The sequence below is a fragment of the Vibrio sp. 10N.261.45.E2 genome, assembly GCF_002875705.1.
Lineage (GTDB): Bacteria > Pseudomonadota > Gammaproteobacteria > Enterobacterales > Vibrionaceae > Vibrio.
In genome coordinates, this window is the sequence record NZ_MCZZ01000113.1 from 57,672 (window position 1) to 115,342 (window position 57,671).

Annotated in this window: 48 protein-coding genes (2 of these 48 cut by a window edge); 28 read left to right on the forward strand and 20 right to left on the reverse strand. The window is 43.5% G+C overall.

What is annotated here, in order from left to right:
- The 3 genes from BCT34_RS09765 to argR form a co-directional block, all read right to left on the reverse strand.
- Positions 1–88: the 5' portion of a TRAP transporter permease gene (locus BCT34_RS09765; RefSeq protein WP_076657014.1), read on the reverse strand. It extends 2,492 nt beyond the left edge of the window; 88 of the gene's 2,580 nt are visible here — the first part of the coding sequence; the start codon lies at positions 86–88; its stop codon lies off the left edge, out of view.
- A gap of 255 nt (positions 89–343) precedes the next feature.
- Entirely contained in the window at positions 344–1,312 is a 969-nt protein-coding gene (locus BCT34_RS09770) for a TAXI family TRAP transporter solute-binding subunit (RefSeq protein WP_017061374.1), read from the reverse strand.
- Positions 1,313–1,654: 342 nt separating this feature from the next.
- Positions 1,655–2,125, reverse strand: a complete 471-nt coding sequence (argR, locus tag BCT34_RS09775) for a transcriptional regulator ArgR (RefSeq protein WP_004740827.1) — start codon at positions 2,123–2,125, stop codon at positions 1,655–1,657.
- Between the two features lie 331 nt (positions 2,126–2,456).
- On the opposite strand from argR, the gene mdh reads away from it, so the two are divergent.
- Together mdh and BCT34_RS09785 are read left to right on the forward strand one after the other, a co-directional pair.
- Entirely contained in the window at positions 2,457–3,392 is a 936-nt protein-coding gene (gene mdh, locus BCT34_RS09780) for a malate dehydrogenase (RefSeq protein ID WP_009847834.1), read from the forward strand.
- Between the two features lie 124 nt (positions 3,393–3,516).
- Positions 3,517–3,708: a hypothetical protein gene (locus BCT34_RS09785; RefSeq protein WP_076657015.1), complete on the forward strand. Its 192-nt coding sequence runs from the start codon at positions 3,517–3,519 to the stop codon at positions 3,706–3,708.
- A gap of 94 nt (positions 3,709–3,802) precedes the next feature.
- On the opposite strand, the gene ispB is transcribed toward BCT34_RS09785, so the two are convergent.
- On the reverse strand, positions 3,803–4,774 hold the full coding sequence (gene ispB / locus BCT34_RS09790) for an octaprenyl diphosphate synthase (RefSeq protein ID WP_076657016.1): 972 nt from the start codon (positions 4,772–4,774) through the stop codon (positions 3,803–3,805).
- A 268-nt stretch (positions 4,775–5,042) separates the two neighbouring features.
- On the opposite strand from ispB, the gene rplU reads away from it, so the two are divergent.
- From rplU to folA, 6 genes are all read left to right on the forward strand, one after another.
- Positions 5,043–5,354 carry a 50S ribosomal protein L21 gene (gene rplU, locus BCT34_RS09795; RefSeq protein WP_004740823.1) on the forward strand — a complete coding sequence of 104 codons (312 nt, stop codon included), beginning with the start codon at positions 5,043–5,045 and terminating at the stop codon, positions 5,352–5,354.
- A gap of 19 nt (positions 5,355–5,373) precedes the next feature.
- A complete protein-coding gene (gene rpmA, locus BCT34_RS09800) occupies positions 5,374–5,631 on the forward strand; it encodes a 50S ribosomal protein L27 (RefSeq protein WP_004735905.1) in 258 nt (85 codons plus the stop codon).
- A 324-nt stretch (positions 5,632–5,955) separates the two neighbouring features.
- Complete coding sequence (cgtA, locus tag BCT34_RS09805) at positions 5,956–7,128, forward strand: Obg family GTPase CgtA (RefSeq protein WP_076657017.1); 1,173 nt, start codon at positions 5,956–5,958, stop codon at positions 7,126–7,128.
- Between the two features lie 162 nt (positions 7,129–7,290).
- A complete protein-coding gene (locus tag BCT34_RS09810; RefSeq protein ID WP_076657018.1) occupies positions 7,291–8,058 on the forward strand; it encodes a threonine/serine exporter ThrE family protein in 768 nt (255 codons plus the stop codon).
- On the forward strand, positions 8,058–8,531 hold the full coding sequence (locus tag BCT34_RS09815; RefSeq protein WP_017062945.1) for a threonine/serine exporter family protein: 474 nt from the start codon (positions 8,058–8,060) through the stop codon (positions 8,529–8,531). Before BCT34_RS09810 ends, BCT34_RS09815 begins: the two co-directional genes overlap by 1 nt.
- Before the next feature lie 95 nt (positions 8,532–8,626).
- The gene (folA, locus tag BCT34_RS09820; RefSeq protein ID WP_076657036.1) at positions 8,627–9,133 is read left to right on the forward strand and encodes a type 3 dihydrofolate reductase; all 507 of its coding nucleotides are present in this window, start codon (positions 8,627–8,629) and stop codon (positions 9,131–9,133) included.
- Positions 9,134–9,178: 45 nt separating this feature from the next.
- Here folA and BCT34_RS09825 read toward each other — a convergent pair whose 3' ends face one another.
- The 6 genes from BCT34_RS09825 to lptD all read right to left on the reverse strand — a co-directional run bounded on the left by BCT34_RS09825 (position 9,179) and on the right by lptD (position 15,973).
- A complete protein-coding gene (locus BCT34_RS09825) occupies positions 9,179–9,991 on the reverse strand; it encodes a bis(5'-nucleosyl)-tetraphosphatase (symmetrical) ApaH (protein WP_076657019.1) in 813 nt (270 codons plus the stop codon).
- 29 nt (positions 9,992–10,020) lie between these two features.
- Complete coding sequence (gene apaG / locus BCT34_RS09830) at positions 10,021–10,401, reverse strand: Co2+/Mg2+ efflux protein ApaG (RefSeq protein WP_076657020.1); 381 nt, start codon at positions 10,399–10,401, stop codon at positions 10,021–10,023.
- Positions 10,402–10,489: 88 nt separating this feature from the next.
- Positions 10,490–11,305 (reverse strand): 16S rRNA (adenine(1518)-N(6)/adenine(1519)-N(6))-dimethyltransferase RsmA, encoded by an 816-nt coding sequence (gene rsmA / locus BCT34_RS09835; protein WP_017632191.1) that lies wholly within the window; start codon positions 11,303–11,305, stop codon positions 10,490–10,492.
- Positions 11,302–12,294, reverse strand: a complete 993-nt coding sequence (gene pdxA / locus BCT34_RS09840) for a 4-hydroxythreonine-4-phosphate dehydrogenase PdxA (protein ID WP_076657021.1) — start codon at positions 12,292–12,294, stop codon at positions 11,302–11,304. The genes rsmA and pdxA overlap by 4 nt, the downstream gene beginning before the upstream one ends.
- Positions 12,281–13,579 carry a peptidylprolyl isomerase SurA gene (gene surA, locus BCT34_RS09845; protein ID WP_076657022.1) on the reverse strand — a complete coding sequence of 433 codons (1,299 nt, stop codon included), beginning with the start codon at positions 13,577–13,579 and terminating at the stop codon, positions 12,281–12,283. The genes pdxA and surA overlap by 14 nt, the downstream gene beginning before the upstream one ends.
- Before the next feature lie 42 nt (positions 13,580–13,621).
- Entirely contained in the window at positions 13,622–15,973 is a 2,352-nt protein-coding gene (gene lptD / locus BCT34_RS09850; RefSeq protein WP_076657023.1) for an LPS assembly protein LptD, read from the reverse strand.
- Positions 15,974–16,122: 149 nt separating this feature from the next.
- Here lptD and djlA point away from each other — a divergent pair, with 149 nt between their 5' ends.
- Positions 16,123–16,977: a co-chaperone DjlA gene (gene djlA, locus BCT34_RS09855; RefSeq protein ID WP_076657024.1), complete on the forward strand. Its 855-nt coding sequence runs from the start codon at positions 16,123–16,125 to the stop codon at positions 16,975–16,977.
- A 56-nt stretch (positions 16,978–17,033) separates the two neighbouring features.
- Entirely contained in the window at positions 17,034–17,579 is a 546-nt protein-coding gene (locus BCT34_RS09860; RefSeq protein WP_076657025.1) for a DUF924 family protein, read from the forward strand.
- A gap of 96 nt (positions 17,580–17,675) precedes the next feature.
- Here BCT34_RS09860 and BCT34_RS09865 read toward each other — a convergent pair whose 3' ends face one another.
- The 5 genes from BCT34_RS09865 to leuA form a co-directional block, all read right to left on the reverse strand.
- Entirely contained in the window at positions 17,676–18,458 is a 783-nt protein-coding gene (locus tag BCT34_RS09865; RefSeq protein WP_076657026.1) for a DUF547 domain-containing protein, read from the reverse strand.
- A gap of 156 nt (positions 18,459–18,614) precedes the next feature.
- Positions 18,615–19,217, reverse strand: a complete 603-nt coding sequence (gene leuD, locus BCT34_RS09870; RefSeq protein ID WP_076657027.1) for a 3-isopropylmalate dehydratase small subunit — start codon at positions 19,215–19,217, stop codon at positions 18,615–18,617.
- 14 nt (positions 19,218–19,231) lie between these two features.
- Positions 19,232–20,644, reverse strand: coding sequence for a 3-isopropylmalate dehydratase large subunit (leuC, locus tag BCT34_RS09875; RefSeq protein ID WP_076657028.1), 1,413 nt, complete (start codon positions 20,642–20,644; stop codon positions 19,232–19,234).
- 117 nt (positions 20,645–20,761) lie between these two features.
- A complete protein-coding gene (gene leuB / locus BCT34_RS09880; RefSeq protein ID WP_076657029.1) occupies positions 20,762–21,853 on the reverse strand; it encodes a 3-isopropylmalate dehydrogenase in 1,092 nt (363 codons plus the stop codon).
- Positions 21,854–21,949: 96 nt separating this feature from the next.
- The gene (gene leuA, locus BCT34_RS09885; protein WP_076657030.1) at positions 21,950–23,497 is read right to left on the reverse strand and encodes a 2-isopropylmalate synthase; all 1,548 of its coding nucleotides are present in this window, start codon (positions 23,495–23,497) and stop codon (positions 21,950–21,952) included.
- A 568-nt stretch (positions 23,498–24,065) separates the two neighbouring features.
- On the opposite strand from leuA, the gene BCT34_RS09890 reads away from it, so the two are divergent.
- From BCT34_RS09890 to BCT34_RS09935, 10 genes are all read left to right on the forward strand, one after another.
- Complete coding sequence (locus BCT34_RS09890; RefSeq protein WP_076657031.1) at positions 24,066–24,725, forward strand: TetR/AcrR family transcriptional regulator; 660 nt, start codon at positions 24,066–24,068, stop codon at positions 24,723–24,725.
- Positions 24,725–26,062: an HlyD family secretion protein gene (locus BCT34_RS09895; RefSeq protein ID WP_076657032.1), complete on the forward strand. Its 1,338-nt coding sequence runs from the start codon at positions 24,725–24,727 to the stop codon at positions 26,060–26,062. Before BCT34_RS09890 ends, BCT34_RS09895 begins: the two co-directional genes overlap by 1 nt.
- Positions 26,059–29,166, forward strand: a complete 3,108-nt coding sequence (locus BCT34_RS09900; protein ID WP_076657033.1) for an efflux RND transporter permease subunit — start codon at positions 26,059–26,061, stop codon at positions 29,164–29,166. Before BCT34_RS09895 ends, BCT34_RS09900 begins: the two co-directional genes overlap by 4 nt.
- Positions 29,167–29,367: 201 nt before the next feature.
- A complete protein-coding gene (locus BCT34_RS09905; protein WP_076657034.1) occupies positions 29,368–29,892 on the forward strand; it encodes a phosphatase PAP2 family protein in 525 nt (174 codons plus the stop codon).
- A 54-nt stretch (positions 29,893–29,946) separates the two neighbouring features.
- Positions 29,947–31,002, forward strand: coding sequence for an MJ1255/VC2487 family glycosyltransferase (locus BCT34_RS09910; RefSeq protein WP_076657035.1), 1,056 nt, complete (start codon positions 29,947–29,949; stop codon positions 31,000–31,002).
- A gap of 346 nt (positions 31,003–31,348) precedes the next feature.
- Positions 31,349–32,308 (forward strand): transcriptional regulator LeuO, encoded by a 960-nt coding sequence (gene leuO, locus BCT34_RS09915; protein ID WP_076654498.1) that lies wholly within the window; start codon positions 31,349–31,351, stop codon positions 32,306–32,308.
- A 201-nt stretch (positions 32,309–32,509) separates the two neighbouring features.
- Complete coding sequence (locus BCT34_RS09920) at positions 32,510–34,318, forward strand: long-chain fatty acid--CoA ligase (RefSeq protein ID WP_076654497.1); 1,809 nt, start codon at positions 32,510–32,512, stop codon at positions 34,316–34,318.
- 460 nt (positions 34,319–34,778) lie between these two features.
- Complete coding sequence (locus BCT34_RS09925; RefSeq protein WP_076654496.1) at positions 34,779–36,518, forward strand: acetolactate synthase 3 large subunit; 1,740 nt, start codon at positions 34,779–34,781, stop codon at positions 36,516–36,518.
- A gap of 1 nt (position 36,519) precedes the next feature.
- Positions 36,520–37,014 carry an acetolactate synthase small subunit gene (gene ilvN / locus BCT34_RS09930; RefSeq protein ID WP_008219984.1) on the forward strand — a complete coding sequence of 165 codons (495 nt, stop codon included), beginning with the start codon at positions 36,520–36,522 and terminating at the stop codon, positions 37,012–37,014.
- Between the two features lie 113 nt (positions 37,015–37,127).
- Positions 37,128–39,011, forward strand: coding sequence for a diguanylate cyclase (locus BCT34_RS09935; protein ID WP_076654495.1), 1,884 nt, complete (start codon positions 37,128–37,130; stop codon positions 39,009–39,011).
- Positions 39,012–39,594: 583 nt separating this feature from the next.
- Here the strand turns inward: BCT34_RS09935 and BCT34_RS09945 are convergent.
- Together BCT34_RS09945 and pykF are read right to left on the reverse strand one after the other, a co-directional pair.
- Positions 39,595–40,266: a GntR family transcriptional regulator gene (locus tag BCT34_RS09945; protein WP_076654494.1), complete on the reverse strand. Its 672-nt coding sequence runs from the start codon at positions 40,264–40,266 to the stop codon at positions 39,595–39,597.
- Between the two features lie 176 nt (positions 40,267–40,442).
- Positions 40,443–41,855 (reverse strand): pyruvate kinase PykF, encoded by a 1,413-nt coding sequence (gene pykF / locus BCT34_RS09950; protein ID WP_017061403.1) that lies wholly within the window; start codon positions 41,853–41,855, stop codon positions 40,443–40,445.
- Between the two features lie 429 nt (positions 41,856–42,284).
- On the opposite strand from pykF, the gene BCT34_RS09955 reads away from it, so the two are divergent.
- Positions 42,285–43,055, forward strand: a complete 771-nt coding sequence (locus BCT34_RS09955; RefSeq protein ID WP_076654493.1) for a DeoR family transcriptional regulator — start codon at positions 42,285–42,287, stop codon at positions 43,053–43,055.
- Positions 43,056–43,162: 107 nt separating this feature from the next.
- A complete protein-coding gene (gene glmS, locus BCT34_RS09960) occupies positions 43,163–44,995 on the forward strand; it encodes a glutamine--fructose-6-phosphate transaminase (isomerizing) (protein ID WP_076654492.1) in 1,833 nt (610 codons plus the stop codon).
- A 312-nt stretch (positions 44,996–45,307) separates the two neighbouring features.
- Here the strand turns inward: glmS and BCT34_RS09970 are convergent, their stop codons facing one another.
- Entirely contained in the window at positions 45,308–47,008 is a 1,701-nt protein-coding gene (locus BCT34_RS09970; protein ID WP_076654491.1) for an FAD-dependent oxidoreductase, read from the reverse strand.
- 142 nt (positions 47,009–47,150) lie between these two features.
- Here BCT34_RS09970 and BCT34_RS09975 point away from each other — a divergent pair, with 142 nt between their 5' ends.
- From BCT34_RS09975 to BCT34_RS09985, 3 genes are read left to right on the forward strand one after another with little or no spacing between them, the layout of a single operon-like run.
- Positions 47,151–47,462 (forward strand): metalloregulator ArsR/SmtB family transcription factor, encoded by a 312-nt coding sequence (locus BCT34_RS09975; RefSeq protein ID WP_076654490.1) that lies wholly within the window; start codon positions 47,151–47,153, stop codon positions 47,460–47,462.
- The gene (locus tag BCT34_RS09980) at positions 47,463–47,885 is read left to right on the forward strand and encodes a YeeE/YedE thiosulfate transporter family protein (protein WP_076654489.1); all 423 of its coding nucleotides are present in this window, start codon (positions 47,463–47,465) and stop codon (positions 47,883–47,885) included.
- Positions 47,885–48,310 (forward strand): YeeE/YedE family protein, encoded by a 426-nt coding sequence (locus BCT34_RS09985; RefSeq protein ID WP_076654488.1) that lies wholly within the window; start codon positions 47,885–47,887, stop codon positions 48,308–48,310. The genes BCT34_RS09980 and BCT34_RS09985 overlap by 1 nt, the downstream gene beginning before the upstream one ends.
- Positions 48,311–48,679: 369 nt before the next feature.
- On the opposite strand, the gene BCT34_RS09990 is transcribed toward BCT34_RS09985, so the two are convergent.
- Positions 48,680–49,948, reverse strand: coding sequence for an O-acetylhomoserine aminocarboxypropyltransferase/cysteine synthase (locus BCT34_RS09990; RefSeq protein WP_076654487.1), 1,269 nt, complete (start codon positions 49,946–49,948; stop codon positions 48,680–48,682).
- A 1,352-nt stretch (positions 49,949–51,300) separates the two neighbouring features.
- On the opposite strand from BCT34_RS09990, the gene BCT34_RS10000 reads away from it, so the two are divergent.
- Positions 51,301–54,246, forward strand: coding sequence for an autotransporter outer membrane beta-barrel domain-containing protein (locus tag BCT34_RS10000; RefSeq protein WP_076654486.1), 2,946 nt, complete (start codon positions 51,301–51,303; stop codon positions 54,244–54,246).
- A 218-nt stretch (positions 54,247–54,464) separates the two neighbouring features.
- Here BCT34_RS10000 and BCT34_RS10005 read toward each other — a convergent pair whose 3' ends face one another.
- Positions 54,465–55,436, reverse strand: a complete 972-nt coding sequence (locus tag BCT34_RS10005; RefSeq protein WP_076654485.1) for a linear amide C-N hydrolase — start codon at positions 55,434–55,436, stop codon at positions 54,465–54,467.
- Positions 55,437–55,744: 308 nt separating this feature from the next.
- Here BCT34_RS10005 and BCT34_RS10010 point away from each other — a divergent pair, with 308 nt between their 5' ends.
- Both BCT34_RS10010 and BCT34_RS10015 read left to right on the forward strand, forming a co-directional pair.
- Positions 55,745–56,377, forward strand: coding sequence for a DNA-binding protein (locus tag BCT34_RS10010; protein ID WP_076654484.1), 633 nt, complete (start codon positions 55,745–55,747; stop codon positions 56,375–56,377).
- A gap of 884 nt (positions 56,378–57,261) precedes the next feature.
- Positions 57,262–57,671: the beginning of a phage integrase SAM-like domain-containing protein gene (locus tag BCT34_RS10015; RefSeq protein ID WP_241902806.1), read on the forward strand. The gene runs 508 nt beyond the window's last position; the window shows 410 of its 918 coding nt (coding positions 1–410); the start codon lies at positions 57,262–57,264; the stop codon falls past the right edge of the window.

Below are 57,671 nucleotides of genomic sequence, written 5' to 3' on the forward strand. Positions count from 1 at the left end.
CTTGGATACCACGAGGGCTACGCGCACCAGTATCTGATTGTGCCACCATTTCTTGCACATCTGGAGACGGTGATGTTGTCTGCGTCATGTACTTTATCCTTATTATTGATGGTCTGCCTTTTCTTACGAACAACCAAACGTTATTTATTTCCTATCTAGTGTAGTGAATGGATAGGGAAATGCGTTCTTTGTTCGTCTTTGTCTTAGGCTTGATACGAAGGTAAGTCCTCCAACTTGGAGAAACTTAAAGGGTTGTTCTTTTCACTTAAGTTATTTTTATAAAACGTGAAAAGCCAATAAGGAGGGCTAGCCTCCTTATTGGTGCCGTAGGCTTAAAGTAGAGTTACTTTAGAAGGCCCACTTCTTTGTAGTATTTTGCTGCGCCTGGGTGAAGAGGGATAGAGATACCCGCTTTAACCATGTCTTCTTTTTTCAGGTTAGCAAATGCTGGGTGTAGACGTTTGAAAGTGTCAAAGTTTTCAAATACTGCCTTAGCAACGTTGTATGCCACTTCTTCAGAAACGTCTGAAGTGGTTACCATAGTTGCAGCTACACCGAAGCTGTTTACGTCTGCGTCAGTACCACGGTACATACCAGCAGGAACTGTGCTGTAAGCGTAGTATGGGTTTTCAGCTACAATCTTGTCGATCTGTGGACCTGTTGCTGAAACCAGTTTTGCATCACAAGATGTTGTTGCTTCTTTGATTGATCCGTTCGGGTGACCAACCATGTAGATGAATGCATCAATCTTGTTATCACAAAGTGCTTGTGAACGCTCAGAACCTTTAAGTTCAGAAGCAAGCTTGAAGCTGTCGTTAGTCCAGCCCATCGCGTCCATTACAACACCCATCGTTGCACGGTCACCAGAGCCTGGGTTACCAATGTTTACACGCTTACCAGCTAGGTCAGAAACATTGTTGATGCCAGCATCGGTACGAGCGATGATGTTGAACGGTTCTGTATGTAGAGAGAACATAGCGCGAAGTTTCTTGTATTCGCCCTGATCTTTGAACTTACTTGTACCGTTGTAGCCGTGGTATTGCCAGTCCGATTGAACAACACCGAAATCTAGTTCACCAGCACGGATGGTATTAACGTTGTAGATTGAACCACCAGTAGACTCTACAGAACAACGAATGTTGTGGTCTTTGCGGCCCTTGTTCACTAGCTTACAAATTGCACCACCAGTTGGGTAGTAAACACCCGTAACTGAACCAGTACCAATTGTGATGAACTCTTGAGCGTTAACAGCGCCAGCGCCCATTACAGCAGCTGCAATAGCACCAACTTTAATAAGTTTGGTAAATGCCATGAATTTCCCTTCCTTTATTCATTATTAACCCTGAAACAAGTGTAGTTGCTTCTGGAGTTTCCTATTTGGAAACGGCACCTTTTTCAATCCATGTGATGAAAAAGTGTCTGAATAATATCAAAAATTGGCAGAAAATTACTCGAATGTTAAAACATATAGCTAAAAAATCTAACAAATGATGTCTGGATCTCGTGTTTAATTCGCTACTGAGTTTTTTAAAATCAATGGTTTAGTGTGGTTTTAGGAGAGAGGTATGGATATTCTAGGATGTGATTTGGATCACGAAGCGAATAGATGTTCGCGATCCATTAGTAGGGCTGATAGTTATGAAACAGCGATCAATTATCCTGCGTATTCAAACAGTTCGCACACTGAATCAAACAGTTGCTTAGTCGTAACTGATAACGTTGGAGTAATGAAGATCGTATCATCACCTGCGACTACACCCAGTATGCCTTCCGACTTACCTAGTGAGTCTAATAAACGAGCAATCAACTGTGCCGCACCAGGGCCTGTGTGTATCACAACTAATGCGTTGTTGTGGTCAATATCTAGTACTAACTCTCGTAAAGAGCTAGAAACTGTCGGAACACCAAGTTCAGCAGGAAGACAGTAAACCATCTCCATTTTTGCGTTGCGAGTTCGAACGGCACCAAACTTGGTTAACATACGCGAGACTTTAGACTGGTTGATGCTCTCAAAACCTTCGTGTTTCAGGGCATCCACAATTTCGCCTTGTGAGCCAAAACGTTCTTCTTTTAGTAGGGCTTTAAATGCACGAACTAAGTTGTCTTGCTTTTCTGTATTGCGCATATGTCATTCTTATTCATTAACAAAGATGTTTGCATATTCTCGCATACATATTCAATTTTAGCCAAAATATCCCGGTAATTTGTTAGTCATATCACTGTAAATATTTAATAGAATAATGTGTTATTTGCGACGACTTATTTTGTTATTTCAGTCGATTATCGCCATAATGCGAACTTGCTGTGTAGCACGGTTTTATTGACTTGCGCGAAGTCGCAAAGCTAGCGTTAATTGATTGTAATCACTTTGTGATTAATATAGTTTTTTAACTTAGATTAGCTCAAGAATTACCCTACAAAGAATCTATAAGAGAAAGCTCTCAAGGAGAATAACAATGAAAGTAGCTGTTATTGGTGCCGCTGGTGGCATCGGTCAAGCCCTAGCCCTACTACTTAAGAACCGCCTACCTGCTGGTTCAGATCTTGCACTTTACGATATTGCACCGGTTACACCGGGTGTTGCTGCCGATCTTAGCCATATCCCAACGCCTGTTTCGATCAAAGGTTACGCGGGCGAAGATCCAACTCCAGCACTAGAAGGTGCGGATGTGGTACTTATTTCTGCAGGTGTTGCTCGTAAGCCTGGTATGGATCGTGCGGATCTTTTCAATGTGAATGCTGGCATTGTTAAGTCTCTTGCAGAGAAAATCGCCGTTACTTGTCCTACTGCTTGTGTTGGTATCATTACTAACCCAGTAAACACAACAGTGCCAATCGCTGCTGAAGTACTGAAGAAAGCAGGCGTTTACGATAAGCGTCGTCTATTTGGTATTACGACTCTTGATGTCATTCGTTCTGAAACGTTCGTTGCTGAACTAAAAGACAAAGATCCAGGCGACATCCGTGTTCCTGTTATCGGCGGTCACTCAGGCGTAACAATTCTTCCTCTACTTTCTCAAGTTGAAGGCGTAGAGTTTACTGACGAAGAAATCGCAGCACTAACTACTCGCATCCAAAATGCAGGTACGGAAGTAGTAGAAGCTAAAGCTGGCGGCGGTAGTGCGACACTGTCTATGGGCCAAGCTGCTTGTCGTTTCGGTCTTGCTCTAGTGAAAGCGCTTCAAGGTGAAGAGAACGTGATTGAATGTGCATACGTTGAAGGTGAAGGTGAGCACGCCCCATTCTTCGCACAGCCAGTGAAACTAGGCAAAGAGGGCGCTGAAGCGATCCTTAGCTACGGTGAACTGAGTGACTTCGAACGCAACGCTTTAGATAGCATGCTTGAAACGCTAAATGGCGACATTGAGATTGGTGTTGAATTCGCTAAATAAGCGAAACACTATTTAACTGAGCCTAAAAGCTAGATAATAAGAGCCGGTCACTATGATCGGCTTTTTTGATCCTAGAATTCAAGCCACTCGTATTAGCCTCTAAACTGAGTTGAGGGTAAATGTTATGGCTACTGTGCAGAAGGGTATGAATGTCGAGTATTTGGGGCGCTTAGGAAAAGTATTGGTCATTGACGAACAAGAGCAGTATGCCTTAGTTGAGACTTACAGTGGGCATGAGCAATACGCAGTGCCAATGGAAGAGCTTGAAGAAATCGAAGCACAACTGCCGTTATCATTAGAGGCAAGTCGATATTGAAATGGGCTTTATTACAAACAGCCGCTAGAACTAAAAAAGAGCCCTGAGGCTCTTTTTTGTTTTTAACATAGAAGCTAATTGTCTATTAACGCGCTTACTTACTGCGTTTAACAGCCAAGTGTGCAAGTGTGGTTAGCGCCTGCTTATACTCAGAGTCAGGAAGTACAGAAAGCTCAGCAATGGCTTTATCCGCTTCTTCATAAGCTTTGTTCGTTGTGTACTCTAAAGAGCCTGTCTCTTTCATAACGGCCATAATATCGTCGAGACGTTCCATGCCATTCGCTTTTTCAATCGCTTCACGAATCATGCTTGCTTGCTCAGGAGAGCCATTGTGCATTGCGTAAAGTAGAGGTAGAGTTGGTTTGCCTTCGGCTAGGTCATCACCAACGTTCTTACCCATCTCTTTACCATCAGCAGTGTAATCCATCACATCATCAATCAGTTGGAATGCGGTGCCTAGGTATTTACCGTAGTTCTGCATTGCTGTTTCGATTTCTGGTGTTGATTCGCTAAGAATAGCTCCGATTTGTGTTGCAGCTTCAAATAAGCGAGCGGTCTTAGAGTAGATCACCTGCATGTAGCTTTCTTCTGTGGTGTCTGGGTTATTGCAGTTCATTAATTGTTGAACTTCACCCTCGGCAATCACGTTTACTGCTTCACTCATCAATTCAAGGATCTTTAAAGATCCTAGTGTTGTCATCATCTGGAATGAACGAGTGTAGATAAAGTCACCCACCAAAACACTAGCTGCGTTACCAAAAGCTGCATTGGCTGTTGCTTTACCGCGTCTCATGTCCGATTCGTCAACGACATCATCATGAAGCAGGGTAGCTGTGTGAATAAACTCAATAAAGGCTGCAGAGGTGATATGAGCTTCACCTTGGTAGCCAAGTGCGCGAGCAGATAAAAGAGCAAGCAAAGGGCGTAGGCGTTTGCCACCACCGCTAACGATATAAAAACCAAGCTGGTTGATTAAACTTACGTCAGAATTAAGTTGGGCTTGAATTGTTTCATTCACTTTTGCCATATCATTGGCAGTAAGCGTTTGGATAGCTTTAAAATCCATTGTTCATCCGGCTGAAGTTAGACCCTGTAAGGCTTATACGTTGTATTTAATTGTTGAATAATACACTAAAAAACGTTGATTAATACATCGCTAAAGGGCATGATTGCCGCACTTTTCTTTGGCGAACAGGTTTTCGCCAATTTTTTAAAAATATGGCTTGTCATAGCGCCATGATTCCCGTAGAATCTGCGCCCTATTGATTAGTTTAGCGCACACCCGAGTTGTACAAATAACAACCATAGGCTGTGCGGAAAAAGCGGAGTAAAATATGTACGCTGTTTTCCAATCTGGTGGCAAACAACACCGAGTAAGCGAAGGTCAAACACTTCGTTTAGAGAAATTAGACGTTGAAACTGGTGCAACTGTTGAATTTGATAAAGTTCTTCTTGTTGCTAACGGCGAAGAAATCGCTGTTGGTGCACCTCTTGTTGAAGGTGGCAAGGTTACTGCAGAAGTAGTACAACACGGTCGTGGCGATAAAGTAAAAATCGTTAAGTTCCGTCGTCGTAAGCACTCGCGTAAGCAAGCTGGTCACCGTCAGTGGTTCACTGAAGTGAAAATCACTGGCATTAACGCTTAAGTATTAGGAGAGTTTAACAATGGCACATAAAAAAGCTGGCGGTTCTACTAATAACGGCCGCGATTCAGAAAGCAAACGCCTTGGTGTTAAGCGTTTCGGTGGTGAATCTGTTCTTGCAGGTAACATCATCGTTCGTCAACGTGGTACTAAGTTCCACGCTGGCACAAACGTTGGCATCGGTAAAGACCACACTCTTTTCGCTCTTACTGAAGGTAAAGTGAAATTTGCTGTTAAAGGTCCTAAAAACCGTAAGTTTGTAAGCATCGAAGCTGAGTAATTTAATCTTTAATTAGATTATCTTATTAGCTTTCAAGCTGAATTCAAAAGCCCTGCCGATTCGGCAGGGTTTTTTATTTATAGTAAGAATAAAAAAGCAGACGCTCTTGTTTTGGTTTTGAGAAGCCGTTTTATTTTTTGATAAACAGGTTGGTTTTTAAGAAGCCGTTTGTTTTGTAAAAAATAAGAAGCAAAGAACCTCTTCTTATTTGTTCCTTGGTTGCAGGTCGGCCTAGATCTTAGGTGATCGATCTAAACACGGATCTGCTAGAATTTATATCACTCCTTGATGAGTGGTAACGCAACGTAAGTGCGGAGTTGAAAAATGAAATTCGTTGATGAAGCGGTAGTAAAAATAGAAGCCGGTGATGGCGGTAATGGTACAGTTAGCTTTTGGCGCGAAAAATTCGTAGCTAAAGGTGGTCCTGACGGCGGCGACGGCGGTGACGGTGGTGATGTTTACATCCAAGCGGATGAGAACTTGAACACACTAATCGATTATCGCTTCCAACGTTTTTACAACGCAGAGCGTGGTGAGAACGGTCGCGGTGGTAACTGTACTGGTAAGCGTGGTAAAGACATTACACTGAAAGTGCCTGTAGGTACTCGTGCAGTTGATATCCACACCAATGAAATCGTTGCTGAAGTTGCTGAACATGGCAAGAAAGTGATGGTTGGTAAAGGTGGTTGGCACGGTCTTGGTAACACGCGTTTTAAATCGTCTGTTAACCGCGCTCCTCGTCAAAAGACTATGGGTACTAAAGGCGAAGTTCGTGAACTGCGTTTAGAGCTTCTTCTATTAGCTGATGTTGGTATGCTTGGTCTACCAAACGCAGGTAAATCTACTTTTATTCGTTCAGTTTCTGCTGCGAAACCAAAAGTGGCTGATTACCCGTTCACGACCTTAATCCCAAGCTTGGGTGTGGTTAGTGTTGTTCCTGAAAAGAGCTTCGTTGTTGCTGATATCCCAGGTCTAATCGAAGGTGCTGCTGATGGCGCCGGTCTTGGTATCCGTTTCCTTAAGCACCTTGAGCGTTGTCGTGTTCTTCTGCATATGATCGACATTATGCCGATCGATCAGTCTGATCCTATTCAGAATGCGCTAACGATCATCGATGAGCTTGAGCAATACAGCGAGAAAGTTGCACAGAAACCTCGCTGGTTAGTGTTCAATAAAGTTGACCTAATGCCAGAAGACGAAGCAGACGAAAAGATTCAAGAAATCATCGATGCTCTAGGCTGGGAAGGCGAGTACTTCAAGATCTCTGCAGTGAATAAAATCGGCACCAAAGATCTTTGCTTCAAACTAGGTGAGTTTATGGAAAACCTACCTCGTGAAGTTGTAGAAGTTGAAGAAGAAGAAAAAGTAGACTTTATGTGGGATGACTACCACAAAGATGCGATGAGCGGTAAGAATGTCGTTACTGAAGATGACGATGACTGGGACGATTGGGATGACGAAGAAGATGACGGTCATGTTATCTATGTTCGTGACTAATCCTCTTAACTTCTTATAACGCATCATTTACTTCTTAAGTACACTGATAGTTTTATTAAACCGCAATGAAAATTGCGGTTTTTTTGTATCTAAATCATGACGTCTCGCTATTTTTTATGCAAAATTTATCTTTAGATAATTAACGCCTATGGGAAGGAAATCATGGCATCAAAGCAAAGAGCGATCTCAAGACTCGTCGCTCAATCTGGACAAATGTTATTGGCTCACGGGGCCGAGAGCACACTAGTCGGCGATATCATGCGTCGAATCGGTATTGCTTGCGGGGTGAATGAGGTTGAAGTCGCACTGTCAGCCAATGCGCTTGTTGTTACTACCGTAATGAATGATCACTGTATCACTACCACTCGGAGCTGTGCTGATCGCGGCATTAACATGCAGGTTATCACCGATATTCAACGCGTGTGCATCATGATGGAGAAGGGAATTCTTGATTATGATTTGGCGTATAAAAAGATTCAAAATATCAGCCCCGAACGTTACAACCGTTGGTTAGTGGTTGTGATGATCGGATTGTCGTGCGCCTCTTTTAGCCATCTTGCTGGCGGCGATTGGCAAGTCTTTATGATGACTTTTATCGCTTCAGCTTGCGGCATGATCGTCAGGCAAGAGATTGGCCATCGCCATTTCAATCCGTTATTAAACTTTGCTGTCACGGCATTCGTTACCACTACCATTTCTGCTCAAGCTGTACTTTACAATATTGGCGGCCAACCCACGATCGTGATGGCTTCATCAGTATTGATGTTAGTACCAGGTTTCCCTTTGATTAACTCCGTTGCGGACATGCTCAAAGGCCACATTAATATGGGTTTGGCGCGCTTTACCATGGCCAGTTTATTAACTTTGGCGACGAGTTTAGGTATTGTTGCGGCGATGAGTCTATCGGACGTTTGGGGATGGGCGAACTAATGAGTATTTTCGAACTGTTTTTAGGTCTGCTCAACGATATGTTTTTCGCTGCGATTCCTGCGGTAGGGTTTGCATTGGTATTTAACGTCCCACAGCGAGCACTAATTTATTGTGCACTAGGTGGTTCTATCGGTCACGGTAGCCGTTATCTTATGATGCACTTTGGTATTCCAATTGAATGGGCGACCTTCTTCGCTGCGACTGTGGTTGGCATGATAGGAGTTCATTGGTCTCATAAACTGTTAGCGCATCCTAAGGTGTTTACGGTTGCAGCTTTGATCCCTATGGTTCCTGGCGTGTTTGCCTTTAAGGCGATGATTGCGATGGTGGAGATCAACAGAGCAGGTTACACGCCTGAGTTACTGGCAATGTTGATGGAGAACTTTTTAAAGTCGATGTTCATAATCGCCGGACTGGCGGTTGGCTTAGCTGTGCCAGGGCTGCTCTTTTATAGAAGAAGACCGATAGTATAATCGCATAATGATTTACCCTATGAGGGAAATCGGTATAATCTGTGTCTCAGAAATTACAGAGGTATAGAGTTGTGAAAATTAGCTTAATTGCAGCTATGGCTCATGGTGGGAAAATTGACAAGGAAAATGGTTTTTATTTACCTGAAGCTGGTGACAGAATTATTGGTAAAGAGAATGCCATGCCATGGCACTTACCTGCTGATTTTGCTTGGTTTAAAAAGCACACTCTAGGAAAACCAGTAATTATGGGGCGCAGAACTTATGATTCTATAGGTCGCCCTCTTCCTGGAAGACAGAATATAGTTATCAGTCGTGATCCTGAGTTATCCATCGACGGGGTAACAACAGTTACATCTACAGAGGAAGCTCTAAAAGCTGTTGGAGACGTTGAAGAGGTAATGGTTATAGGTGGTGGTTCTATATATGAATCTTACCTTCCTATAGCAAATAAACTATATCTAACATTTATTGAAGCTGAAATTGAAGGTGATACTCGCTTTCCTAACTGGGGAAGTGAAGGTTGGACTTGTGAGTACGATGAATATTACACTCATGACACTAAGAACCGATTTGATATGCACTTTGTTATATTAGAGCGATAATTTATAGTATGGCTTGCTTTCTTGAAATATAAAGCAAGCCCTATATTAAACTATAGTTAGAGCTTCTTGAGTGAAGAACTGTTTGTCTTCCCATCGAAGTATCGTTAACTCTCCTCCCCAAACGCACCCAGTATCAAGTCCAATCACATCTTTTCCGTTATAGCCTTCAAGTGCAGCCCAGTGCCCAAAAACAACGGTTTTATCCAGCTTTATGCGTTGTGGAAGGTCAAACCACGGCACTAGTGGTTCATTGGTAATTTCATTGGGGGGCAGCTTACATGCCATGTCCAGTCGACCATCTTCAAAACAGAAGCGCATTCTTGTCAGGCTATTGATTGCATAGCGATAGCGTTCAATATCATGTAAATCTTGATGCCATAAATCAGGCGTGTTGCTGTACATACTCTCGATTAACCACTGCCACTTATCTGATCTAAGTAAGGATACGATCTCTCGATTTTCAATATGTGCTCTTTTTAGGTCCCATTGCGGTGAAATACCGGCATGAGACATCACGAACTCAGAGTGTTCTTGAATTAACGGCTGTTGCCTTAACCATTCGAGTAGCGGTTCGCGGTCTTCAGCATCAAGAATTGCTTGAGTCTTATCTTTTGGTTTAGCAGGGAATAGCCCTAAGGAGACCGCAAGAAGGTGTAAGTCGTGGTTACCTAAGACAACCTTAGCGGCATCACCAAGGCTACGAATAAAGCGTAGCGTCTCCAATGATTTAGGACCACGAGCGACTAAGTCTCCAGCGACCCATAAGGTATCTTGGTGTTTATCAAAGTTGATGGTTTCAAGCAGTAATTGAAGTTCGTCGAAGCACCCTTGGATGTCTCCGACAATATAATTCGACACAATAATTTCCTGTAGATACTGAGCTATGGTTAATTGAGAATATTGGGGATTGCGAGTCTGAATGGGTCAATTTCGGTGATGAAATCAATCCCCTTGTGATCAGTCATCACATAGTGACCTTGCATAACGCCAACAGGAGTTTCGATAACAGTGCCACTTGTATAGGTGTATTCGTCATTGGCTTCAATTACAGGTTGTTGTCCAACCACACCATCTCCTTCGATAGTGAGTTGTTTGCCGTTAGAGTCGGTGATTAACCAACGACGAGACATCAGCTGAACTGTTGTTTTACTTAGGTTTTTGATGGTAATGATGTAGGCGAAGACATAACGATTCTTCGTTGGCTCAGATTGTTCTTCTATGTATTTAGAGTGAACCTGGCATTTGATACAAGGCGTAGATATATCCATATTCGCACCTTTTGTTGTTGGTATACTTAATGTAATTAAAGTATTACATAAAAAAGGCTCCTAACCGAAGTGTAGGAGCCTATTTTATTTATTTGTCAGCGTTGTGACTGTCATGTAGCCAGTTTGCCATGTCGACAAACTGTTCGAGCGTTAAGTTCTCAGGGCGCATGCTTGGGTTGATACCTAGCTCTTCAAGCACTTCCTTATCGATTAAGCTCTTGTAGCAGTTACGAACTGTTTTACGACGTTGGTTAAAACCTTCACGACATACGCGATCTAGCCATTTTAGGTCTTTAGCCGGGTATGGTAAGACTTCGTATGGCTGCAGGCGTACAACCGCTGAGTCTACTTTTGGTGGCGGAACGAAGGCCGTTGGTGGTACTTCTAGCACAGGTGTCACTTTACAGTAGTACTGAGCCATTACGGTAAGGCGGCCGTAAGCTTTGCTACCAGGTCCCGCAGCCAGACGGTTAACCACTTCTTTTTGAAGCATAAAGTGCATGTCTTGCACATCTTTATGGAATTCAAAAAGGTGGAACATTAATGGCGTAGAGATGTTGTATGGTAAGTTACCAAAGATACGTAGCTTATTGTTTGGCTTCACCAACTCTTGGAAATCGAACTTCATCGCATCGCCTTCACGGATCGTTAGCTTGTCAGCCAGATCTGGATGGTTACGAAGACGTTCTGCAAGGTCTCTATCCAATTCGATAACCGTAAATTTATCGACAAGCTTACCCACAGGCTCAGTAATTGCGCCTAGACCAGGACCGATTTCTACTAGGTTTTGACCCGGTAATGGGTTAATGCTCGATACGATACCATCAATAATGTATGGATCGTTAAGGAAGTTTTGACCAAAACGTTTACGCGCTTTGTGCCCTAAGTGGACATCATTTCTCATTGCTTTTTCTCTACTAATTCAATGGCGTGCGTGAGCGCTGTTCTAAAGCTCCCTGTATCGGCTTGGCCTTTCCCTGCCAAGTCTAAGGCGGTACCGTGGTCGACTGATGTGCGAATAAACGGTAAGCCAAGAGTGATGTTCACTGAGCGACCAAACCCTTTGTATTTCAATACCGGGAGTACTTGGTCGTGATACATACCTAAAACAGCATCTGCATCTTGCAAATATTTTTCATTAAAGATGGTATCTGCTGGCAATGGGCCAACTAAATTGATGCCATCTTTTTGGCGAATTTTTTCTAGCGTTGGGGTGATAGTTTCAATCTCTTCACGCCCTAGGCAACCATCTTCACCGGCATGCGGATTCAAGCCACACACGTAGATAGTTGGTTTCTCAATAGCAAATTTTTCGACCAAATCTTTATTCAGAATAGCAATAATTTGCTCTAATCTGTCTTCGGTCACTGCTTGAGATACATAAGCTAGTGGGATGTGTGTTGTTACTAACGCAACACGCAGCCCTTCAGTTGCCAACATCATCACCACCAGTGGTGTGTTGGACTTCTCTGCAAAGAACTCGGTATGGCCACTAAAAGCGACGCCAGCTCGGTTAATTACACCCTTATGAACAGGGCCGGTGACAATAGCATCAAATTCATCATTCATACAGCCAATTGCTGCGGTTTCTAAAGTATTTAATACGTAATGACCGTTAGCTTCGTTAAGTTGGCCTGCAACTGCCGTTTCAGCGAGTGGAATGTGTTTCACTACCAGTGTGCCAGCGCGTTGCGGTTGCTTAGCTGCCTTTGCATCATAATCTAGCAGATCAACGTCGATACCAAGAATTTTGGCTCGCTCAGCTAGTAGTGTTTTATCGGCACAAACCACGAGTTGATGAGGCCAGCTTTCTTGAGAAAGAGCTAGGGTTAAATCTGGGCCTATCCCTGCAGGTTCTCCCGCAGTTATGACAATACGTTTAGTTGTTGTCATCTTGGTCGTCCTCAACCATTTCAACAAAGGCACTTGCTCTTACTTCTTGTAGCCAAGCGCCAGCTTCTTCGTTGAACTTACGGTTAAATAGAATTTGGTAAGCTTTGTTTTTCAACGCAGAATCGGTACGGTCAACTTCACGACGGTCTAGTACTTCAACAATGTGCCAGCCGTGTACGGTTTTAAATGGCGCACTTATTTTACCTTCAGGTAGTGTTTCTACTTGGTGTTTGAATTCTGGTACATACAAATCTGGTGTTTGGTAACCTAGCTCACCATCTTGTACTGCAGAACCTGGATCTTGGCTGTATTGCTGTGCAAGATCACCAAAGCTCGCTTCACCTGCGTTGACACGACGAGTGATCTCTTCAAGTTGCTCTTTAGCACCGTCATCACTCAAGATTACCGTTGGTTTAATCAGGATATGACGTGCATTAACTTCCGTTACCGCGACAGTTTCTAAGCCTTTCACATCTTCAATTTTCAGAATGTGGAAACCAACACCACTTCGGAAAGGACCGATGATGCTGCCTTTGTTCTGCATTTTTATCTGGTCTGCAAAAATGGTTGGCATCTCTTCTTTACGCATCCAACCCCAATCACCGCCTTGCAGTGCTTTAGGACCCTTAGAGTAAGTATACGCCATGGTGCTGAAGTCTTTACCTGAGTTAAGTTCTTCAACAAGCTCTTTGGCTTGAGCTTCTAACTCTTCTTTGGTTTGGTCATCATTAAAGCGCAGTTGAATGTGGCCAATCTTGTATTGAACCGTAGCATTCGTTTCTTGAGCAAGGATATCAGCTAGGTTGTCTACTTCTGCAGGAAGAATGTTGATACGACGACGAACTAAGGCGTTACGAGCTTCACTTGCTGCGATTTCTTTTCTTACTTGTTCACGAAATGCGTTGTAGCTAAGACCTTCTTCAGCAACCGATGCGGTAAGTTGATCTACTGTTTGGTTGTTGTCTTTCGCGATACCTTCAATTGCTTGATCAAGTCGAGCATCATCAATACGAACGCCAATACGCTCCGCTTCTTGAGTTTGAATAGTATCGATGATTAGTTTTTCAAGCACTTGCTCATTGAGTACGTCTTGCGATGGCAGTGTTTGACCGCTTTTCTTAGCGTTTGCACGTAGCGTCTTCATCGAAGCATCGATGTCGCTTTGTAAGATAACGCCTTCGTTGACGATAACTTTTACGCTGTCTAGCTCGACCGGTGCGGCATAGCTTGTTGTTAAAGTACAAGCCGCTGCGATGGCAATTAATGTGCGTTTCCACAATGTCATGTGTAATCCTTTAAATTTACTGATGTTTTATCAGTAAAGAAATTAGTTGTTTAAGAAGAATGGGCGACCGTAACTTAGAGAGTTGTCTGAGCTACTATCCCCAACGGCACCTGAGTCAGAACCGATATTTGTACCGAAGCCGACAATACCGAAGTTCACACTGAAGTTGTTTTCGTAAACCGGCGTCGCGTTAGGGTTGGTAACAAAATCACCTTCCCAACTGCGCAGTTGATTGCTGTATGTGAAACCTATATACCAACAATCAGACCTATAGTTTAGGCTTGTTAACCATTCGAGCTCTTCTTCTGTTGTCAGATCATAGAAGTACTGGGCACTAGCATTCCATTTAGCCGAGATTTGATAACCACCTAATAATCCCAGTTGAGAGATACCGTCTTTTGTTATTTGATTTATGTTGGTTATAGTTTCTCCAACATTATCTTCTATATACTCTTTTGTGACATAGCGATAGTTGGTTTGTACGTAACCGCCAGTAAAACGGTATTCTATGGTGCTATTGGCGAGCTGCAATTCTGATGCGTCGATATCGTACTGCACACCACCATGATAAAATAGGTAATCATCGTAGTTGAAATCGACCTCTACAGCCCATGCGGAGTAGTTAGATTTATCGTTTGGATCTGTTCCTTCGACAGTACGTTTAGTATCTTTGTCGATATAAAAAATTTGGCCAAAAGATACATTTAAGCGTTCCCTATATTCATCATCAAAGAACCTAGAAGATGCACCGTAGCTAATTTGGTTGGCTGCCGCAATGAAGTCAACGCCACTGTATTTACGGCTTCTAAATAGACCGTAGTAATCCGTTTGCAACAATGTAGTGTCGTAAAGAGCGATATTAGATTGGTCTTCTTCGGGTACATAAAGGTACTGAACTTGAGGTTCGAGTGTTTGCGTGTAGCCCCCAATTAGTGTTGTATCTCTCTCTAAAACGATACCAGCGTGGCTTCTGAACTCAGGTATAATTCGGCTGACTGATTCTTCCAAATTTTTGTATTCGTTGCTAGATGTATCAACGCCATCAAGATCTTGCTGGTAGTAAGTACCAAGAAGTCGAGCTTCCGTTGTCCACGTTCCCCAAGTATTGCCTATAGGTATAGTAATACCTGGTTCCACGTGTACACGAGTCGCTGACGGTTTGTCTGCAGCGTCGGTATCAAATAGCGACACATGACTGATCATGTCGAAGTCTAAGTAGTCCATCACCTCAGGGGCGTAGTAGTTATACTCCAGCTGTGGCATTAGACGATAAGGTTGGTTGTTTGGAGTTAAAACTTGAAAATCTCGGACAAGTACAGACGCATCCCAGTTTTGAGAACGGTAGGTTGCTTTACCTTCTTGTAATAGTTGGCCATCTTCACGATTACCAATACTACTGCCACTGATGTCTGTGAAGTAGTCGATATCACTGACTTTTGAGTAATCGACTTCAAACAACCAAGACTGTTGGAATATTCCTGAGTGTTCTAACTGGGCACCCCAACGGTCGCCTTTCTCTTTATATTTTTTATCGTCGGGCAGGTATTCTGACTTAATGCTACCTGAACCAAAGTCGCTCAAGTAACGGAATTTACTATCAAGTTGAGTGCCACGCTCTTGCATGTACTTGAAGGTCGTTTCTAAGTCATAGTTTGGTGCTAAGTTCCAGTAAACCGGTATTTCAGCTTCAAAACCATCGCTTGAGCCATATGAAACGGTTGGGTACAAGAAACCGGTTTTACGGGTATCGCCAATTGGAACCGTTAAATAAGGTAGGTAGAAAACTGGTACGCTTTGAATCTCAAAACGTGGATTATAAAAGGTGGCTTGTTCTTCATTTTGATCAACGTCGATACTCGATGCTCTTAGACGCCAAGCATTATCGCCGATAGGACAAGAGGTGATCGAACCATCTTCGATCTCATAAACCGCTTTACCTGTTTTTGCGATATAAACCGCATCTCCACGACCTGGTTCACAAAGAAATTCGTAATCGGTATTCTCAAGCGTCATTTCATCTGTAGTCAGATTGTTGGTCGCTCTGTCTGAGATAGATTTGATTTGACCATCACTAAAATTTACGTTGCCTTCAGCTACAACGATATTTTCTTGTTGGTGTAGGGTTACGTTATCTGCAAGGATGGTCTTGTTCCCCTGCGTAACTCTTACGTCACCTGAATATATAGCCTTGTCACCATTGATAGCTTCTAAGCGATCTGACTCAACATGTGCGGGTAGCTGTGTCTCGTTTTCTGCAGCGGGCTCGATCAAGCATTGATCTATAGAGGGCATTTCCTGCACACTACTATCGGTGATTGTTTCAGCTTGAGTTGTCGACACGTATAACGCCGTACTTATAGACGCGGCTAACAAGGTGCGGGAAAAAGATTGCATGAAGTTGAACTATCCTGTGTCACTAGATGAAGGGTTGATCTAGTATCAATCCAATTAATAAAGCATTTTCCTTATGATAAAGGAAATAATAGCATTCAGCATCATCAGACAGCATTACTCAGATAAAATTCATAGATAGAGAACACATAATGCAAATATTTGGCAAAATTTTGGGCGCGTTTTTTGGCTTTTTATTTGGAGGGCCGCTCGGTTTAGTTTTTGGTCTTTTTTTAGGACACCAATTCGATAAAGCTCGTCGATTGAATCAGTCTGGTTTTAATAGCTCTGGTTTTGGTCGAGGCCCAAGCCAAGCAGAAAGACAGAACGAGTTTTTTAAATCCGCTTTTGCGGTTATGGGGCATGTCGCTAAAGCGAAAGGGCAGGTAACGCCAGAAGAGATTCAACTCGCTTCTACCATGATGGAGCGCATGAACCTACATGGTGAACAACGTAAAGCGGCGCAAGATGCTTTCCGTGACGGTAAAGAGAGCGACTTCCCACTGAGCGACGTACTTGAGCGAGTGAAAATCTCATCGGGTGGTCGTTTTGACCTTCTTCAGTTCTTCTTGGAGCTTCAAGTATCCGCTGCATTCGCTGATGGAAGCTTGCACCCAAGTGAGCGTCAGGTTCTGCATAAAATTGCTCAAGGTCTTGGCTTTTCTGCAGAGCAACTTGAACGCCGTTTGCAGATGCAAGAAGCAGCATTCCGTTTCCAACAACAGGGTGGAAGCTTCGGTGGTGGTCATCACCAAGGGCAGTCGTCAGGTTGGCAACAAGCATCACAACAAAACCAACTTGGTGATGCATTTAAGGTTCTGGGCGTAAGTGAAAGTGCTGATGGCAAGGAAGTGAAAAAAGCCTACCGTAAGCTGATGAATGAACATCACCCAGATAAACTGATGGCGAAGGGCTTACCACCAGAGATGATGAATGTCGCGAAAGAAAAATCGCAAGAAATTCAAAATGCTTATGACCTGATAAAGAAGGTCAAAGGTTTTAAGTAATCGAACATTAAACCGAGTAATCACAAATTTACTCGGTTTTTATTAAAGGGAATTATATGACGGTAACGTATCAGGATGTTCTAGAGTTTTGGTTCGATGAATTGACGCCTAAAGATTGGTTTACGGGCGGTGCCGAGGTTGACGCTTTGATAAAGTCTCGATTTTCTGAACTGCACAATACAGCTATCCAAGGTGAGTTATTTGAATGGCGACAAAATGCACAAGGGCGCTTGGCAGAGATTATCGTGCTTGATCAGTTTTCTCGAAATATTGGTAGAAACAGTCCAGATGCGTTTACTGCCGATTCTATGGCGTTAGCTCTCGCTCAAGAAGCGGTCGCGGGTGGTTTTGATCACCAACTTAGCGAGCAACAGAAAAGCTTCCTGTATATGCCTTATATGCACAGTGAGTCTTTGTTAGTTCACGAACAAGCCGTGGAACTCTTTTCTCAAACTGGATTAGAAAATAATTTAGATTTTGAGTTTAAGCATAAGATTATCATCGAGCGTTTTGGTCGTTATCCGCACCGTAATGATGTGTTAGGGCGACCTTCGACTCCCGAAGAAGTTGAATTCTTGCAGCAACCGGGTTCAAGCTTTTAATTGTCGGAATACACGCTAGCAGATAAAAAGAGGCTAGAGGGAATAAAAACCTCCAGCCTCTTTTTTTTGTTTTAGTGATGAACTTTGGCGCTCGAGCTAGTTTGTTTGGTTAAGCGACCAGTCGTAGTCATAACTGATGTTTTGAGTATTAGTTACTGCTTCAATTCGATATTGGTCTAAGTGCTCAAAGAGCTGTTTTTCTGTACCAAAATCCACAGCAAACCATTCGTAAATTGATGATAATTGAAGCTTATTATTTGTAACCAGCGCGCCTTTACCACTGTTTACAAACTCACTAGCAGCTTGTTCTAACAAGGCTTCAGTATTGTCAGAGGTAAAAGCATCAGCTTGTAAGTTAGGGCAACCTAGGCTGGCACAGTTCACCGCATAATGCGTGCGTGGGTCTTGCCAAATCGGTCTTAGGATTCGATGTTCAATATCGTTGAGTGTTAGTGATTTCCCGTTGACGGCTACCACATCGTCTCCCCATGGTCCGAAACTAAAAAGACCCCCTAGCTTGGTAATAGATTTGATTGGGTAGGCATCAAGAATCAAATCGACAGTCACTGCGTTGTATAGGTTAACCCAGTAGGCATACTGCTCTGCTTTTGAATAGTTAAGTGGATTAACCTGTTCTAGACTCTTGATATACTGTTTGAGCTTTCTCTTATCTGCAGCGCTCACTGCTTTATAGCGAACCAGGGTATTTTGCCCTTGTTGAACTAAGTAGTTATCGAGAAATAACTGCCAATCTTGATGAGAGACCTGTTCTAGATTGGTTTCGTTGCTTTGATTCCAGTATGGCCAAAGATCGGATTTAGGCGCAGACCAAGCTAAGGTTGAGAAAAGTAGACTGGCAATAAAAAGTAGTTGTTTCATGGCATTCTCCTGATGACTGACTACTAAGACCTTATGGCTTACGATTTTCTTTCATAGTTATCGATTTAAATAAACCTATGAAGTTAAGCTAAAATTTCAGCCAAATAAAAAAGGTTGGCATTAAGCCAACCTTTAGGTTTATTCAGAAACGTCTCATTATTTTAAGAAGTTAGGAATCTTAGCTTCAAACTCAGAGATCTTATCGGCATGTTGAAGTGTAAGGCCGATATTATCCAAACCGTTCAGTAGGCAGTGACGGCGGAACTCATCAATTTCAAACGAGTACTCTTTGCCATTCGCACTCACTTTCATTGCTTCTAGATCAACAGTAATTTCTGCGCCTTCATTTGTTTCAACGAATTGGAATAACTCATCCACTTCTTGCTCAGTCAGTCGAACTGGCACCATTTGGTTGTTGATTGAGTTACCGTAGAAGATGTCGGCAAAACTTGGCGCAATCATCACTTGGATACCGTAATCAGCAAGTGCCCAAGGTGCATGTTCACGCGATGAACCACAACCAAAGTTTTCACGAGCAAGCAGGATTGAAGCGCCTTGGTAGCGAGCTTCGTTCATTACAAACTCTGGATTTGGTTGCTGGCCTGCGTCATCTAAGAAGCGCCAATCGTGGAACAAGTGCTTGCCAAAACCGATGCGGTTTACTTTCTGCAGGAACTGCTTTGGAATGATCGCATCAGTATCGATGTTGGCCGTATCTAGAGGAACGACTAATCCGGTGTGTTGTTGAAAACCTGACATGTTAAATCCTCTAATTAAAGTTCACGAATATCGACAAAGTGACCAGCGATAGCCGCTGCGGCTGCCATTGCTGGACTAACTAGGTGCGTACGACCATCACGGCCTTGGCGACCTTCAAAGTTACGGTTTGATGTAGAAGCACAGCGCTCTTGTGGACCAAGACGGTCGTTGTTCATTGCAAGACACATAGAACAACCCGGCAGGCGCCATTCGAAGCCTGCTTCTTTGAAGATGATATCTAAGCCTTCAGCTTCGGCTTGTGCTTTTACTTGCTCAGAACCCGGAACGATAAGCGCTTGTACATGTTTTGCCACTTGGCGACCTTTCGCTACCGCTGCAGCTGCACGCATGTCTTCAATTCGAGAGTTGGTACAAGAGCCCACGAATACTTTATCTACGTTGTAATCAGATAGAGATTTACCTGCTTCAAGCCCCATGTAAGCCAGCGCCTTTTCTGCCGATGCTTTTTCAACAGGATCTGCAAAGCTTTCTGGTGCAGGGATTGGCGTGTCTACAGAGATAACCTGACCTGGGTTGGTGCCCCAAGTAACTTGTGGTTTGATGTCTGCTGCTTCTAGCGTGACAACTGCATCAAATTCAGCATCAGCATCTGTTTTTAATGTGTTCCAGTATTCAACGGCTGCATCAAACTCTTCACCCTCAGGAGAGAACTTACGACCTTTGATGTATTCATAGGTGGTTTCATCTGGGGCAATCAGACCTGCTTTAGCACCAAGCTCGATAGCCATGTTACATACCGTCATACGACCTTCCATCGTAAGGTCGGTAATCGCCTCACCACAGAACTCAACCACGTAGCCTGTACCGCCAGCGGCTGTTGTCTTGCCGATGATCGCGAGCACGATATCTTTTGCTGTAATGCCTTCAGCGACTTTGCCTTTTACTTCGATCTTCATGGTTTTCGCGCGAGCTTGTTTTAGAGTTTGCGTCGCTAATACGTGTTCTACTTCTGAAGTACCGATACCGAATGCTAATGAACCAAATGCACCGTGTGTTGCCGTGTGTGAGTCACCACAAACGATGGTCATACCCGGCAGAGTAATACCTAGCTCTGGCCCCATGACGTGCACAATGCCTTGGTATTTGTGGTTTAGGTCGTAAAGCGTGACACCAAACTCTTCACAGTTTTTCGATAGCGTTTCCATTTGGATACGAGCCATCTCACCTGAAGCGTTAATGTCTTTGGTTTGTGTTGATACGTTGTGATCCATAGTCGCGAAAGTTTTGCTTACTTGGCGAACTTTACGGCCTTTTTCACGCAGACCATCAAAGGCTTGAGGTGACGTTACTTCGTGAACAAGGTGACGATCGATATAAAGAATTGGCGTTTCGCCTTTCGCTGCAACCGCAACGTGAGCGTCATAAACTTTTTCGTATAAGGTTTTGGCTTGCTGGTTTGTCGACATAGCTTTTCTTCCTTGGGAGCATCAGTCCCAGTGTTTGTTTCGAGCCAAGTCATGCGATTTAAGCTGACTTGGCTTGATATTATTCTTATGTACTTGCTTTCAATCGGAGCATCCAGCTTATGAAGCTAAGATGTACTCTGCGATCTTGTCACCCATTTCAGAAGTAGTAAGCGCTTGGTTGTCACCTGCAAGGTCTGCTGTTAACTCGCCTGCTGAAAGTGCTTTAGATACCGCTGATTCGATGTCTTGTGCTGCCGCTTCTTCACCTAGGCTGTAACGAAGCATTAGCGCAGCAGAAAGAATCTGTGCAACTGGGTTTGCGATGTTCTTACCTGCGATGTCTGGTGCACTGCCGCCTGCTGGTTCGTATAGACCGAAGTTGCTTTCGTTCAAGCTTGCAGAAGGAAGCATACCCATAGAACCAGTGATCATTGCGCACTCATCAGAGATGATGTCACCGAAGATGTTTGAACATAGCATTACATCAAACTGAGATGGATCTTTGATTAGCTGCATGGTCGCATTGTCGATGTACATGTGGTTTAGCGTTACATCTGGGTAATCTTTTGCGATCTCTTCGACTACTTCGCGCCATAAGATAGAGCTTTGTAGAACGTTCGCTTTATCAATTGAGTAAACATTTTTGTTACGTAGGCGTGCAGATTCAAACGCAATTTTTGCAATACGTTCGATTTCGTAGCGGTGGTAAACCTCGGTATCAAAAGCTTTTTCAGTTGCGCCTTCGCCTTCACGACCTTTAGGTTGGCCGAAATAGATACCGCCGGTTAGTTCACGAACCACAACGATGTCGAAACCATTACCAGAGATGTCAGCACGCAAAGGAGAGAAAGACTCTAGACCTTTATGGATTTGTGCAGGACGTAGGTTACAGAACAATTGGAAGTGTTTACGAAGAGGAAGTAGGGCACCACGTTCAGGTTGATCGTTTGGTGGAAGGTGCTCCCACTTAGGACCGCCAACCGAGCCGAAAAGTACCGCGTCAGATTCTTCACAGCCTGTTACTGTCGCTTCTGGAAGTGGACAGCCGTGGTTATCAATCGCAATACCACCAACATCATACTCTTCGCGAGAAAAGCTAATTGCGTGCTTCTTTTCGATCGCGTCTAGCACTTTGTGTGCTTGTTGCATTACTTCTGGGCCAATGCCATCACCAGGTAGTACGGCAATCTTGTATGATTTATCAGTCATGTTAATCCTTTAATTCTTGTTACTGAGCTATTTGGCTCGTTTTAAATTCTGTCCCTAAAGCCAACAACATCGGCTCTAGGGCTCTGTTATTGGTGTCTAAACTGTCGCGATTTTTTGTTGTTTCATTTCAGCAATGGTGTCTGCGCGTTGAATGCTATTGATAACGTGCAGTAGCGCCTGACCAGAGGCTTCGACGATATCCGTTGAAACGCCGGTGCCGTGGTACTTGCGGCCTTTATAGTTAGCAATGATATCCGCTTGGCCTAAGCCATCTTCGCCTTCGCCTTTCGCAGTAAGGTCGAATTTGTCCAATGCAATTTCGTAACCTGTTAAGCGGTAGATACATTGATATAAAGCATCAACAGGGCCGTTACCGACAGCCGCTTCGCACTTCTCTTCGTCACCACATTGCAGCTTGATACTGGTGGTAGACATAACACTACCAGATTGTACGCTTAGGTAGTTAAGTTTATAGAAATCATCTTCGTCACGTAGGTTCGCGAAGTGCATTAGTGCTTCTAAGTCGTAATCGAATACTTGGCCTTTACGGTCAGCAAGCTTTAAAAAGTCTTCGTACAATGAATCTAGGTTGTACTCATTGTCTTTGTAGCCCATTGCGTCCATGTGGCTCTTAACGGCTGCACGGCCACTACGGCTTGTTAGATTCAGAGCCTTGTTTTTCAAGCCGATCGACTCAGGCGTCATGATCTCGTAAGTGTTCTTGTTCTTTAGCATGCCATCTTGGTGGATACCTGAAGAGTGGCTGAACGCGTTTGCACCGACGATAGCTTTATTGTCTTGAATTGGCATGTGGCAAAGCTGGCTAACCAACTTACTGGTACGGTGAATCTCTTTGTGGTCCAAACCAGTATGAACACCTAATAACTCTTGACGAGTTTTGATGATCATTGCTATCTCTTCTAAAGAACAGTTACCCGCACGCTCACCAATACCATTGATTGTGCCTTCAATTTGTCGAGCACCCGCTTGAACGGCTGCTATTGAGTTAGCAACCGACATGCCTAAGTCATCGTGACAGTGAACAGATATGATCGCTTGGTCGATGTTTGGTACGCGATTAAATAGCGTTTGGATAATGCCACCAAACTCGTTAGGTACTGTGTAGCCTACTGTGTCTGGGATGTTGATGGTTTTCGCACCCGCGTTGATCGCAGCTTCAACCATGCGACATAGATTATCGATAGGCGTACGACCTGCATCTTCACAAGAGAACTCAACATCATCTGTGTAGTTACGAGCGTGTTTAACGGCTTTTACTGCCATCTCAACAACATCGTCATAGCTACGACGCAATTTATCTTGCACGTGAACCGTTGATGTAGAAATGAAGGTATGAATACGGAACTGCTCAGCGACTTTTAATGCCTCTGCAGCGGCATCAATATCCTTCGCTACTGCACGAGAAAGTGCACAGATACGGCTATCTTTAATATTCTTCGCGATGGTTTGTACCGACTCGAAGTCGCCTGGTGATGACACCGGAAAGCCCGCTTCGATAACATCGACACCCAGTCGTTCAAGTGCATAAGCGATCTGTAATTTCTCTTTTACCGTAAGGCTTGCTGCCAACGCTTGCTCGCCATCACGTAAGGTCGTGTCAAAAATTATCACTTGATCGTTCATGGGTGCTTCCTTATATCGATAATGAATCGATTGCTATCCAAATTATTATTAAGAATGATGTTCTTTTAAAAGTGCCAGTTACAAAAAAACCCGCTCAGCGCGGGTTTTAATATTTGTGTAGTTCTTGACCCACAACTTACCCGCGCGATTGATTCACGATAAGGAGACGTTTTAGCAGTCGAGAAGAAGAAAAAATCATTACACAAATATCCGTAAATAAACTGTTAACACCATATTTACCGCAATTTATTCTGAGCGTCAAACAAGAAAATCCAATATCAGCGTGCTTTGGTGGTGTTTTTGTTTGGTTTATGCTGTTTTGTGTTGTTTTGTTGGATAAATAATCTAACTGGTGGTTTTGCATTGGGGGGTTAGTTTATCGTTTGGCTTATGTGTAGGTTAAAACTTTGTAGTAAATCTTTTTGATGGAACGATTCACCCAAAAAATTACAAGCGTGACCAAATTAATTAATCACTTGATTAAATAGTGAGTAATTAATCTTCTACTGTTACGCCTGTTTATCTCTATAATTAATCAGATGATTAATTATAGAGATGGATTTTTGCCATGACGGCACGAAAAGCTGGGCGACCTCAAAAGAACTTAGATGTTCGACAGTTACTGATTGAGCATGCCCGTGATCTGTTTGTGGTCCAGCCATACGATAAGGTATCGACACGCCTGATTGCTGACCGTGCGGGTGTGAACATTGCGATGATTCGTTATTACTTCGGCAGTAAGGCCGGGCTATTTGAAGCAATGCTGCGTGAAACGCTTCGGCCGATGCAGTTACAGATGCAGAGGTTGGTTGAAGAAAGCAGTCATGAGAACTTTCTTGATTTAATGCGGACTTACTACAAAGAGATGGTCAAGGTACCCAAGTTTCCTCGTTTGATAGCCCAAGTGATGAACATGCCGCCTTCTGAAGTGCAAAGAGAGTTACTCGAAAAGGTTTTTCATGATGTTGCCAAGCCAGCCCAAGATGTCATTTTTGAAAAGTTGGTAGCACAAGGTGTCTTAAGAAAAGATATGGATCCCAAACTCTGTCGCGTGTCGTATATAAGCTTGATGGTGTTTCCTTTCATCGCTCCGCCGCCTTTATTGGCAATCCATGGTATTGAGATTAATGAAGAATTTCTTAATCGTTTAATCGAACACAACATTCAACTGATGACAGAAGGCTTTATAAACGCACCGAGCCCTTCTTCTGTGCAGGACCAAAAATAATGAAAATAAATAAAAAACTACTCTTCTTTCCCGCACTTGCGGTTGGTGTTATTGGCCTTGTTGTCGCGATTAACTTGAAGCCGGACCTTCCAACTAAACCAGCAGGAGATAGAGCTCGCTTAGTGGATACTGTGAGCCTAGAACAACAACTCATAGCGCCGTTAGCGGTTGGCTTTGGCAAAGTTGTTCCAAAAGTCGAATGGAAAGCGATCGCCGAGGTGACGGGACAAATCGTGTATCGACACCCAGATCTTGATAAAGGTCAGGTGATCCCTGCGGGAACGGTTGTGCTCAAGGTTGATCCACTGGACTACGAATTGAAGCTGATACAAGCAGAGGCGGATCTAAAATCAAGCCAAACCTCACTAGCTAAATTGAATCAAGAAGAAGACAACCTCAATCAGACCCTTAAGATCGAAAAGAATCGTTTAGTGATCAGCAATAAAGAACTGCAACGCAAGCAAGATCTGCGTAAGAAAGGACTGACTTCTCAATCGGATGTCGATCTACAACAACAAAGTGCCTTGTCTCAACAGAAATTGGTGTTGGATATCGCGAACCAGATCGCCTTAATGCCAGATGAAAAGCGTGTCGCGGAAGCGGTGATTAAGGTCAACGTATCTAAAGTGAAAGAAGCACAACGCTCTCTCGATAAGACCACCATCACTTTGCCAAGAGCGATGCGAATTGCTCAGGTTGATATCGAACAAAATCAAGTGGTTAATCTTCAACAAGAGATGTTTATTGCACACGGAATTAATGTCATGGAAGTGGAGGCGCAACTTTCTATTCACGATATGCAAACTTTAGCTTCCAGTTTTAACCAGTTCCCCCGCGATGCAGCAGGAATACCTAATCCTTATGAAGCGCCAATCAAAGCAAGCATTCAACTTAACAGCGGCAGCCTGAACCTTAGCTGGCCTGCGAAGGTGGCAAGAATTAGCGAAACGGTTGATGAGAACCAAGCGACGGCGGGAATTATTCTTGAGATCGCTCAAGATTACTCACAATTGCAACCAGACAGTGCAACGCCTTTGGTGAATGGTATGTTCGTCAAAGCTGAGATTGAAGGTGTCGCGAATCTGAGCTGGGTGATTCCAGAGCGCGCACTGCATGGCGATAAGGTTTACCTGATGGATGAAAAACAGCGCTTACAAGTGGTGAATGTTGAAGTGCTTTACCGCAGAGACAATCAAGTGGTTGTAAGTGGCGAGCTACAAACCGGAGACAAGCTTGTTCTTAATGATGTCCTGCCAGCAATCGAAGGCATGTTACTGAAAGAGTCAAAGTCTGAAGAGGCTGAGCTTGAATCTGATACTCAGGAGAGTGCGTCATGATCAAGTTCTTCTCTAGACACCCAACAGCAGCAAACTTGCTGATGCTTGGGCTGTTGATCTTGGGTATAAGCTCGCTATCAACCATCAAGCGCGAAACCTTTCCTGCTTATGATCCGCCTTACATTATGGCTGCGATTGTGTATCCCGGTGCTTCGCCACAAGAAGTGGAAGAGAGCTTATGTGTGCGAATGGAAGATGCAGTCGACGGCTTGGCTAACATTGAAGAGACTCAGTGTGAAGCGATCGAAGGCAGTGCCCGTTTAATCCTAAAGTTAAATGAGAAAGCGGACATCGGTCGAATGCTGGTGGACGTACAAACCCAGATCAACTCGATCAATGACTTCCCAACTGAGATTGAATCACCTGTTGTTCAAGAGTTGGATTGGAATGAACCGGTTGTTGATATTGCTATAACAGCCGAAACGTCGTGGCCGGAACTTAAGGCTTACGCGGAAGATCTTAAACGCACAATGAAGCTTGATTACGATGTCTCTCTGGTCGAGGTCAGCGGTTTTTCCGATCATCAATATCGAGTGGAACTGGATACACAAGCCATTCGACAGTTGGGATTAAGCGTTGGTGATATTGCTGACCAGATAGGCCGTCAAAATGTAAAACTGCCGAGTGGTAATGTCGAAACACCAGACAAAAACTTCCTGATTCGTTTTGATGAGAGACGAATAACGCCTGTTGAACTGGAAAGCATCGTGGTGGGATCTGCGCCTAATGGCTCGGTGATCCGTTTACGAGACATCGCCAAAATAACCGACCGCTTTGAGCTTGATGAACAAAAGGTGTTGTTTGATGGCAAGCCTTCGGCGCTGCTTAAGATCAGTAAGAACAAAGAAGACGATGCGCTGCGAATCAAAGAGAACGTAACGCGGTTCGTTGAAGATCAAAGTGCGATTGCTCCTGATGGCGTCACCCTACAAATGACCAATGATCTCTCTTCGGTATTGTGGGATCGCCTTACCATGATGGTACGCAATGGCTGGCAAGGTATTGTGCTGGTATTTGCCACCATGTGGTTGTTCTTCAGTTTACGATATTCATTCTGGGTTGCGGCAGGTTTGCCGGTAGCCTTCCTTGGTGGCTTGTTCTTAATGGCTAACTTGGGCTTGTCGATCAACATTATGTCACTGGTCGGTTTATTAATGGCGATTGGTATCATGATGGATGACGCCATCGTGATAGCTGAATCGATAGCCTCCCACTTGGATCGGGGGCAAAACGTTGATGATGCGGTTTACAACGGCGTTAAGAAAGTGCTTCCCGGAGTACTGTCTTCTTTCTTAACTACGGTCTGTATTTTTGGTAGCTTACTGTTTCTTGATGGGGAAATGGGCGCGGTGCTGAAAGCGGTGCCTCAGGTACTTATTTTAGTGTTGTCTCTGAGCTTAATCGAAGCTTTCCTGATTTTGCCTAATCATTTGTCTCATTCATTACACAAAGAAAAGAATGACAAGCCAGCGCTGCGTTTTAAGGTGGTGTTGCTTGAGAAGTTTGAGAACTTCCGTAATACCACTTTGATGAACATGGTCGAGAAAGTCGTGACATTCCGCTACGCCTTTATGGGGGGAGTACTGACCCTGTTGTTGCTTTCGGTAGCCTTGATCGCTGGTGGCGTTGTTAAGTTCCAACCTTTCCCAGAGCTGGATGGCGATATTGCCGAGGCGCGCATCATTCTTCCGCCGGGCGCGTCATTGTCTCAAACCGAGAGAGTCGTCGACAAAATTGTCGCTTCTGCTGAACGTTTGAATGAGCAGTGGAGTGAAGATGTTGAGGGCGGTAATAAATTGGTTGAGCATATCACTAGCCAGTTTAATGCCAATGCAGACGCCAATGAATCAGGCCCGCATTTAGCCACGGTGCGTTTAGACTTACGCGGCGCTGAGAGTCGCAATACCGTTATCGATGATTTCATTGATGCATGGCGAGAAGACATTGGTGATCTTGCAGATCCTATTTCATTAGTCTTCAAGCAGCCAACCATGGGGCCGGGCGGTCGTGCTATCGAGATCCGCGCCAAACATGATGATCTTGCCGCGTTGAAATCGGCTTCTTTGGATATTCAGGAATACCTCAATCAGTTTGATGGAGTGCATGGTGTTTTAGATGACATGCGTATGGGTAAAGAAGAGATCTTAGTTAAGCTGCGCCCAGGAGCGGAAACCTACAATGTGAATGGGCAGATGATTGCGTCTCAGTTACGAGCGGCTTTTTTTGGGCAAACGGCGGATGAGATTCAAATCGGTGTTGAGAATATCTCGATTGAAGTACGTCTCGATAAGGAGCAAGCGGGCGACATACAGCAGCTTGCTAACTTCCCAATCATTACTGCAGATGGCAGTCAGATCCCGCTAGCAACGTTGGCGACATTAGACTTTCAACGTAACTACGTGCGAATCCAGCGAATTGATGGACTGAGAACCATCAGCATCTTTGGTGATATTGATAACAAGAAAGCGAGCTCATCCGCAATTTTGGCTCAGTTCCAAAGAGATGAAGCCGCCAAACTTATTCAGAAGTACCCGGGATTACGCTTTGATTTCGAAGGGGAGACCAAAGATGCGGCTAAGACGGGTGCATCAATGGGTAAAGGGTTCTTGCTCGGCTTATTCGGTGTGTTCGCGATTCTTAGCTATCAATTCAGGAGTTACTTAGAACCTGTGGTCGTGATGCTAGCCATTCCCCTCGCTTTTATCGGAGTGGTTGTTGGCCACTGGGTACTAGGACACTCTTTGAGTATGCCAAGCATGATGGGCTTTGTGTCGCTTGCCGGGATTGTAGTTAACGACTCTATCTTGTTGGTGCAATACATTCGTCACCACGTTGATGAAGGAGATAGCGTGCATGACTCGGTAGTGAAAGCCAGTCGAGAGCGTTTCCGAGCGGTATTTTTGACTTCAATGACGACAGCGGCAGGTTTGCTACCGCTGTTAACGGAAACCAGCTTACAGGCTCAGGTTATCCAGCCATTGGTTATTTCGATTGTGTTCGGCATATTTGCCTCTACGTTACTGGTGCTGTTTATGATCCCTGCGGCCTACGCGATATTGGCAGATTTCGGTTTGGTGAAAAAACACGAGCCTCTTTCGATATAGAGTTTTGAAATAATAAAAGAAGCAATAAAGCGGCCTAGTGCCGCTTTATTGTTTATTGGGTGCTTTTTCTCACCTTGGCTCAAGCTATTGTACTGCGCATCCCAAGGAAATTTCATTTTAGTTCATTCAAAACGTCACTTCACTGTCATTTGTTGGGCATAACTTGAGCCTTAACTGAATAAGGATTGTTAAGGAGATCGTATGCGTACTATCGAACCTATTGTCCGCTGGGATGTGGCATTTTCTGTTTTCTGTTTAAACAACCGCTATGGCGGTCAGCATGCAACACTCAGTAAAGCGGTATCTCATACAGGAGATGGACATCTTTATGTGTTGATTGCGTTGATTGCTTTGCTGGTTGATAGCAACACTGGTCGAGACTTTCTATTGGTCGGTCTCACCGCCTTCGCAATCGAACTGCCTATTTATTGGTTTGCTAAAAATACTCTCAAACGCCGAAGACCGGCTGAATTCTCTTCACTGCTTCACTCTCATATTGTGCCATCCGATAAATACAGCCTGCCTTCTGGTCATTCTGCAGCAGCTTTTGTTATGGCGACCCTAATAGGACATTTTTATCCGAGCTTGTACCTCTTTAGCTTGGTGTGGGCAACTGCAATTGCAGGCTCCCGAATCTTGCTTGGTGTGCACTTTTTAACGGACGTACTGATAGGTGCAGCTTTGGGCATCGCTTGTACTAGCCTTGCTCTCAGCTTCATCCTCTAATTATTTTATTGGCAACTACTGCCGAGCTTAAGTGGCAAACTTAAAGGAACATGCATGAAAATCTTATATGGCGTACAAGGCACAGGGAATGGTCATATCGCTCGAGCGAGAGCTATGGCTGTCGCTTTTCGCCAGCAAAATATTGATGTCGACTTTCTGTTCTCTGGGCGAGATGAGAGCAAGTACTTCTCGATGGAAGCGTTTGGCAACTATCAAACCCGCAGCGGCTTAACTTTTTACAGTGAGCAAGGGCAGGTTAAATACGGCAAAACATTCATCAAGAACAATATTTGGCGATTCCTCCGTGAGATTAACCAGGTCGATCTTACGCCCTATGATTTAGTGATTAATGATTTTGAACCTGTGACTGCATGGGCGGCTAAGAGACAAGGTGTGCCCTGCATTGGCATAAGCCATCAAAATGCGTTTCGTTATGATGTACCCAAAGAAGGAGGCAACTGGATTGAGCATTCAGTGATCCAACATTTCGCCCCAACCGAGCACTCTATTGGCTTGCACTGGTATCATTTTGAACAGCCGATACTGCCGCCTATCGTTCACACGCTGGCAGGTGATGAGCAAACTAAAACAGCACAAGACTTTACGTTGGTCTATTTGCCATTTGAAGATCTTGAGTCGATCTCAGAGCTGCTGATGAAGTTCATTTCGCATAACTTTGTCTGTTACCACCCGAATGTGATTGAGCATAGTCGAGTCGAAAATATTGAGTTCAAACCACTCAGTCATGCTGGCTTCCAATTTGACCTTAATCAGTGCTCAGGCGTGGTGGCAAATGGCGGCTTTGAGCTGCCGTCTGAAGCTCTAACCTTAGGGAAGAAATTGCTTCTTAAACCACTTGAAGGGCAGTTTGAACAACAGAGCAATGTGGCGACGCTAGAGGCGCTTGGGTTAGCTCAAACCATGACCTTTTTAGATGCCGCTATCTTGCGCGCCTGGCTCAGTGAAAAACAAGCAGAGGTGGTCAATTATCCAGACGTGGCAAGTGCACTCGTTGACTGGGTATTAGCGGGGAATTGGTCTAATCAAGATGACTTAAGAAAGCAACTTTGGGACAAGGTCGACTTTCCAAGTTATGCATCGCTCTCATAACTCATAAGTGTTATTTCTGAATTAACTGGCTGAACGATTCATGCGTTCAATAAATTGTAACAAATGTAACCAAACGATAGAACAGCTAAATAAGTCGAAATGAAACTCATAAGTTAAGCTTTTTATGTTTTTTTATAACTCTATAAATTATTGATTTTTAGGTGTTATTTAATCATTAAGATAAAATAAAATTATTCTTTATCAATCTTGTTGGTGGCTCGAGATGTATTGGTTAATAGTAATGGTAATCCGAAAAACATCGGTCTGATAAATATAAGAATTAGTGGTTATCTATTCCCATACCATTACCAATTTAACGCTGTCGAACCGACAAGAGGCAACTTGAATGTTAGATAAAAAAGACGCAATGAGTGCAATTGCAAGCTACAGAATGGAAAGCACACTTCGTGGAGTCGACTTAAATCTTTTGACTGTATTTGATGCAGTTATGCAAGAGCAAAACATTACACGTGCAGCTCACAATCTGGGTATGTCTCAGCCAGCTGTAAGTAACGCTGTTGCTCGTCTAAAAGTGATGTTTAACGACGAACTATTCATGCGTCAAGGTCGTGGCATTCAACCGACTCAACGCGCTCGTCAATTGTTTGGTCCAATCCGCCAAGCACTACAATTAGTACGCAACGAATTACCAAGTTCTGTGTTCTCTCCTGAGTCGTCTTCTCGCTTGTTCAAACTTGCGATTTGTAGCCCTTGTGACATGCGTTTTGCTCCTAAGATCATGTCTACAATCAACGACCAAGCACCTAGCGTTAAACTGCACATGGATGCTGAATTCGATCGTCAACTTTCTGAGCGTATGCGCTACCAAGAAATCGACTTCGTAATTGATTACGCTCGTTTTGATGAGCAAGGCTTCTCAAGCACTGAAATCTTCCAAGACGAATTAGTGGTTGTTGCTTCTGCTTCTCACCCACGCATCAACGGTGAAGTTTCTGCGACAGAACTGCTTAACGAAAAACACGCAAAACTGTCTCGCATTCATGGTCAACGTAGCTTCTCTGAGCAAGCTTACCGTGACCTAGATTGCACGCCTTTCTACGAAGGTACGAGCTTGAGCAACGTTCTTTACGTTGTAGGCCAATCTGAACTAGTAACCATTGCTCCTCGTTGGATGGTAGAACATGCAGCGAACAAAGAGCAGCTTCAGATTCTAGATTTCCCATTCGATAATGCGGCGATTTCTGGCTTCCTAAGCTGGCACGAATCAAGTGAAAAGGACAAAGGACACATTTGGTTACGAGATCAGTTAATGATGATCTGTGGCGAAGTAGTGGCACTTAACTAGGCACTAATCCCTATAATTTATAAGCCCTAAGCTAGGAGTCTGGCTTGGGGCTTTTTTGTACCTGCTATTTTTGTTGATAGAAAACTTAGCGTGAGACGTACTATTACTTATAACTTTGAGCTTCATCAGTTGCCTTTTCCATGATCAGAGGTACACTTGTGCGCTCAAAAAAGCTTACAGGTGTAAGCCAAAGGTAAAGAGATGGCCAATTTAGATTTTCATATCGTAAAAAGACTTCGTGACCAAATTGCCCAAGGTGGCAGCCGTACAGCTTTGAAGCACAAAGTAGACAATGTATGGCAAGGTATTAGCTGGGAGCAGTTTGGACAACAAATCGATACGCTTTCATTAGCGCTGTTGGCTCAAGGACTGAGAGTTCAGGATAAGATCGGTATCTATTCGAACAACATGCCTCAATGGACCGTGGCAGATTTTGCATCGTTACAAGCACGTCTTGTGACTGTGCCGATTTATCCTACGAACACAGCCGCACAGTCTTCTTACATCATCCAAAACGCAGATGTGAAGATCTTATTCGTTGGTGAGCAAGTTCAATTCGATGCAGCTGTTAGCCTATTTGAAGAGTGCGAGCAGCTAGAAGTGGTTGTGGCTATGTCAGATGACATCGATCTGCAAGGACACAGCTTTGCCGTATCTTGGACTGATTTAATGGCACGCGGTGTTGAAGCACAACAAGCTGAACTTGATACCCGTCTTGCTGATGCAAGCATGGACGACTTACTGACTCTTATTTATACCTCTGGTACTACAGGCCAACCAAAAGGCGTAATGCTTGATTACACCAATATCGGCTACCAGTTAGAGGGGCACGATGAGCGCCTTAGCCTAAGCAAAGACGACGTATCATTGTGTTTCCTACCTCTGTCACACGTATTTGAGCGTGCTTGGACGTTCTACGTTCTCTATAAAGGCGCTACCAACTGTTACCTGCAAGACACGATGCAAGTGCGTGACGCGTTAAGCGATGTGAAACCTACTGTCATGTGTGCGGTTCCACGCTTCTACGAGAAAATCTTCTCAGCGATTCACGAGAAGGTGTCTAAAGCGCCATTTATTCGTAAAGTGCTATTCACGTGGGCGGTGAACATGGGAGCGAAGCTTTCAGTTTGTCACCAAGAAGGTCGTACTCCATCGATGATACTGAAGAAGAGTCATGCGCTAGCCGATAAGCTGGTGCTATCTAAACTACGAGCTCTACTAGGCGGCAACATCAACTTCATGCCATGTGGTGGCGCGAAGCTTGATGAGACGATTGGTCGTTTCTTCCATGCTATCGGCATCAACGTAAAGCTTGGCTACGGCATGACAGAAACTACAGCAACGGTATCTTGTTGGGATGACCGCTGCTTTAACCCTGATTCGATTGGTATGTCGATGCCGGGCGCAGAAGTGAAAATTGGCGCCAAAGACGAGATTCTTGTTCGTGGTCCAATGGTGATGCGCGGCTACTACAAGATGCCAGAAGAGACAGCTAAGACATTCGATGAGCACGGTTTTTTGAAAACCGGTGATGCGGGTCATTTTGATGAAAATGGTAACCTATTTATTACTGATCGTATCAAAGAGCTGATGAAAACCTCTGGTGGTAAGTACATTGCACCGCAAGTGGTTGAAGGTGCGATTGGTAAAGATCACTTTATCGAACAGATTGCCGTTATCGCTGATACGCGCAAATTCGTTTCTGCGCTGATTGTTCCTTGTTATGACTCGTTAGAAGAGTATGCCAAAGAGCTTAATATCAAGTATCACGATCGCGTTGAGCTGGTTAAGCATCACCAAATCGTCGAGATGCTAGAAAAGCGTGTGAATGACCTGCAGCAAGAACTGGCTAAGTTTGAACAAGTGAAGAAATTCAAACTGCTGCCAAAAGCATTTTCTATGGATGACGGTGAACTGACACCAACTCAAAAATTGCGTCGTAAAGTTATCAACGATAAGTATCAAGACGAAATCGAAGAAATGTACAACGAAAAGCCTAAAGATAAGTAGTTTTCTACTTAGATAAATTTTCAGTTGTTTAAAAATCCCCCTACGAATGTGATTGCATTTTTAAGGGGATTTTTTGTATCTAAAGAGACAGCACAATGTGCGAAAGCGCACACCAGTAAGCTCGTTGTTTATCGATAAATAGTGATTTATTGAAATATTAAGTGCTTTTTTTTGATTGTTAACTAGTTTTTAAAACTGGATTGAAAGGTTGATTTGGGTTTTGTTTGATGCTTTGAGCTAATAGTTGGTTTTTTGGCACAGTTGTCGAATAACAGGTGTTAGACCAGATGATAATAAAGCGTTAAAGTTGTTTCGTATTACTGTTTGTTGTTATCACGACGGACAGCCATAGCCGAAAAAGTGGAAGTATTTCGAATTAGGCTACGAATAAGCCCTAGACTATGAAAAACCAGCCCAACATGTTCACCAAATGTGATTGGAAACTGGTGAGGAGAGCAATATGACAACAAAACCTGAAACAACAATGTTATCCGGCGCTGAGATGGTGGTGCAGTCTCTAATTGAAGAGGGTGTAGAACAAATCTTTGGTTACCCAGGTGGTTCTGTACTTGATATCTACGATGCGCTGCATGCTAAAACGTCTGAAATTAAGCACGTATTAGTACGACACGAGCAAGCCGCTACCCATATGGCAGATGGCTATACTCGCTCTACCGGTAAACCGGGTGTAGTACTTGTGTGTTCTGGTCCTGGTGCGACCAATACCGTTACTGGTATTGCTACAGCCTACATGGACTCAATCCCAATGATTGTTATCTCTGGTAACGTACCGAATAACCTGATTGGTAACGACGCCTTCCAAGAGTGTGACATCGTGGGAGTATCACGCCCGATCGTTAAACACAGCTTCTTAGTGAAGAAAGCGGAAGATATCCCTGAAGTCGTTAAAAAAGCATTCTATATTTCAACGACAGGACGTCCTGGTCCTGTGGTTATCGATCTGCCAAAAGATGTATTAAACCCGCAAATTAAGCTTCCTTATGAATACCCAGAAACGATCAAAATGCGTTCGTACAACCCAACGGTTACGGGTCATAAAGGTCAGATTAAAAAGGCACTAAAAGCCCTTCTTGAAGCCAAGAAGCCAGTACTTTATGTCGGCGGCGGTGCGGTTATTTCTGAGGCAGATAAACCGCTGTTAAAATTGGCAGAGGCACTGAATCTACCTGTGGTAAGCACCCTAATGGGGCTTGGCGCTTTCCCTGGCACTCATAAGAACTCTTTGGGTATGTTGGGAATGCATGGTTTGTATGAAGCCAATATGGCGATGCACAATGCGGATTTGATCTTTGGTATTGGTGTGCGTTTCGATGATCGAACCACCAATAACCTAGATAAGTACTGCCCTAACGCGAAGATCATGCATATTGATATCGACCCGTCTTCGATCTCTAAGAACGTAAAAGTGGATCTGCCGATTGTCGGTTCTGCTGAAAAAGTTCTAGAGAGCATGGTCAACCTGCTCGTTGAGCAAGGTGGCACCAATGATGCAGAAGCGATTGAAAGCTGGTGGAGTGACATCAAGCAGTGGCAAGAACGTGACTGCCTAGCTTATGAGAAATCGTCTGAACGCATCAAACCACAACAAGTAATTGAAACACTGCATAAAGTAACCAATGGCGATGCCTATGTTGCTTCTGATGTAGGCCAACACCAAATGTTTGCTGCTTTATATTACCCGTTTAACAAGCCACGCCGTTGGATAAACTCTGGTGGTCTAGGCACGATGGGCTTTGGCCTGCCTGCAGGTATGGGTGTTAAGTTTGCTAAGCCAGACGAAGAGGTGGTTGTAGTAACCGGTGACGGCAGTATTCAAATGAATATCCAAGAGCTGTCGACGGCGCTGCAATACAACATCCCAGTTAAGATCATTAACCTGAACAACCGTTTCCTTGGCATGGTAAAGCAGTGGCAAGACATTGTTTACCAAGGTCGTTACTCTAACTCATATATGGACTCTGTTCCTGATTTTGCTGCTATCGCTGAGGCTTATGGCCATGTCGGCATGCGTATTTCATCTCCGGATGAACTTGAATCAGGTTTGGAAAAAGCACTAGCGATGAAAGACCGTTTGGTATTTGTCGATATTAGTGTGGATGATACCGAGCACGTATACCCAATGCAGATCAAAGGCGAGGGTATGGATAACATGTGGCTAAGCAAAACGGAGAGAACATAATATGAGACACATTATTTCACTACTAATGGAAAACCAACCGGGTGCACTTTCTCGTGTGGTTGGCTTGTTTTCTCAGCGTGGTTACAACATCGAGTCTTTGAACGTATCGCCAACCGATGACCCGACGTTATCTCGCCTTAACGTAACCACTAACTCAAGCGAGATGCAGCTTGAGCAGATTCAGAAACAGCTACATAAGCTAATCGACGTACTTAAAGTGCAGGAAGTGTCTGAGCTTGAGCACATTGAACGTGAGCTGTTGATGGTAAAAGTGCGTGCAAGCGGCTTTGCCCGTGCAGAAGTGAAGCGCACAGCAGATATCTTTCGTGGACAGATTGTTGATGTAACGGCTTCGCAATATACGGTTCAAATGGCGGGTACCAGCGAAAAACTGGATGCCTTCATTCAAGCGCTGTCTGAAGTGACGGAAGTGCTTGAGGTGGCTCGAAGTGGTGTTGTTGGTATCGCACGAGGCGAACGAGCGTTGAAAGCCTAGACGATAAGTCTTTAAAAAATAACTTTAAAGCCGCTTTTTTAAGCGGCTTTTATTTTGTTAATTTTTTAGAGTGCTATAATCCCGCGCTGCACTTCCATTCATCAGAGTTAGCAATGCGAAATAAAAAATCAATAATTACATTGCTGATTATCTCTATCATATTGTCTTCTGCAGTATGTCTGTATTATTTGCAGCGTTACACAGAAGTAAAACAACAGAGTTTTGACTACTCGGCTAAACAAGCCGTCCATCAACTAGTGTATGCCAAGCGAGACTATGATCTTCTCAAGACTCAGTTAGTCTCGGTTATGGAACTGCTCAGTCATAGCCAGAGCTTGGTCAACTTTGCTTCTTCTCCCTCAGACCAAACGAAAGATTTACTTGAAGAGGTCTGGCAATCAGTTCTCGTGAATCAGAAGTGGTATACACAAATCCATCTGTTAGATATTACAGGCAAAGAGCTAGTACGCGTTAACTATTCCTCAGATACCGGTAGGGTGACGTTACCTCAACACTTGCAAGATAGGTCGGATTCTCGCTACTTCCAATATGCTCAAAAACTAGAAGCCGAACAGATTGGCGGTTGGGGTATTGAGCTTGAAACAGAGCATGGTGAAGTCACCTTTCCTTACACACCAGTCATCCGTGTATTTACTCCTGTAGAGACCTCTGAAAAAAGAGTAGGCTACCTTGTCATCAATCTTGATGTATGGGGTTTATCGTCGCGTCTTAGCTTTTCACCTGATAACGCTCTTAGAGCAGAAGTTCTCAATGAAGCGGGTTATTACATAGCAAGTAACAACAGCGGTAAACTGTTCGGCGACTCGATTCCTGAAAGAAAAGGCTACAACCTGAAAAACATCGCGCCAAAGACGTGGGAAGCGATCTCTAATCAGCAGGTGGGATACGTTTTTGAAGATGGCAATTTATTCGCCTTTAACACGGTTATGCTGGCGAACACTCAAAAGGTTCATTTGCTGATTCAACTTAATCAGCAGCAATTGATGGATCGAGCTGAACCTAGCTTAAGTGACCTCTCTCAAGAAGAAGTGTTTGTTTTACTTACTGTACTTATTTTTGCATTTCCATTTGCTTACCTAGTGACGCACTACCGACGCCGAAGCCTTGAGAGTAAATTGGCGCGCGCCGCATTGAATGGTATGTCGGCTGTGATGATCTCTGACAAGCAGCACCGCACAATCATGATCAACAATGAATTTGAGAACATGACTGGGTACTGTAAAAAACAAGTTATCGGTCAGAATGCATTGCAGCTGTTGCTTGAAAATACCGACCAAGTTCTATCAAGTTCGACTATCTGGAGTCATTTAGAGCAAGAAGAAGTATGGGAAGGGGAAGTTCAATGTAAGAACAAACTGCGCATCCCTTTCACTGCGATCATGCGGGTTCATGCAGTCAAAAACAATTCGGGCAAAGTCAGCTACTACATCACCTCGTTGGTTGATATTTCTGTTAGGAAGGAGCTTGAAGTGCGTTTGAGGATCTTAAGTGAACGTGACTCTTTGAGTAACCTTTGGAACCGACGAAAATTTGAAGAGCAGCTGGCCTACTATTCTCGCTTGGTAGAATGTTACCCGAATGAAGCGACCACTTGTTTAGCCTTAGTTGATATCGATAACTTCAAGCGAATTAATGACGAACTTGGTCACGACGAAGGTGACCGTGTGATTGCGAGTGTCGCTAAGCTTCTGCAAAGCAGCCTTCGTGGGACTGACTTTGTTGCACGTGTTGGGGGGGAAGAGTTTGCACTCTTGATGCCACACACCTCACTGTCGGAAGCAAAGCGCGTGTTGGATCGCTTACGAATTGAGATTGAGCTATCCGCTGGTACTAAGGTAACAGTGAGTGTGGGCTTTACTGATTTAACCAGCAACAGCACTCGTTCGTATAAATGTGCCGATGTTGCGCTTTACGAATCTAAATCGTCTGGCCGTAATACGGTTTCTATGTGTACTAGCTACGATGATGTCGCTTAGGTTCGCTTTGAGCCAACCCTCCCTTCTACTGGCACCACTTCTTCAAGCTGCTCCCCGATTCATTTTCTTTTCTACCTTTTAACTAGGTATCTCACTTTTGAGCGACCTCTGTCACAAAATCTATACAGTTAGACTAAAGTCTAATGTTGGTGAAAATTTGAGCTAAAATGAACAATGAGTAAACTACCTTGCTTCAGATTACATCGTGTTAAACGATGCAATAAATAGAGTGTTTACCAGATGTAAAAGGATGACACCGTTAACTTAATTCAACTGGTAAGCTAGCCTTATCAATAGCTTGAAAGGCAGCAGTAGAATTAGGTTAGCTGGAGCAAGAGTTTGGGGATCATACAGTCTGGTTAAAAGAGGCGTGGTATGTTTGTCGATTTTTTAGTGAGGTTAACCATAGGCACATTAGCCATTCTTGGCTTTCAGCTTAGTGCATTGTATTTTTTACCTATGGTTGTGCTGCTCAATACTCATCACAAAGAGTTTTTTGGGTGGTAGTTCAGTCGTGATACTGGAAACAAAAAAACGGAGCCGTTGGGCTCCGTTTTTATTTGGTTAGAATCTACCTTGGGCATTATGCCGCTTCGATAACTTCTTCAATTCTTTTCATTGAGCTTAGTAAATGCTGATCAAGCAATTCTGTCGCTTGCTCTACATTCTTAGAGAGTACTAGCTTCATGATCATTTCGTGCTCATCAATATTGAACAGATCATCCGATGCGCTTTCTGCAGACATCGCTAAGAAGCGGTAACGTTTCACTTGGTTGATTAGGTCATCAAAGAACTTAAACATGTTCTCTGAATCTGCACCTTCAAGTAGTGCTACATGGAACTGCTGGTGGCGTTCTTCCCATTCAACACAATCAAACTCTTCAGATACGTACTGCACTCGTGACAGTTTGTGGTAAGACGTTAGTACATCCAGTTCCCAGCTCTCGTCGCCCGCTGAAATCGCTTTTTTAAGCAGAACCGATGATACAACACGAAGGCTTTCGTATAGGTCATTCAGTTCTTTCTTTGATACAGGAGATACCCAGCAGCCCTTTTGTGGCTCAAGCTTTACGTATTTGCTCCAAGATAACTGTACCAAGGCTTCGCGAATAGGAGATGCGCCGACGTTGTATCGTGCTTTTAGATCAGCAACGACGAGCTTTTGGCCTGGGGTTAACTCACCATTAAGAATATCTTGGCGAATCATCTTTGATACTTTGTCAGTGAGCGTAGGGCTAGACATTACAAACCTCATCTATATATGATTTCTAGTCTGCTAATCCGTCTCTTAGAAAGAGCCAATTGGAAGTTAACAGTACGTGGTTCTATTGTGATTGATAATACAGCGTACTGAAAAGTTAGGCAAGATTTTGTTTCATAAAAAAAGAGGGCCGAAGCCCTCTTTTATATTTTATGCGAATCGGTTCATTCTTATAGAACGTGAACAGATGCCGTGTTTGTAGTACCAGAAGCTACTAGAGCACCAGAAACCATAACTACGATGTCGCCTTTGTTACCTAGGCCAGATTGTAGAGCGATTTCTTTACCGTTGATGTAGAACGCGTCTGTGTTCTCGATAGAGTCAACAAGAACAGGCTTAACACCTTTAGTAAGAACTAGCTGTGCAGCTGTCTTTTCGTTAGTTGTTAGAGCAAGGATGTTTGCAGTTGGGAAGTACTTACGTACTGAACGTGCAGACTTACCGCCTTCAGTTGCAACAACGATTAGAGGAGCAGCTAGCTTCTCAGCTGTGTCTACAGCGCCTTTACATACTGCTTCAGTGATGCGTAGACGTGGGCTGTCTAGACGAGAACCTAGCTCAGCTTTAAGAGCTGAATCAGTGCGGTTCGCGATTTGAGCCATGATAGTTACAGCTTCAACTGGGTACTTACCTTTAGCAGTTTCACCAGAAAGCATTACTGCATCCGTACCATCCATGATTGCGTTCGCAACGTCACCCGCTTCAGCACGAGTTGGACGTGGGTTGCTGATCATAGAGTCAAGCATTTGAGTTGCAGTGATAACCATCTTACGTGCACGGTTACACTTCTCGATCATCATTTTTTGAGCGAAGATTACTTCTTCAGCTGGGATTTCAACACCTAGGTCACCACGAGCAACCATGATGCCGTCAGAAGCTTCAAGGATTGAATCGAAGTTATCTACACCTTCTTGGTTTTCAATCTTAGAAATGATGTGAATGTTCTCGCCGCCGTTAGCGTTTAGAAGTTCACGGATTTCTTTAACGTCTTCTTCTTTACGGATGAAAGAAGCAGCAACGAAATCTACGCCTTGCTCACAACCAAACTTAAGGTCAGCTTTGTCTTTCTCAGAAAGAGCAGGAAGTTGAACAGAAACGCCAGGAAGGTTAACACCTTTGTTTTCGCCTAGAGCACCGTTGTTAAGAACTTTACACTTAACTTCAGTTTCTGTTGTTGCGATAACTTCCATTTCGATTAGGCCGTCATCAACAAGGATAGTGTTACCTGCTGTTAGGTCTTTAGCGAAACCTAGGTAAGTTACTGCTACTACGTCTTTGTTACCAACAACTGTTGCGTCAGTTGTGAAAGTGAACTCTTGACCAGCTACTAGATCTACGTCGTTACCATCTTCAAGTTTGATAGTACGGATTTCTGGACCTTTAGTATCTAGAAGGATAGCAAGTTGCTCACCTTTGTTTTCCATTACTTTACGGAAGTTCGCGATACGAGTGCCGTGCTCTGCGAAATCACCGTGAGAGAAGTTAAGACGCATAACGTTCATGCCAGCATCTACTAGTTCAGTTAGCTTCTCTACAGATTCAGTTTTAGGGCCAATCGTACATACGATTTTGGTCTTTTTCATGGAAGGTACTCTCCGGTAAGTATTGTTACAATTTGAAATTTATTTAAGTTCTGAAGATTGGTCCGCTACATCAACATTTTGTGCCTGTTGTGTAAAAGCGCGGGACTTCCAATATGTCCTTCAGAGTTGTAAGTCTTTCATCAATTTTAGTCATTTTATGACCAAAAGATTTTGATTCAATATCGGTTTTCTGTGACTTGGCCCACTATAAAGGGGGTAAGTTGCAAAAAAATAACAGTCAGTTTTGTAATTTTTTTTCTTTTCGGGTGCGGATTCTACCACCTAATGACTTCAATATCACTGCTTAACAATTGTCTTAGGACAAGGTTTTATCGCTATTTATTAATTTTTTGGATCAAAATAAATGGACTAAATAGTTTCGTTGTAACTATAATATGTTTCATATCGAAACTTAGTGGCCTTTTTTAAATGTCGAAACGAAACACTCAGCTCAGAAGACATGCAATTTCTAACCTAGTGAATGAAAAAGGGGAGGTTAGTGTTGATGAATTATCCGCTAAGTTCGAAACCTCAGAGGTCACTATTAGAAAGGATTTGGCGTCTTTAGAGAAAAACGGTCAGCTTTTACGCCGTTATGGTGGTGCGATTTCGTTGCCGAAAGAGGTTGTCAGCGAAGAGCTGGGTCAACAAGTTTCGACTCGAAAGGTTTCATTAGCAAAAGCCGCAGCAGATTTAATTCGCGACCATAACCGCATTGTGATCGACAGTGGCAGCACAACGGGCGCTCTAATTCAGCAGCTTAACGATAAGCGTGGCTTAGTTGTGATGACCAATTCATTGCATGTGGCTAATGCGCTTAATGAGCTAGAAAGCGAGCCGACCTTATTAATGACTGGTGGCACTTGGGATACCCATTCGGACTCTTTCCAAGGCAAAGTCGCTGAGTCGGTCCTTCGCGCTTACGATTTTGACCAACTATTTATCGGGGCTGATGGTATCGACCTTGATAGAGGCACAACGACATTTAATGAATTGGTTGGCCTAAGCAAAGTAATGGCTGAGGTGTCACGAGAAGTGATCGTGATGGTTGAGTCGGAAAAAGTGGGACGAAAGATCCCGAACTTAGAGCTGGCATGGGAACACATTGACATCTTAATTACTGATACAGACTTGGGCGAAGAATCTAAAGCAAGTATCGAATCACATGATGTTCGAGTGATCCTAACTGATCCGGCGTAAAAACAAATTTAAGTATTATGCATTTACCTTCCTATAATTGATCTTAACAAAGATATGGCCTTTGCTTGCTGCCAATAGGAATAAAACAAAATTGATGGAGTTAAACTATGTGTGGAATTGTTGGTGCAGTAGCACAGCGTGATGTAGCTGAAATTTTAGTAGAAGGCCTTCGTCGCCTAGAATACCGTGGCTACGACTCAGCAGGTGTCGCTGTCGTCGATACTGAATCTAACCTAACGCGTGTGCGTCGCCTAGGTAAAGTACAAGAGCTAGCAGATGCAGTAGAAGAACAACATGTGATCGGCGGTACAGGTATCGCTCACACACGTTGGGCGACACACGGTGAGCCATCTGAAGCGAATGCACACCCACACATGTCTGGTGATATTGCCGTTGTACACAATGGCATTATCGAAAACCACGAAGCATTGCGCGCTCTGCTACAAGAGCGTGGTTACGTGTTTACTTCACAAACGGATACAGAAGTTATCGCTCACCTAGTTGAGTGGGAACTTCGCACGTCAGCTTCATTGGTTGAAGCGCTGCAGAAAACAGCAAAACAGTTAGACGGTGCATACGGCACGGTTGCGGTTGATCGTAAAGATCCTAGCCGTATCGTTGTTGCTCGTTCTGGTAGCCCGATCGTTATCGGTTTTGGTGTCGGTGAGAACTTCCTAGCTTCTGACCAACTTGCACTATTAAGCGTAACTCGCCGCTTCATGTACCTAGAAGAAGGTGATGTTGCTGAGGTAACTCGTCGTGATGTTACTGTATTTGATGTAGCGGGCGAGCGTGTTGAGCGTGAAATCGTTGAATCAAACGCTGAACACGACGCGGGTGACAAAGGTAAATACCGTCACTTCATGCAAAAAGAGATTTTCGAACAGCCAACAGCGCTGATCAACACAATGGAAGGTCGTATCTCTGACACTTCGGTTATCACTAATGCGATTGGTGTTAAAGCTGAAGAGATCCTAAGCAAGGTTGAACACGTGCAGATCATCGCATGTGGTACGTCTTACAACTCTGGCATGGCAGCGCGTTACTGGTTTGAATCTCTAGCTGGTGTAAGCTGTGATGTAGAGATCGCCTCTGAGTTCCGTTACCGTGATTTCGTTGTTCGTCCGAACAGCCTATTGGTGACTCTGTCTCAGTCTGGTGAAACGGCTGATACGCTTGCTGCACTTCGTCTTGCAAAAGAGAAGGGTTACATGTCAGCAATGACCATCTGTAACGTTGCAGGTTCTTCACTCGTTCGCGAATCTGATTTTGCCTTCATGACTCGTGCAGGAACGGAGATCGGTGTTGCTTCTACTAAAGCTTTCACAACTCAACTAGCAGCAATGCTGATGATGGTAACGTCAATTGGTCGCCTACAAGGCCGTATCAATGAAGAGAAAGAAGCGGAAATCGTTCAAGCACTACATCAACTGCCTGCTGACATTGAGAAAGCACTAGCATTTGATAAAGAAATTGAAGCGCTAGCCCCTGATTTTGCAGACAAGCACCACACATTGTTCTTAGGTCGTGGCGAGTTCTACCCAATCGCGATGGAAGCGTCTCTTAAACTGAAAGAGATCTCTTACATTCACGCAGAAGCCTACGCGGCTGGTGAGCTTAAGCACGGTCCTTTGGCGCTTATTGATGCAGATATGCCTGTAGTCGTTATTGCACCAAGCAACGACCTGTTAGAGAAGCTGAAATCGAACGTTGAAGAAGTACGTGCTCGTGGCGGCCTACTTTACGTGTTCGCAGACCAAGACGCTGGCTTTGAAAGCGATGAGAACATGAAGATCATCAAGATGCCTCACGTAAGCGAAGTAACAGCACCTATCTACTACACAGTACCGATGCAGCTGCTGTCTTACCACGTCGCGCTAATCAAAGGTACTGACGTTGACCAACCTCGTAACCTAGCGAAAGCGGTAACGGTTGAGTAATCGTTAGCTCGTCTAACTCAAAATAGTGTCGGAAGACAATAAAGTTTGAAACTGAGACATTAAAGTTGAAAACTTTTAAGGCCCGGTTAAACTGATTAAAAGTTAACCGGGTTTTTGTTATGGCAAAATCAAAGTACGTTTTAACTGAAAAGCAAATCATCAAGCGGGTTAAAGAAGGTCGAGGTGCAGGAAGGCTCTCTAGTTATAAACCGTGGTTGTATGTTCATGAGGTTCCTTCGGAAGTGGCTTAAACTGCATATTTCGGACTGCACAAACAAAAGCCTTGTACAGTCCCTTTCATGCATTAACTATTTAAAGGGATGCGAACTTATACGTTCTAAAACCACCGATGAGGTTTTTCACTTTGTAACCATTGTTAGCCAGTTGATTGTATGCAACATTTCCTCTTAATCCCACCTGACAGTACAAAATGATTTCCTTGTCTTTTGGCAACTCTTCCATTCTGTTACGTAATTCGTCGACAGGTATGTTGATTGCTCCCTCAATGTAACCATTGTTTTGCAGTTCTATCGGGTTACGCACATCGAGTAATATCTGGTCCTCTGAAATAGCATCCATTTCATCAAAATGAATAGGAGTGATATCGCCTTTAAGAATATTTGATGCAACAAATGCCGCTTGGTTAATAACATCCTTAGCTGAGCCGTAAGGTGGAGCGTAGGTTAGCTCTAAATGCTGAAGCTGTTCAATTGTCATTCCTGCACGCTGTGCTACTGCTAGAACATCAATACGTTTATCAACGCCATCTTTACCCGCTGCCTGTGCTCCTAAGATCTTACCGTTGTCAGGAGAAAACAGCAGTTTTAGTGATACAGTTTCAGCTCCCGGGTAGTAGCTTGCATAGCTTGCGGTGTGAACGTAAACTTTCTCATAACTGATGTTCTCACGTTTAAGTTGTTTCTCATTTTTTCCTGTAGAAGCAATGGCTAAATCAAAAATCTTACAAATTGCTGTACCTTGTGTTCCTTGATAAGTGTCGAGCTCAGCACCGTTTTCAGCAAGCATATTATTAGCAGCCATACGACCTTGGCGGTTTGCTGGGCCAGCAAGAGGAACAAGCGTTGATTCTCCTGTCACAAAGTCTGCTTCTTCAATCGCATCGCCCACAGCATAAATAGATGGATCACTAGTTTGTAGAGTTGGTGTTGTCCAAATACCACCAAGTTCACCAATCTTGAGACCAGCTTCTCCTGCTAATTTGATTTCAGGTTTAACACCAATCGCCATGATCAGCAGGTCAGTTTCCAGAGTCGAATTATCGCTTAGCTCAAGTGCTAGATGGTCGTTATCAGATTTAGATACGCCCGCAAGAGCAACACCTAAACGCAAATCTATGCCTTTTTCTTTTATTTCAGCATGAGCAAAACCAGCCATCTCTTTATCAACAGGCCCCATTACCTGATCAGAAAGTTCAAGTAGAGTGGTGTGAATACCACGTTGGTGGAATGCTTCCATCATTTCTAAACCGATGAAACCACCTCCAACAACAGTTGCATGTTTCACTTCACGATTTTGAAGTACGTTAAGGATGCGATCCATGTCTGGAATATTACGCAATGAATGAACTAAAGGCTGAACATCATCGATATCAAGACCTTCAATGGGTGGAATAATTGGGCTTGCACCTGGGCTCAAGAGTAAAAAATCATAATTTTCAGAGTATTCAGAGTATTCAGAGTATTCAGAGTATTCAGAGCCATCCAGTAAATTCTTTACAAGAATCGTCTTTGATGCGCGGTCAATAGAAAGCACTTCATTCATTACTCTTACATCGACATTGAATCGAGAAAGAAAGCTTTCAGGAGTTTGGAGCAACAAGCTTTCACGTTGAGGAATGTCACCACCAATATGGTAAGGCAAGCCACAGTTTGCAAAAGATACAAATGGACCACGCTCAAACATAATAATTTCAGCATCTTCACTTAGTCTACGCGCTCTTGCAGCTGCTGAAGCACCACCGGCTACTCCACCGATAATTACAATTTTTGTCATGATATTAATCTCTTGATTAGTTGCAGTCCGTTTAATCTACGCTCATTAATTAGCAAAGTCTAATGTTTTATTTGCTTAATTAGGATTGACTAATTTAAATTAGATGGCAGAATAAGCACGATAAGTGACAGTATGGTGTTTTATGAATATAGAAGATATGCGTGCAAACGCTAATGATGCTGCAGAGTTTTTAAAATCAATGGCTCACCCAGAACGTCTGATGGTTTTGTGCCAGCTGACACAAGGTGAAGTCGGGTTTACAGAGCTGTGCGAAAGTTCAAGTTTAAGTCAATCTGCTTTTTCTCAGCAGTTAACTGTTTTAAAAAGACATGGGCTCGTAAAAGTCCGAAAAGAGTCTCAATTAGTCTACTACTCATTAGCAGACTCTCGCGTGGAGTTATTGATGAGTTCCTTACACAATGTATTTTGCCAACAACAAAAAGAGGAGATATAGATGGACTTTTCTATGCCGTGGCATGCCTTAATAGGTGGCTCACTACTCGGCCTTTCCGCAGGTATACTTATGTTATTTAACGGAAAAGTCGCAGGTATCAGTGGAATAATAGGTGGATTGTTTTCCCCAAAAAAAGGCGATTGGGCTTGGCGACTAATGTTTGTTATCGGAATGATCGTGAGCATTGCTTTCACCGCACCAATAGGTTTTCAACTTCCTGACCTGAGCAGCATGGATATAGTCGTTGTTGCTGTCGCTGGTTTGCTTGTTGGCATCGGCACACGATTAGGCAATGGTTGTACGAGTGGTCATGGCATTATTGGTATGGGACGTTTTTCTAAACGCTCTATTGTAGCTACGTGCACATTCATGGCAGTCGCTATCCTTGTCGTATTTATTCGCAAAAGCCTAGGGGCCTTATAATGAAGTTCACAACACTTTTCATTGCACTGATTGCTGGAGTGCTATTTGGTATTGGTATGAATGTCTCAGGCATGGTGGATCCTAACAATATATTTTCTTTTCTTGATATTACTGGAAGTTGGGATCCTAGCTTAGCGTTTGTTATGGGTGGGGCTCTTGCTGTATTTGTTCCTTTCCACTATTTTCTAATCAAACCTCGTGCGCAAAGCATCAATGGTTCAAATATCAGTACACCTGAGAATAATAAAATAGATAAAAGATTAGTCATGGGCGCTTCGATTTTTGGTCTAGGTTGGGGAATTGGTGGCATATGCCCGGGCCCAGCAGTAGCAAGCTTGGGTGGAGCTAGTATCACGATTATTGTTTTTACAATATGTATGGTGATAGGTATGAAAGCTACCACTTTGCTATCTAAGACTTGCTAAGTGACTGTTTCCGGAATGGTCCCTTCATAATGCTTTCAAAGTACAGCCATGCAGGACGCATTGATTTTGTCCAAAAGCTTGTTAAGCGAGGTTACCGTTAGGGTTGAGAACCAATCAAGTGAATTTTTGGATTAAAGTTCCAAACTTTATTGTCACAAATATTTTATTTTTGAGGTGCAGATTAAAATTAGTTCCAATCTTTATTGTTATTTTTAATCATTTGGTGCCACATAATATCAAGCTCTACATTAGAGAAAAGTTTCAAACTTTAATGTCCTACGACAAATAGATAAGAGAAAGCCCATCGACGAGATGGGCTTTTTTATGTCTGTTAGTTTTCTATCAGTGTTAGAGCTAGCTGTCGAGCCATTAAGCGCTCAGTGCTTGCTCTAGGTCAGCTAAGATATCGTCAATGTGTTCAATACCTACAGATAGGCGAATCATCTCTGGTGATACTCCAGCTTGTTTTTGTTCAGCTTCGCTGAGTTGACGGTGTGTCGTTGAAGCTGGGTGACAAGCGAGAGATTTCGCATCGCCAATGTTCACCAAGCGCTTGAAGATCTGTAGCGCGTCATAGAAACGAACACCGGCTTCATAACCATCTTTTAAACCAAAAGATAAAATAGCCGATGGCTTACCTTGCATGTACTTTTCAGCAAGTGGATAGAATTCCGAATCTGGTAAACCTGCGTAACTTACCCAGCTGACTTTCTCGTGTTGCTTGAGGTATTCCGCCACTTTCAATGCGTTCTCTGTATGTCGCTCCATGCGCAATGACAGCGTCTCCAAGCCTTGCATCAACATGAAAGCATTCATTGGTGACAACGCTGCCCCCGTATTACGCAGGGGAACCGTTCTAGCACGCCCAATAAACGCAGCCTCACCAAAAGCCTCGGTATAAACCACGCCATGGTAAGAAGGCTCTGGTTGATTAAACACAGGGAAGCGATCCTTGTGTTCTGCCCATGGGAATTTTCCAGAATCGACAATCACGCCACCCAATGTAGTACCGTGACCACCAACGTACTTGGTTAGTGAATGCACCACGATGTCCGCACCAAAATCGATAGGCTTACACAGCACAGGCGTTGCCACCGTGTTATCGACAATCACAGGCACGCCTTGCGCGTGAGCAAGTTCTGCGACACGTTCTAGGTCGATGATATTACCCGCTGGGTTACCAATACTTTCGCAATAAACAGCCTTGGTTTTTTCATCAATCAATGCCGCTAAGCTTTCTGGTTTGTCGTCTTTAGCAAAGCGAACCTCAATACCTTGGTTTGGCAGCATATGAGCAAATAGGGTGTAAGTACCACCGTAAAGCTGAGGCGTTGAAACAATGTTGTCACCGATTTGCGCCAAGGTTTGAATTGCGTAGTTGATCGCAGCACTGCCCGCACTTACCACCAAGCCTGCAATACCACCTTCTAAGGCCGCCATGCGCTTTTCTAGCACATCGTTAGTTGGGTTCATAATGCGGGTGTAGATATTACCGGGCACTGCTAGGTTGAACAGATCCGCACCATGCTGAGCATCGTCAAATTCATAGGCGACAGTTTGATAAATAGGTGTGGCAACCGATTTGGTTGTTGGATCGGTTTCGTAGCCGAAGTGAATCGAGAGTGTTTCGTCTTTCATGTGTCTTCCCTGAACTATTGAATGATTTGTGTACTCTCATATTGCCGATTTTTTTATAAAAGAAAAGTCTGTTTAGTCACAGAGGGGCAATTGGAATTGTGTGCGGGACGATTCGTTATAGTTAAGAAGTGTAGGCGTGATTTGTACTGAACTAGAAAAGCAAAAAGCCAGAGCGTGAACTGTTCTGGCTTTTCTAATTTGGTGGCCCCTCCCGAACTTGAACTTGTCTTGTAAGTGATTGATGTGTAATTTGTTGTGTTTCTGGTTTATGTTGGGTTGGTACTCTTGTTGGTACATTTTGAAAAAGTCATCTACAAAAAGTGAAATTATGGATCATGACGTAAACCTGTTGTTTTTGGTTAGCATCTACGTTTTTTAGGATACCAATCATGGTAGCTATTGTCGGTGGACTAAGATCGAAACTCAGACAATAAAGTTCGCAACTTTAGCATTAAAGGTTGAAACTTTTTAGGGGTAAGCACTACTCCTGCTGAAATAAATTTTTGGACAATTCCGTTTTAGCAAGATTGCTAATTTAGCAAAGCATGAATTATTAAAAGTATGGAAAAAGTCGCTTACGTGAGTGTCCAGTATCACTGGAACAGATCAGATCACACGCTCACAAGTCTTTGGACAACTATGAGTTAGGAATTAATATTAAGGCTGCTTTTTTTATAAAAAATATCCGAGTGTGAAAATACACTCGGATATCACTAAAGAAGGTTACTAATTAAAGTTAAACTCTTATTGTTAGATTACGTTTCCTTAGAAAATGTATTGAACACCACCACCAGCAGATACTTCAGAGTAATCTCCAGTTGTTGCGTTAACTGTTGCAGAAGCACTCGAGTCTTCATTGAACGAATTTCTAGTACCGATAGTTACACTCCTGTATCACCAGCATACCCGACACCGACACCGACAGCAGTATCACCTTCCTGACTCAACATTGAACGAGCATGGCAAGAAACTGGTCATGAACGCACGTAGGCATTTTGAATGCTGATCAGAGGGTGCCTTAAGAAAAAGCAAAAAAGTTCAATAAGGATAGTAGGTTAGATGGAAATCATAGTCGGCTATAAATGCAACATTATCTGGTGTAGTAGTTCGATCTATGATCAAACAGGGACAGAGATTTCCTCAGCAAAATAACGGCATGAGATCAGTTTCATTCGCTTTCAGCGCAATTGCTCCTCGGGAAAAATACCCTTCATTTTATGCTCAATAAAATTGGAAATGTTATAGAGAGCATAGCGATTATGTAATAAGATACTAACGTACGCGCAACACTTTCAAGATTCAGGCTGAGAAGGGAATTTCTAAAGCTAGCTAGAGCCATCAAGGAAGAGAATATGGAAAAACTAAAATTATCACCTTTAGCTTCGGCTTTGGGGTTAGCGTTAACCTTTAATCAGGCGCAAGCAGCTACCCTCGATATGGATGATTCGTCCGCTGTGACAGAGGATAAACTGTACCAGATAACCAAAGCTACAGGCATTGCGATTGAGTTATCGGCACAAGGAAAGTCCACTGATTATGATGGAGTTCGTTACTTTTACAGAAACAACGGCTTTAATCGTTTCTATATTAACATCCCTGATGTCGATTCAAGTGAACTGCAAGCATTTCAAGCTATAAAGAATTTTTATGTTGAAGGAAATAATGCAAATACCGATGTATTTCTATTAACGGCACTAGCCGAGTCACAAGATCCTCGCAATCCTAACCCGACCAAAGATCGTTATGAATATATCTTTGATACCTTGAATTTGGATAATATTCATTTGCAAGTTAAGGATCAGAATAGTTCGTCGGAATTCTTTGGGCAACCTGACCTAATAATTTACGATGCTATCAACTTAAACTCCTCTAGGCTTACTTTTGGAAAAGAGCGCCAACTGTTTTGGCGGGATGATCATGCTATCAACGTTACGGGAACTGGTAATGTCATTAATGTTGGGTCAGGCGTGTGGGATAGTCCGCAAACATTTTCAACATCATTAAATATTGCTGACAATTCAGATCTGAGACTCGAAGACAATAGCGTTATCTACAATGAGTTCAACGGTAACCTCATGATGGGGCCGGGTTCGACTTTAAATATAGACAGAAGTCAAATTGTACTGGTTTCAGCACCTTCAAACCCTAAGTTTATTGCTTCAACTATTAACAACGCTACCATCAATTTATCCGGCACATTCGTGACAACGGGCAGTAGTTTATACCTAACGGATCCGACTATTACCGACTCCACAATTAACTTAGCAAACAATACTGTTTTTCGTTCCTTTCGCCGTGATGTCGTAACGGGCTCTAAAGACCCAGGGATTGTTACTTTTGAAGGGAACACTACGCTCAATCTTGGAGATAGAGCTTTATTTACGGGACAAGCAGAAGACGCAGCCTCTACTGACAGCAGTGGTACCTTTTATTTTAATAACGGTACGACAACCGTAAATGGCAAGGAGAACTCTGAATTTAAAGCATCAGATTGGGTTATCGATAACGCCACAGTGCGCTTTTTAGGTGAAACCCAAGCCGAGGAGTTCGTCAATGGTGGCTTAACGATAGAAGATAGTACCTATATAGGTCGAGGGTTCCCATTTAATGAGCTTTCAGATTTAAGCCTTACTAACTCAACAGTTTCTGGCCCGGTTAATTTTGGTAATGATAAGTCAACGATATGGGTCGGTAATAATTTTAGACTTGATCCCGGTCTACGTGCCGTCCCTGGTAGCTCGGAGCAATATGAAGGTAGGATGGCCTTTAATTTCGGCATCGTGAGTTGGACTGGAGACAATACATTCGTTTCTAATATCGACCCTAAAGGAACCGTAGTTGATGCCAGTTCAGGAATCACGACTTACTCAAATGAGCTCATTGTTGATCGTGCAAATATCATTGGTTTTGATACTTTAGATATCGAATTAAACGCAGCAAAAAATGCCTTACCTGCAAGTGATTATGCCACAGGTGGTGAAGCCAGTGATGGTGTCTATGATTTGGTTTATTTGGGTGACGGTGCAAAAACTGATTCCGATACCCCAAGTATTACGTTAGGCGGTAATATGCCCGCGTTGCTGGCTGCCAAGCAAGTGAAAACACCGAGTGCTGATAATCAAGTCAGTGTGCAGCTATCTGAACTGCCAGCGCAATCTTTATCTAATCACCCTGGAGTCACCAGTCCCAACCAGAAAGGTGCGGCTAATCTGCTAGCGGCCAGTCATGCTCAAGGTAATACTGATACGCAAACAGCACTTAGTACCCTAACGAACGATGAGGTCGCACCACATTTAGATTCGATTCATGCCGAACCTTACTCTTCAAACATGACGGTTGCACTTGAACATACCGACATGGTGATGAACTCTGTATTTTCTCAGCTGGGAAGGAAAGCATTCACACCTAACGGTAATAAAGACATCAAAGATGCCACACCAACTACCCGCAAACGTATGTGGCTCGATATAGGTAATATACAAGGGGATATTGAAGGCGAGGATAATTTAGGGAATTTTGACTATAGCTTATCGCACCTCACTTTAGGCGGAGATATTGCAGAATTTGATAATTCGATGTTAGGTATGTATTTTTCTGCTGGCACCTATGACATGGATGAACATGATAGTGCGAAAGTGAAATTTTCGAATACGGCTTATCACTTGGGTTTGTATTTGAATCAACCCGATATTGGTCAATGGCAACTGCGATCATTACTTGGTTATGCTTATGGCGACCACTCTTCAACACGCCAGGTGCAATTATCAGGTTCTAATTCTAATGCTAGCGCGGACTATAGCAGCCACAGTATTTATGCTGGAATAATGGCTTCCACAAATGTGTATAGCAACGATTGGGTGGCATTATCGCCTAGTCTTGGACTGAATTATGTCTACTTTAAACAAGAAGGCTTTTCAGAAAAGGGCGGTGACCCAAGCTTAAGTCTGCAGCTCGATGACAGTGATGCACAAGCAATGATTACATCTCTTGGGCTTAATGCGATTTTTGCTAGCATTTCCGACAATTATGCTATCTATCCAGAAGCGTATATCCGTTATGAACATGATTGGTATGCCAATAAAAACAACGAGCATGATGTTAGTGCAGGACTTGTTTCAAACCCCGATTACAAACAGGATTTTTACGGTCAGAGTCGTGGAGAAAACGCGATAACGGTAGGCTTGGGGCTGACAAGTGATGTGACAAGCGTTGTTCAAATCAACGGTGGGCTTACTGCGACTGAATCTACACATGGCAGCGAATGGGGCGCGTCTATCAATGGCAGTTACCGATGGTAATAGTTAAATTCGAAGGATCTGTGCAGTAGCTTTGTAATGTTGGTCATAAATGTATAGATGCAGGCAGTGACCATAGACAAGATATTGAGCGCTTAAAAAAGGAATGTGCTAGCAACGTGTCAGCGAAGAAAAGTCACACGCCTTTAGATAAGCATCCGTTCTTTTAAACCGAGAAAGCCCCTATTCAGGGGCTTTTATTTATAGTTCAAAACTTAATACTACATCCAGCGAAGCATTGGCATTGTTTTAAGTTTGTCTGCGATATTACCGCGAAGCAACACTTCACCATCTACCTCTACACCCATGATTGGAGCGCCAGAGTCTAGGTTAACATCTTGCAGATCTACCCAAAACCGCGCGGGTTGCAAGCTAGATTCAAAGTAATAGCGTTTAGCGCTGTGGTCAGCCAAACTACGCCAAAGCGTTGCTGAGATGTTAGGGTGATCAGGATCCGCCATACCCAGAGGAACACCAATAGAGCGCATGATTGACATTGCAGCGGCTGTTGCCATCTCGCCATCTTCAAATTTAGGCGTGCTTTCTAGAAAATAATTCACTCGTACGAAGCGATCTGCTGCATTGATTGTCCCCGGTAACATGCGATTACCACCGACAGTCTTCCAGTAACGGTCAATTGCCAGTTGCTCATCAAATGTTGGCGAATTTGTTAGAACTGTATATGCCTTACTGTGGTGAACAACAAGCTCACCGTCCAAATACTCCAGAATAGCGGAATCACCATTTACATCAGAAAGCGAAAGATGCACCGATGCTGGTCGACCGTTTTGAAGAAGAGGAGCAACAATAACAAAAGGAGGGTTTTGCATTGCGGCAACCGCCTCATCTACAGTCGCAAAATTATCTAAAAAGTATTGAACCCAAGCGCCGATAGACAGAGTCGGTTTGTCACTTAACGTATAATCTCCGTAGTCTGCTTCAGCTAAATACAAAGCATTCACTGCCAAGCCATGCTCATTTAGCCCATCAGATGAAGCGCCACCATACATAGAGATAAAGACAGAACCATATTTTGAAGTCCAAGTTAACCCATTGTCTAGGTTGCTGCCTTTTTGTTGCATGCCACGAGGCAGCACCATAACGTTGAACTTCGCAGTAGGATCATTCCAATCCATTCCTCGACCCGTAATGAATTTGTCAGAATTTGTTTGATAAACGATACGTGTACACATGGGTTGCTCCAGTTTCAATATAAATAAGAAAGAATGAAAGTGGACAGCCTTGTTGGGTGCCCCGTTTCGTTGGAGATAAATTTAACCCTGAATGTGAATTTGTTTTAATTCGATATGACGGATGTGATTCGTCATACGCAGAAATGGAGCGGGCAAATGTGTTTGAGTCAGCCCAAAAATGAGAAGGAAGGATATCTAAGGTTCATTGAGCTGCTCAAGATGCACGTTTTAAAAATGAACGAACACCGTTCGTTTGTTTTGTTCGTTCGCTTACCTATTGCTGAATTCACAAGAAAATAGGGAACAATATGGATAAAATTAATCAGCAGCGTGTTTATGACGGTTGTGAAGCGTTGCTTCTGCAAGGTCAAAAAATAACCGTTCGAGCGCTTGTTAATATCATTCCAAGCATCAAAAGTACAAGTACCGTGCACAAATACTTGCAACAGTGGAATGAAGACAAACAGGGGCGTATTACGCAACAGTGTGAAATGGTTGAGCTGTCAGAAGAAGTTATGAATATGCTGAAGAATGAAATTCAGCAGCAGGTGAAAAGCTGTGATGAACGTTGGAAGGAGTGTGTTGAAGCATCTAAAGCGCAACGAGAAGAGGCGATTGAAGATTTAGTGGAAATGGAAGAAAGGTTTCGTGATGCGCAGTCTCAAATGACCGTCCTAGATAAAGCATTGATACAGGAGCAAGCGCGTTCAGCAATGGAAGTGCATTGTTTACAAAAAACGTTGGATGAGAAAGAGCAACGTATTGCTGAGCTCAAAGAAGCTCGTCAACATCAGCGGTCTGCACTGGAGGATGTTCGTATTGAAAAGGCACGACGGGAGGCCATGTTTGAGAGTCAGCAAGTCCAAATGGAGACTCTGAAAAATGACAACGAGCAGCTTCATGCCTGTATTGCACGGTTAGACAGTAACGGACAGGAATAGCGCACTTGTCTTGCATGAACGCACTCACCCTAGTCGGTGAGTGCGTTTTTCATTTCCTATCTGCGAGCATTGATTTCGGTTCATTCCTGCATAATACGATCATGAACAAATCTGAGTATCGCCAGCCCCAATCACCAGAAAAAAGAGCAGATAGCTAGAGTGAGATGTTGAATCGAAGAAAAAACATCACAGCGTAATGGGAGATTCGCAATATGCCCTATACCTTTCAAGATAGCGCGAAAGTGCTTATCAAACGCCACAAGGCATCAACGTCAAACGACTCATTAGGCGACTCAAATTAAGAGTGGGACTCAAACACACTCACCCACAAAATGTGGCGATTCCTCATTTGCCTGCTCAGTACACTCGAAAGAGTGTACGCAAAGAGCAGGCGATGTGAATCACTAACGCACACACTCGCATTACTTCGTCTAATTTAGAAAGAAATTAGACGAAGAGCAGACTCAGGCTATAAACACAGTGAGAGCTTGTTTCTTCATAGTCTTACCGTCGAAGTTTTCGGAAGTGACGCTTTGCGCACAACCCGAAAACCCGCCATACAATGATTTCGTGATTTCCGGAATGCGAACGACTTGGTACGGATAGAAGCAACGTTGGTTTGGCGTTCTATCTCCAATGTAACCCAAGTGAATTTCAGGTACTGCGATATCAGGAAAAGTTCAACCCATAGTGATGACTAGATAGAGGCTGCAAGATGCCGCACGCTGATGCCAACAGTGCTACCTAGAGACAGAGGATGCAACACGCCCAGCAGACTCCGCGATGGAGAAGCACATCGCCCAAAGAGGCGTATTCATTTATCGATACAGAAGTAAAATTCTTCTGCGCATAACACACTATGAACACACATTCAGGAGCTTAAGATGGCAAAACTCTACGATGGTCATCTTCCAAACGGAGCGCGAGATTTTAGGAAACCCAACTTTGGATTAAAGGCGAGGCAGATAGATAAAGCCTTGGTGAATGCATCCCTTGAGCAACTCGGTGGGATGAAAAATAACACACATGAAGCTCGATCGTCGGCGTGTCGAGATCTGGCTCAATTCTTGAAAACTGAAACGCAGGTAAAGCGTCTCAATCAAATAGAGAGACATCATATTGAGCAATATGGCGAGTACTTGAGAGAACGGTTTGAAACGGAGGAAGGGTTTAGCGCAAGTTCTGCTCGCGACTATCTATCGCACGTTAACGTCTGCTTGGCACAGGCAAGAGGAGATAAAAGCTTGATAGTTAGAGCTACCCGGGATCTAGATTTTCCGCCCAAAAACGACAT

Bases quoted from the DNA above. Each gene is read 5' to 3' on its own strand.
- cgtA (WP_076657017.1), top strand. From the start codon at position 5,956: ATGAAATTCGTTGATGAAGCGGTAGTAAAAATAGAAGCCGGTGATGGC.
- BCT34_RS09980 (WP_076654489.1), top strand. From the start codon at position 47,463: ATGGACTTTTCTATGCCGTGGCATGCCTTAATAGGTGGCTCACTACTC.
- BCT34_RS09970 (WP_076654491.1), bottom strand. From the start codon at position 47,008: ATGACAAAAATTGTAATTATCGGTGGAGTAGCCGGTGGTGCTTCAGCA.
- argR (WP_004740827.1), bottom strand. From the start codon at position 2,125: ATGCGCAATACAGAAAAGCAAGACAACTTAGTTCGTGCATTTAAAGCC.
- surA (WP_076657022.1), bottom strand. From the start codon at position 13,579: ATGACATTGTGGAAACGCACATTAATTGCCATCGCAGCGGCTTGTACT.
- glmS (WP_076654492.1), top strand. From the start codon at position 43,163: ATGTGTGGAATTGTTGGTGCAGTAGCACAGCGTGATGTAGCTGAAATT.
- BCT34_RS09815 (WP_017062945.1), top strand. From the start codon at position 8,058: ATGAGTATTTTCGAACTGTTTTTAGGTCTGCTCAACGATATGTTTTTC.
- BCT34_RS09900 (WP_076657033.1), top strand. From the start codon at position 26,059: ATGATCAAGTTCTTCTCTAGACACCCAACAGCAGCAAACTTGCTGATG.
- BCT34_RS09935 (WP_076654495.1), top strand. From the start codon at position 37,128: ATGCGAAATAAAAAATCAATAATTACATTGCTGATTATCTCTATCATA.
- BCT34_RS09865 (WP_076657026.1), bottom strand. From the start codon at position 18,458: ATGAAACAACTACTTTTTATTGCCAGTCTACTTTTCTCAACCTTAGCT.
- BCT34_RS09785 (WP_076657015.1), top strand. From the start codon at position 3,517: ATGGCTACTGTGCAGAAGGGTATGAATGTCGAGTATTTGGGGCGCTTA.
- leuB (WP_076657029.1), bottom strand. From the start codon at position 21,853: ATGACTGATAAATCATACAAGATTGCCGTACTACCTGGTGATGGCATT.
- BCT34_RS09890 (WP_076657031.1), top strand. From the start codon at position 24,066: ATGACGGCACGAAAAGCTGGGCGACCTCAAAAGAACTTAGATGTTCGA.
- lptD (WP_076657023.1), bottom strand. From the start codon at position 15,973: ATGCAATCTTTTTCCCGCACCTTGTTAGCCGCGTCTATAAGTACGGCG.
- mdh (WP_009847834.1), top strand. From the start codon at position 2,457: ATGAAAGTAGCTGTTATTGGTGCCGCTGGTGGCATCGGTCAAGCCCTA.
- BCT34_RS09770 (WP_017061374.1), bottom strand. From the start codon at position 1,312: ATGGCATTTACCAAACTTATTAAAGTTGGTGCTATTGCAGCTGCTGTA.
- djlA (WP_076657024.1), top strand. From the start codon at position 16,123: ATGCAAATATTTGGCAAAATTTTGGGCGCGTTTTTTGGCTTTTTATTT.
- folA (WP_076657036.1), top strand. From the start codon at position 8,627: ATGGCTCATGGTGGGAAAATTGACAAGGAAAATGGTTTTTATTTACCT.
- BCT34_RS09810 (WP_076657018.1), top strand. From the start codon at position 7,291: ATGGCATCAAAGCAAAGAGCGATCTCAAGACTCGTCGCTCAATCTGGA.
- leuO (WP_076654498.1), top strand. From the start codon at position 31,349: ATGTTAGATAAAAAAGACGCAATGAGTGCAATTGCAAGCTACAGAATG.
- BCT34_RS09860 (WP_076657025.1), top strand. From the start codon at position 17,034: ATGACGGTAACGTATCAGGATGTTCTAGAGTTTTGGTTCGATGAATTG.
- leuD (WP_076657027.1), bottom strand. From the start codon at position 19,217: ATGTCAGGTTTTCAACAACACACCGGATTAGTCGTTCCTCTAGATACG.
- BCT34_RS10005 (WP_076654485.1), bottom strand. From the start codon at position 55,436: ATGTGTACACGTATCGTTTATCAAACAAATTCTGACAAATTCATTACG.
- BCT34_RS09920 (WP_076654497.1), top strand. From the start codon at position 32,510: ATGGCCAATTTAGATTTTCATATCGTAAAAAGACTTCGTGACCAAATT.
- BCT34_RS10010 (WP_076654484.1), top strand. From the start codon at position 55,745: ATGGATAAAATTAATCAGCAGCGTGTTTATGACGGTTGTGAAGCGTTG.
- BCT34_RS09910 (WP_076657035.1), top strand. From the start codon at position 29,947: ATGAAAATCTTATATGGCGTACAAGGCACAGGGAATGGTCATATCGCT.
- rsmA (WP_017632191.1), bottom strand. From the start codon at position 11,305: ATGAGAAATGATGTCCACTTAGGGCACAAAGCGCGTAAACGTTTTGGT.
- apaG (WP_076657020.1), bottom strand. From the start codon at position 10,401: ATGGATATATCTACGCCTTGTATCAAATGCCAGGTTCACTCTAAATAC.
- BCT34_RS09895 (WP_076657032.1), top strand. From the start codon at position 24,725: ATGAAAATAAATAAAAAACTACTCTTCTTTCCCGCACTTGCGGTTGGT.
- BCT34_RS09985 (WP_076654488.1), top strand. From the start codon at position 47,885: ATGAAGTTCACAACACTTTTCATTGCACTGATTGCTGGAGTGCTATTT.
- BCT34_RS09990 (WP_076654487.1), bottom strand. From the start codon at position 49,948: ATGAAAGACGAAACACTCTCGATTCACTTCGGCTACGAAACCGATCCA.
- pdxA (WP_076657021.1), bottom strand. From the start codon at position 12,294: ATGACAACAACTAAACGTATTGTCATAACTGCGGGAGAACCTGCAGGG.
- pykF (WP_017061403.1), bottom strand. From the start codon at position 41,855: ATGAAAAAGACCAAAATCGTATGTACGATTGGCCCTAAAACTGAATCT.
- BCT34_RS09955 (WP_076654493.1), top strand. From the start codon at position 42,285: ATGTCGAAACGAAACACTCAGCTCAGAAGACATGCAATTTCTAACCTA.
- leuA (WP_076657030.1), bottom strand. From the start codon at position 23,497: ATGAACGATCAAGTGATAATTTTTGACACGACCTTACGTGATGGCGAG.
- BCT34_RS09975 (WP_076654490.1), top strand. From the start codon at position 47,151: ATGAATATAGAAGATATGCGTGCAAACGCTAATGATGCTGCAGAGTTT.
- ispB (WP_076657016.1), bottom strand. From the start codon at position 4,774: ATGGATTTTAAAGCTATCCAAACGCTTACTGCCAATGATATGGCAAAA.
- rpmA (WP_004735905.1), top strand. From the start codon at position 5,374: ATGGCACATAAAAAAGCTGGCGGTTCTACTAATAACGGCCGCGATTCA.
- BCT34_RS10000 (WP_076654486.1), top strand. From the start codon at position 51,301: ATGGAAAAACTAAAATTATCACCTTTAGCTTCGGCTTTGGGGTTAGCG.
- BCT34_RS09925 (WP_076654496.1), top strand. From the start codon at position 34,779: ATGACAACAAAACCTGAAACAACAATGTTATCCGGCGCTGAGATGGTG.
- BCT34_RS09945 (WP_076654494.1), bottom strand. From the start codon at position 40,266: ATGAGGTTTGTAATGTCTAGCCCTACGCTCACTGACAAAGTATCAAAG.
- BCT34_RS09905 (WP_076657034.1), top strand. From the start codon at position 29,368: ATGCGTACTATCGAACCTATTGTCCGCTGGGATGTGGCATTTTCTGTT.
- rplU (WP_004740823.1), top strand. From the start codon at position 5,043: ATGTACGCTGTTTTCCAATCTGGTGGCAAACAACACCGAGTAAGCGAA.
- ilvN (WP_008219984.1), top strand. From the start codon at position 36,520: ATGAGACACATTATTTCACTACTAATGGAAAACCAACCGGGTGCACTT.
- leuC (WP_076657028.1), bottom strand. From the start codon at position 20,644: ATGTCGACAAACCAGCAAGCCAAAACCTTATACGAAAAAGTTTATGAC.